Below are 43,420 nucleotides of genomic sequence, written 5' to 3' on the forward strand. Positions count from 1 at the left end.
GCGCAGAAAATATCAGAGTGTTCCCTGGTGGGACATCTTCCAGTTCTTCAATAAAAATCGCGCCCTTGGTTTTCAGGTCATTCACAACATAGGCGTTATGCACGATTTCATGCCTGACATAAATCGGCGCACCGAATTGTTGCAAAGCGCGCTCAACGATTTCGATGGCGCGGTCGACTCCAGCGCAAAAACCGCGTGGCTGGGCTAATAAGATTTCTTTGTCCATAAGCTTTGATTAAAGAATCCCGATAATTTTTGTTTCAAACAGCACAGTCTGCCCGGCCAAAGGATGATTAAAGTCAAACAAGGCGCCTTCGTCGTCGATTGCGCGCAAGATGCCTGCAAACTTTCCACCCGCAGGCGCGGCAAATTCGACCAGGTCACCAATCACATATTGCTCGCCAAAAGCCGAGTTTTCTTTTAGTGTAGCCAGCGACACTCTTTGTATCAAATCCGGATTGCGTGGGCCAAAGGCTTTTTCAGGCGCCAGCTCCTGGGTAGTATGAGAGCCCTCTTCCAGGCCCAGCAAAGATATTTCCAGCTCAGGTGCCAATTGCCCCGTCCCCAGTTGCAGCGTGGCGGGGCGCTCGTTGAAGGTGCTGAGTATATCCTCCCCAGCCAGCGTCGCAAGGCGATAATGCAGGGTCAGGTAGGCATTGGGTGTCACAGTGGGGATTGCATTGGAAGACATGATATAAAGCTGGGCTTAGGCTGAGAATCCGATATTGTAAGCCAGCTTTTGCTTATTAAGAGACAAGGACACAATTCTATGGAGAAAACCTAGATGGCAATCAATGAATGGCCGGAAGATCAACGGCCCAGGGAAAGACTGATTAAACACGGGGCCAGTGCCCTGTCAGATGCCGAATTGCTGGCCGTTTTCCTGCGTACGGGCGTCACAGGCAAGAGTGCCGTGGATCTAGGGCGTGACATGATCACCCGCTTTGGCTCACTTTCCGGCTTGTTTGCAGCAAGTATCAAGGATTTTTCTTCCGTGCATGGGCTGGGCTCTGCCAAATATGCTCAATTGCAGGCAGTGCTGGAGTTGGCCAAACGTGCAATTTCTGAGGAACTGCAGGAGAATGCCTCCTTGTCCTCACCTCAGGCAGTGAAAAACTATTTGCAGCTTATGATAGGTAATAAGCCACATGAATCTTTTGCCATCCTGTTCCTGGATGTCAAAAACCGTCTGATCAAGGCAGAAGAATTGTTTCGGGGCACACTCAATCATGCAAGCGTGTACCCGCGCGAAGTGGTGAAGTCTGCTTTACATCAAAATGCGGCCGCCATCATCCTGGCACACAACCACCCTTCAGGCTCCTGCGAACCCAGCTCTGCCGACATCAACCTGACACAAACCCTGAAACAGGCACTGGCACTGGTGGATATACGCATACTGGACCACTTCATCGTCGCCAACCCCAACGTGTACTCGTTCGCAGAGCATGGACTAATGTAATCACCGCTCACTTTGACAACTGAGATTTTGCAACACCGGGCGAAATTGCCACTGACTGCGTTTTTCAGACTTTTCCCAGTGTTTACCTGCGGGGGAAGCCTCGACAAAATCGTGAAAATCGAATTGTTAAATCAATTTTTTTAAAATGACACAGTTGTTTTTCGCAAGTCGTTGATATTTCATGGAATTTTGTTTATACTTGCATTTTTCCAATTTCGGAATCGTCTAAGGAGTTAAACATGGCACGTGTCTGCCAAGTGACTGGGAAGGGGCCAATGGTTGGCAACAATGTATCCCACGCTAACAACAAAACAAAACGCCGCTTTTTGCCTAATCTGCAAAATCGTCGCTTTTTCGTAGAATCAGAAAACCGTTGGGTTTCTCTGCGTTTGTCCAATGCTGGTCTGCGCGTCATTGACAAAATCGGCATCGATGCCGTTTTGACTGACATGCGTGCTCGCGGCGAAAAAGTTTAAGCTAAACTATTGTTAGGAAAATATCATGGCTAAATCTGGTCGCGACAAAATCAAGCTGGAATCGACTGCTGGTACAGGTCACTTCTACACAACCTCCAAAAACAAGCGCACTATGCCTGAAAAAATGGAGATCATGAAGTTCGATCCTAAAGCACGTAAGCACGTCATCTACAAAGAAACCAAAATCAAGTAATTCAGATTTAAGTTTTGTAGAAATAAAAAACCCTGCATTGCAGGGTTTTTTTATTTGTTCGGTAAGTAGTGATAAAACACAGTGTCCTTTTACTCTTGATGAAGCGCAAGCAAAGACAGCATCCACCTCTATTCACATGGGCCAACAGACTATGGTCGCCCTGAAGGTATCTGAGCAGTTGCCGATAGATGCTCATGATGCATACAGATCAAGGAGGGCGGCATACAAGAGGCATTGATCGCCTCCAGGCGCATGCTGAATAAGCCCCCAATGGACACAGGCAGCTGACCACCTCATACAATAAGCGCTGCATAACGACTCCAAAAATAAAAAACGGCGCATCAGCGCCGTTTTTTGAAGAAGCAAAAGACTTAAGCGTAGGTGCGCAATCTCAAAGAGAATTCACGCAAAGTCTGGATGCCAGACGCTTCTGCGCGTACGCACCAGTCCTGCAATTGCTGCACCAGTTGTTCGCGGCTGACGGTAGAACGCTCCCAGATCAAGCCCAGCTCCACACGCATGTCATGCATGGTCTTCAGGGCGCGGCTATGAGCCAGCACTTCAGACAATTGCTGTTGTTGCGGGGCTTCGAGCTTGGTGGGCTCACGTTGCAACAGCTTTTTCGTGGATTTCAGCATTTGGGCTTCAAACATGGCTTTTTCACGCAAGTTTGCTACTTCATCACGCCAGGTGCGGCGCAAGGATTTGGTATATTTTGCCATCACGTCGTAACGATTAGTGATTACTGCCTGCAGGGTTTCCAGATCCACGACAGCCTTGGTTTCCTTGAACTTGGGTTCTGGCGCTACTTTCTTGACCTTGGCCAGACCAACGATCTCCATGCCGCGTATATACATCCAGCCTATATCAAACTCATACCATTTGGATGACAGCTTGGCCGAGGTGCCAAAGGTGTGATGGTTATTATGCAGCTCTTCGCCACCAATCAAAATACCGATAGGCAAGATATTACGTGAGGCATCAACACAATCATAATTGCGATAACCCCAGTAGTGTCCTATGCCATTAATAATGCCAGCAGCAGTCACGGGTATCCATGCCATTTGCACTGCCCAGACTGTTGCACCAATCACGCCAAATAACATGAGGTCAATAATCAGCATCAGTGCCACACCCTGCCAGCTGAAGCGGGTATAAATATTACGCTCCATCCAGTCGTCCGGCGTGCCATGACCATATTTTTCCATGGTCTCCAGGTTCTTACATTCGGCACGATACAGCTCTGCGCCTTCGAACAAGACTTTTTTGATACCACGCGTCACCGGGCTATGCGGATCTTCTTCAGTTTCGCATTTGGCATGGTGTTTGCGGTGGATGGCGGCCCACTCCTTGGTTACCTGACCAGTCGTCAACCACAACCAGAAACGGAAAAAATGGCTGGGTATGGCGTGCAATTCCAGGGCGCGATGTGCCTGACAGCGATGCAGAAAGATAGTCACACTGGCAATCGTGATATGCGTCACGACCATAGTGAAAATAAAGACCTGCCAGCCCGTGGCACGCGTCAGACCATTAGACAGGAAGTCGGCGACAGTATCGATAAAAGTGCTCAAAATGACATGTACTCCATTGTTATTGACGACATCTGGGTTGATTTCGCAAAAATGCGATCAACTTTATTCATTATAGACATGGGACGGCATTGTACGCCGCTTTAGAGGATTCCCACCAATTTTAGAACTAAAATTATTGCCATGCCTCAAGTTTCTTTAGCGGGACTGTTAATTATGGTCACAACCCTCTGACCGTAAGGCAGATTCACCTGATGCTCGTGCAAAACCTGCCACAAGGCAAGATTCACGGCTGACATCACGCCGGAGCGTCCATTCTCAGGATCACTAATCCAGAAGCCTACCCGCAACTCAAAACCATCTGCACCAAATTTCATTAAATAGGCAGATGGTGCAGGATCTTTACAGACGCGCTCCACAGTGGCAGCGGCAGCTCCCAAAATGGGCATGATATGTCCCAGGTCGGTTTCATAGCCCACCGTCATGTCAGTCCACATTGCTACGGTTCTGTCACTCAAGGAATAATTTTGCACAGGACTAGAAACCAGCATTTCATTAGGAATTACAGATTCACCACCATCCTGACCTTGCAATACCGTATAGCGGGTATTGATCTGGGTTACCCGTCCACTGAATTTATCAACTGTAATCATGTCACCTATGGACATGCTGCGGTCCAGCAGGATAATGAAACCGGATACATAGCTGCTGGTAATTTTTTGCAGGCCAAAACCCAGGCCTACACCCAGGGCGCCACCAAATACAGATAACACCGTCAAGTCTATGCCAACCAGTGTCAGGCTGATGAGTATCGCCAACAGGATAAATACCGCCCTGCTCACGCGTGACAACACCACCTTGAGAGAGCTATGTGCATTCGGCAAGAGCATCAGCCGTGCTTCCAGAGCAGCGCTGGCCCACATTGCCACCACCAGGGTAACAACGACAGAAGCAACTGCCTGCAAGATGGTCAGGATGGAAACCTTGTTTTTACCCAAGGGTAAAGCAACATCATCCAGAGACGAAAACAACTCTTGCCCCAGGCCTGTGAAATGCAAGACCACACCTAGCCAGACCAGGCCAGCAAACAGTTTCTCAAATACAGCCAGGAAGTTACCTATATAGCCATCACGGGCAAAGGTCTGGCGCACGACATAAAAAGCAAAGCGTATCAGGGCCAGCGAACCAATGATGGGAAATAGCAGGGACAGCAAATGCGTATGCTGCCATTTGCCTAAAATCATTTTAGCAATCAGGATAAAAATCATCGCCAGGGCTGGCGAGAGTACACGGGTAAAACTTTCCACTCCCAGCTTGACTACACCAGTATCAGTCTCCTTGGCAGTAAAGCTGCGCCTGAGCAGGCGTGACACCACCCAGGCCAGCGCAAAGCACAAGATGACCGCCGCCACTTGCCAGTAAAAGTCAGACTGGCCTACATCATGCGATAAGTCAGACAATAAACTGGCAAGCAAAGGCGTACTCATGGTGCGTCACAAAAAATAAGAATGATGAAAATGGTGCTGGGGCAGGCAAGTCACTCAGGCATCCTCAGCCACTTCAGCCGCTTCAGCCGCTTCAGGTTCTGGAGCAACTTTAGCTGGTGCCTTTTTACGCTCCAGTATCGCTGCAAAGAAACCATCAGTCTGGTGCAGATGCGGATAAAGCTTCAGATAATCACCCATTTCCAGATCCACTTTTTGTTCAGCCAATACTTGCGAAGCTGGCACCAGCGCATAATCAGCATGTTCAGCCAGGAAAGCTTGCACTATGCCTTCATTTTCTTCATCGAGAATACTGCAAGTGGCGTAGACCAGACGTCCACCTGGCTTGACCATGCGCGCAGCACTAGCCAGTATGGATGCCTGCTTGACATTCAACTCTGCTACACCTTCTGGTGTCTGACGCCATTTGACGTCAGGATTGCGGCGCAAGGTGCCCAAACCACTACAAGGTGCATCGACCAGCACACGATCAAGCTTGCCTGCCAGGCGTTTGATCTTGGCATCTTTTTCATGGGCGATGACGACCGGATGGACATTCGACAAACCACTACGTGCCATGCGAGGCTTCAGTTTAGCCAGGCGTTTTTCAGAAATATCAAAAGCGTACAAACGGCCTGTATTGCGCATCAATGCGCCCAGTGCCAGCGTCTTGCCACCTGCACCGGCACAGAAATCGGCCACCATTTCACCGCGCTTGGCACCAACCAGTTGGGCCAGCAATTGACTGCCTTCATCCTGCACTTCTATCGTGCCGTCTTTAAACAAAGGCAGGTTCTGGATAGATGGTTTTTTACGTACACGCAAACCCGTGCTGGAGTACGGTGTAGGTTCGGCTATGATAGGCGCTTGTGCCAGTGTGGTGATGACGGTTTCGCGATCACCCTTGATGGTGTTAACACGTAAATCCAATGGCGCAGGAGTGTTGAGAGACATGGCCAGCTTGAGCGCCTCTTCTTCACCAAAACTTTGCAGCAACTTGGTCCACAGCCATTCAGGCAAATTGGCCTTCATCATCAAAGGCAGGTGGGTGCGATCAATTTCCATGACACGTTGCAACCAGGCAGTTTCGTCTTCCGTCAAGCCACCGAGGGCATCGACACCCACCGCATCAGCCAGACCCAGCAGGCTCAGGCGGCGCATGGGTGAACCTATGCCGGACTCAGAGAAATTGGTGTACACCGCTTTATTGCGCAGCAAGCCATAAACAGCCTCCGCAACTACGCCACGTTCACGTGAGCCCAGGCGTGGGTGGTCACGGAAATAACGCGACAAAGTGCCATCTGCCGGGCCGGTAAAACGCAAAATCTCACGTAATACTTCTTCGGTATTGACGAGTATGGCTGGAGGTAATCTCATGCTGCTTCCTTCTAATATGCTGATATGGCCCGGACGGGCCTTGTTACTATTTTTGCTATGATTTTTTACTATGTAATGCGGATGTAAGACCGCTAAAACGATCTTGCTGATACTGGCTAACCTGGCTTCTTATCAAGCCACTTATTTGGCTTATCAGTTACTGATATGAACACGGTTGCCGTCTATATGCAATTTATCTTCGACGAATTGCAATACGGCACGTGGATAAATCTGATGTTCCTGCTCAAGTACACGGTGCGACAGCGTGTCTTCGGTATCATTATCAAGCACGGGCACGACAGCCTGTGCGACGATGGGGCCATGATCCAGCTCAGCAGTGACAAAATGCACAGTTACGCCATGCACTTTAACACCAGCGTCAATTGCCTGCTGATGCGTTGCCAAACCAACAAAGCTGGGTAACAGGGATGGATGGATATTCAACATCCTGCCTGCATAGTGCTCGACAAAACCAGCTGTCAATATGCGCATGAAACCAGCCAAGACAACCAGATCAGGTGCAAATTCATCTATTTTTGCCTGCAAAGCGGCATCAAATGCTTCACGCGTGGCAAATTGCTTACTGACAACTACTGCCGTAGGTATGCCATGGCTGGCAGCATATTCCAGACCACCTGCATCAGCACGGTTACTGATGACGGCTGCAATTTGCGCAGGCCATTGCTGTTTTGCAGCAGTTTCAACGATGGCTTGCATATTGCTGCCACGACCAGAAATGAGGATAACAATCTTTTTCATGGCGGCATTGTACCGCCGACAGGGGTCTAGCCCCAAATAAAAATGCCGATAATTACTTACCGGCACCTATTATACAGGCTATTAAAATACCATTAAAAGACTATTCAAAGGAGTAAAACACCCGGAAAGCAACTTTTCTTTCTGCCCAGAAATCTGCTGCATCACGGAAGACATCCAGCAGAGTCTCACGTGCTTCCTTGTCAAATTTTTGCGTATTTGGCAATTGCTCAAGCACAATGAGAAAGCCTGGTTGTGGCCCTGCCTTATAAATCATGTCTGTCAAGCAATCAGACAAGGCATCCAGATTCCTGCACATAGGTTTGGGGAAGCCAAAAGATACGGCTATCTTGCCCAAGACTTGCTGTTTGGTTAATGCTTCCAGACAATAGGCATACAGGAAATGCTGGCCAAGCTTGTTCGCCTCAGCCTGCAAATCCTGCACGCGAAAAGCCCGTATGGACTGCACCAGATTTGACGGCACTGTTGCCAATAAATCCATTTCCCCCTCGATTGCTGAGATCATATTTACTCTTTAATTATTTACTCTTTAATTCTGCGAAAACTCTCGTAGTGATCTTCAGTGTAATAGTATTCACCTGAGGCCTGCGGGTCTGCACCGGCAATGATGCGACGCACACCACGATTACGGGCACGTGGTGTTTTCACCGTATATTCATGATAGTAACCACGCTTTTGCTTCGGCAATCTGGATTCATAATTGCCAAACACAACGCCATCCTTGTCATAAGGAAATGGCCCACCTTGCTTGATGAGTTTCAGCGTCGTCTGAGCTTCCTTGGGTAAATCTGCCAGCGCAACTTGAGACGGACCAGCAGTGTCTTTGGCAAAGCCAGTTACAGCCAATAAAGCAAGCGCCAGGAAAACCAGCCATTTTTTAAAAAATGTTGGATTTATCATTATTTCATCTATCCGCACGTGCTTAAACAGGGCATAGATTAACGGTTTGTCGATGATGAATCAACCATTGTTGCACTTGTTACAAGGAGGCAACCCCTTGTAACAACAGATGGAACTTTAGCACTTCCCTGGAGAAATATTACTACTTCAAAGCGTTGAACGCGCCACAAGGCAAGCCTTGCTTGCAAGATTGGACTTGTGTCACTTTGTGCAATTTAAATTGTTAAATTTAATACTCATATAAATATTGCAAAATAGCAATTGACAAAAAGAACATGCCACTTCAGGATCGCACACTTGTGTTACCAATATAGCCATAAGTTGCAAAGTGAGTATCTTGCATCGCATGAGTTGCTCTAAAAAAATAAACCACTTCGTCAAGCGTGATATTCGCTTAGTTCACATGCTCTTGAGTCTGTCGATAGCTATTATCAACAGTGCGACTTAAGCTGATGTTTAATCTGAGGATACAGTTATACCGCCCATGCGGACTGAAATGATTTGATCATAGAACTCAGTGCAAGAGCAGCATGGGACGGTAGCGCTACCGATATCTGGATAGTGCAGCGCTGGGTAAGGCCCAGGGCACAGGCCTTGATAGAATATACCGACCAGGGTGCAATTGAAAGAAGTACAGGCGTCTCTTGCTGCCCCCTGAGGTAAATCACGTGGACTGGAAACCTGGGTGACGCCCTTTAACCCGGATTTTTCCATGATACACAAGATGCAATTCGTCCCGCATTTTATCCGGGTCTAGACGTATAAATACAATCAGGTGATAGTCTGGCCCTGGTCACGGAAGAAGCTCAATACCTCTTCTTTCTTGGCTTGGGTGTCGCGCCTGCCCAGCGCAATCAATTCCTTGGTATAACTGGACTCAAACAAGAGATAAGATGCCAGCGCCGAGCCACGCGCCTCGGTCGCACCTATGCCACCCAGCATGGTGCGGACTGGCAAAGGCAAGCTATTGGTATGGCGGCTGGCAATTTCATCCAGTCTTTCTGAAGGCGCAATCACCAAGAGATCCACTGGCCGCAAAGGTGTTTTTTCCAGCAACTCGGGGGGCAACATCGACAAAGTCTTATTGATGCGCATCAGCCTTTCTATATCCACGGCCAGGCTATCAAGAAAGATACTGGACAAGGCATGACCGGCAATTTGTGCCAGGCTGGGGTAACGAGCAGTCTCAGTACTGACATTGGGCGGCTCGCTGAGACGACCAGCACCGACGATCAACACTTTTTTTGCCCCCAGGTGTATGGCGGGCGATATGGGTGCCAACTGACGCATGGAACCGTCGCCACAATACTCCATGCGCCCGCCCCAATTCAAGGGCACGGCAGGGAAAATAAAGGGGATCGCCGCCGAGGCCAGTAAATGCTGGACGCCGATAAAATCGCGCTGTGCCAAACGCTGGCTCCGCACCCAGGGTTCAATATCAGCCAGGGTTTGATAAAAAGTCAGATGCTGGCCAGCAGTATATGAAGAAGCAGTCACCGCCAGTGCATGCAAGCTGCCATTGCTGAAAGCTGCATCCAGACTGCCCAGGTCCAGCATGCGATTCAATAAGGCTTCCAGTGGGGAATTATCCAACAAAGAGTTCGGTGGAGCCTTGCGCCATTTATTCAAGAGCCAGCCAAAAGACCACAGCGTCAACCAGCGCGCGCCGCTACGCATGACGCCCAGCGAATCAGCCCGGTACACTTGCGCGGCTTCAAAATTTTCCCAGATATGCAACATGCGCCCCAGCGCATCACTAAAATTATCTGCGCCACAAGCCAGCGAAGTAGCATTGATGGCCCCCGCTGAAGTGCCACAAATGATGCCAAAAGGATTACTGGCCGGATGCCAGCCAGCATCAATGAGGATAGTCGAGATTTCATTGAGCACCCCCACCTGATAGGCCGCACGCGCCCCACCACCAGTCAGTATCAATCCCGTTCCTGCGTTAGTGCTCATTTGTGTAGGCATAAAAAAAGGGCAAATACAGATTTGCCCTAGTGTAGTAGCCCCCCAGCAATTTGTCATGCTGCACGGCACACTGAAAAAATCATGCTCTGCAAATACAACAGCCATGCTTAAACATACTGAAGCGTAGTAGCTTTATCTTCTTTACCCACGGCTGTCGCATGAAGCGTTGAGAAAGCGTAGCGAGCGGCGCAAGTTTGAGTTAAGAAGCGCAACCGTACTTTAGTACGGTGAGCATCGCAGGCTCAAAATTGCGTCGCGCAGTAGCTTTATCAACGTTTCATTTGGGTTGCATGCGAATGGCGCCGTCTAGGCGGATGGTCTCCCCATTCAACATCACATTCTCAATAATCGCCTTGGCCAGATTCGCATATTCATCCGGCTTGCCCAGGCGCGGAGGAAACGGCACCATCTTGCCCAAAGCATCCTGCACTTCTTGCGGCATGCCCAAGAGCATGGGTGTTTCAAAAATACCAGGCGCTATCGTCATGACACGAATGCCGCTGCGTGACAAATCACGTGCCATAGGCAAAGTCAGGCCAACCACTGCTGCCTTGGAAGAAGCATAGGCTGCCTGGCCGATCTGGCCATCATATGCTGCGACGGATGCGGTATTGATGATGACGCCGCGCTCACCATGCTCAGCAGCTTCGGTCTTGCCCATGGCATCTGCTGCCAGGCGACACATATTGAAAGTACCGATCAGATTGATATTGACCACGCGCTGGAAAACATCCAACGGATGTGGGCCATCTTTGCCTACCGTCTTGATGGCTGGTGCGACACCGGCGCAATTGACCAGGCCACGCAGAGTACCCAAAGTAGCCGCTGCCTCGACAACGGCTTTGCCATCAGCTTCTGAAGTCACGTCACATTTGACAAACTTTCCACCCAGCTCAGTTGCCAGTGCCTCGCCAGCTTCTACCTGCACGTCGGCCAGTACGACCTTGCCGCCATTGGCAACGATCATTCTTGCCGTAGCTGCGCCCAGGCCGGAAGCACCGCCAGTAATAATAAATACATGATTTTGAATTTGCATGTTTGTCTCTCCAGGTAAATCGAATTATGAGAATTGCATTTATTGGTGCATTTACGTATGCAATGAGGTTTATCACTACGCTTGAACTTACGTTAACGTAAACGTCATATCTTCATATTGTAACGAATATTCTTCATCAGGCAAAAAATAAAAAAGTGGTGGCGATATTTTCGCCACCACTTTTTCGCTACCCTGCCACTCTGCTTATGCGGCAGGCTTAAGCTTATTTACTAGCAGATGCAGGATCAGCCATGGCTGGAGGTGGTGGTACCTCGGCCGGAGCAGATGCTGACACTGATGCAGATACAGCAGACATAGCAGGTGCAGTGACAGGAGGCATTACGCTGGCCGAAGCAGAAGCTGCAGGAGCTGCCATTTGCGCAGGCGGGCTGGCGTGGCTGGGCGCACTGCTTGTCGTTCCCGTTGCAGGTAATAAAGGCACCAGCAACAGTGCCACAATATTAATGATCTTGATCAGCGGATTGACTGCAGGGCCAGCTGTGTCCTTGTAAGGATCACCAACCGTGTCACCCGTCACGGCAGCCTTATGCGCTTCCGAGCCCTTGCCACCAAAATGACCATCTTCTATATACTTCTTGGCATTGTCCCAGGCCCCACCACCGGTAGTCATGGAGATGGCAACAAACAAGCCCGTCACAATCGTCCCCATCAACAAACCACCCAGTGCAGCAGGCCCCAGCAACAAGCCAACCAGGATGGGCACGATGACAGGCAATAGCGAAGGAATAATCATTTCCTTGATGGCAGATGTGGTCAGCATATCGACAGCCTTGTCATACTCAGGCTTACCTGTGCCATCCATGATGCCCTTGATTTCCTTGAACTGGCGGCGCACTTCTACCACCACAGCACCGGCAGCACGCCCTACTGCTTCCATTGCCATGGCACCAAACAGGTAAGGAATCAAACCACCGATAAACAGGCCGACGATGACTTGCGGATTGGACAAATCAAACGAAGTGCTCTTGCCGACAGAATCCAGCGCATGGGTGTAATCAGCAAACAGCACCAACGCAGCCAGACCAGCCGAGCCAATTGCATAACCCTTGGTCACTGCCTTGGTAGTATTGCCGACGGCATCCAGTGGATCAGTAATGGCGCGCACAGAAGCTGGCATTTCTGACATCTCGGCAATACCACCGGCATTGTCCGTAATCGGGCCATAAGCATCCAGGGCCACGATAATGCCAGCCATGGACAACATGGAAGTTGCCGCAATCGCGATACCATACAAACCAGCAAGATGATAAGACACTAGGATGGATGCACACACAGCCAGCACGGGCCAGGCGGTTGATTTCATCGATACACCCAGACCAGCAATGATGTTGGTGCCATGACCCGTAGTCGATGCCTGCGCGACATGCTGCACGGGTTTGAAGTCTGTGCCGGTGTAATACTCAGTGATATACACCATCAGGCCAGTGAGCACGATACCGACCAGAGCAGAGCCCATCATCTTCATGCGCATGGCTTCGTCAGCCCAGACATGCCAGGTGACGAATGCGAAACCTATCAATGATAAGCCAGCTGCCCACCACAAACCTGTGTACAGGGCTGACATGATTTTCTTGCCGGGCTTGGCTTTCACCATGGAACAACCAACGATGGAAGCGAGGATGGAAACCGCACCAAGCAAGAGTGGATAAACGATGGCTTCAGTGACATTGCTGGTGATCACCAGCGCACCCAGCAACATGGTGGCGATCAGGGTCACCACATAAGTTTCAAACAAATCTGCCGCCATACCAGCGCAATCACCCACATTGTCACCAACATTGTCGGCAATCACGGCAGGGTTACGCGGGTCATCTTCCGGGATACCAGCTTCGACTTTACCAACTAAGTCAGCGCCGACGTCAGCACCCTTGGTAAAGATACCGCCACCAAGGCGGGCGAAGATGGAAATCAGCGAGGCACCAAAGGCCAGGCCTATCAGAGGCTTGATGACATCATGTTGTGTCAAAGTACTGCCGGCAGCATTGCAAACCAGTACCCAGTAAAAGATAGTCACACCCAGCAAACCCAGGCCAACGACAAGCATGCCAGTGATGGCACCACCACGGAAAGCCACATCCAGCGCTTCATTCATGCCCTTGGTTGCTGCCTGTGCAGTCCTGACATTAGCCCTGACCGAAACATTCATGCCTATGAAACCACAGGCACCGGATAGAACCGCACCGATCAAAAAGCCTATGGCGGTGATCAAGCCCAGGCCCGGTATGGCGGCTACAACAACAAATAACACCACGCCGACGATGGCGATAGTGCGGTACTGGCGCGCCAGATAGGCGGCTGCGCCTTGCTGAATGGCGGCGGCAATTTCCTGCATACGCGCATTACCGGCATCCTGCTTCAAGATCCAGCTACGCGATATCAAACCATATACGACGGCTATGACTCCACATGCGATGACAAACCAAAGACTTGCTGTCATGTTGACTCCTCCAATGTTATAGGCATGTTGGCCTTGTGGGCGCATGCATTTTTTTAACGACAAAGTGAAACAACGACAATTTTTCATTTTCCAGACTTCAGTACCAGACTGCTTTGCACCAAATGACAAAAATGAATCCTGCACACTGCGAAACTTTTACGTAGCCCATATTTTTGGAGAAACTGGCTGAGGCTTAGCCGTACTTAGCTATAAAAAAAGCGGACGATGCAGTCCGCTTTTTACTTACTTATTCGGACAGCGCCGCAAATGCGCTGTCGCGGATGGACTCTACCGGTCCGACGCCTGCGATCTTGCGATACTTGGGAGCACCTGGCTTGCCAGACTTGGCCCAGTCGCCATAGTAAGACAATAGGATTTCAGTTTGTTCGTGATACACAGACAAACGCTTCTTGACAGTTTCTTCCTTATCGTCAGGTCGTTGCACCAGTTCTTCACCAGTCACATCATCCTTGCCTTCGACTTTTGGTGGATTGAATTTGACATGGTAAGTACGGCCAGAACCAGGGTGTACGCGGCGACCACTCATGCGGTCGATAATGGCTTCATCCGGCACATTGATTTCCAGTACATAGTCTATCGTCACGCCAGCATCCTTCATCGCATCTGCTTGTGGCGTCGTGCGTGGAAAACCGTCGAACAAATAACCATTGGCGCAATCAGGCTGAGTCAACCTGTCTTTGACAAGACCGATGATGATGTCATCTGATACCAGTCCACCAGTATCCATGACTTTTTTTGCTTCCAGACCCAGAGCTGTACCTGCAGCGATCGCCGCACGCAACATGTCACCGGTAGAGATTTGAGGAATATTGTATTTTTCTTTGATGTAATTGGCTTGTGTACCCTTGCCGGCACCCGGCGCTCCCAACAAAATAAGACGCATGTTAAATTTCCTAAGACGAGTTTGAATTTTTTGTGCTTGTATTATCAAAACATGCCCAGCAGTAGTTTCATTGCAGGCACAGCGCTTTTTGCTTTTCTTCTTTTAGCTTGATAACACAGTTTCTTTTCACGAAACTTACCACAATTTTCGTAATTCTTGATGCTTTGCCACGAAAACATGGGCAAGTTCCGTATTTTTTTATTTCTTATCCATAAAAAACTGCCGGACACGTTCCAGATCCTCTGCCGTATCCACCCCTGGTGCAGGGCTGGAGTCAGTCACATGTACGGCAATCGCATGGCCATGCCATAAAACCCGTAATTGCTCCAGAGCTTCAATTTGTTCCAATGGAGAAACAGCCAATTGTGGATATTTTTTTAAAAAATCGTTGCGGTAGGCATACAAACCTATATGACGCAAAGGTGTATAGGCTGGCGGGAACTGTTCACGACTATCAGCAAATCCATCCCTGTGCCAGGGGATGGTGGCACGCGAGAAATACAGGGCGCGACCATGTTTGTCTAATACCACCTTGACGACATTGGGATTAAAGCCATCTTCTACTGCATGGATAGGGTGAGCTGCAGTCGCCATGGGAACATCGGCATTCACCAGTGCCGCCGTGGCAGCGATCAGTGCCGGCGCTATCAAGGGTTCATCGCCCTGCACATTGACGATGACAGCATCATCAGCCAGGTTCATACTGGCAGCGACTTCAGCAATGCGGTCAGTACCAGACGGGTGATCTGCCCGCGTCATGCACACTGGCACACCATGGGCCTTGCATGCAGCGACGATATCGGCATGGTCCGTAGCCACCATGATGGCACTGGCACCAGACAATAATGCCTGTTCAGCCGTGCGCACCACCATGGGTTTGCCGCCTATGTCTGCCAAAGGTTTATTCGGCAGGCGGCTGGAAGCCAGCCGGGCCGGGATGATGGCGATAAAACTCATAAAACTTTATCCCTTGGGTCTGGCGTCAATTTCTTCTGTAGTCAGCGTACGCGCCTGATCTGCCCACATGATGGGGATATCGTCGCGTATCTGGTAAGCCAGTTTATCGCCAAAGCAAATCAATTCCTGACTGGCTTTTTGGTAGACCAATTGTCCTTTGCACAAAGGGCAAACCAACACATCAAGCAGACGTGCGTCCATGCTTTTTCTCCGAAATCATTTGTATCAGGGATGCGGCAAAAGCAGCATCGAGTTGAGCTTCGACTGGCACTACCCAGATGCGGGTATCTTCCAGTAAAGCCGGGATTTGCCTACATTTTACTGCATCCTTTTCAGTAATCAGGATGCAATCAGCATCTGTGCCTTTAAAACTCTGCGCATCAAAGGCATAGTGATCAGGAAAAGCCCTGGTCTGACATGGCAAACCCTGCGCAGCCAGCATGTTGAAAAAACGTTGCGGATTGCCTATACCTGCGGCTGCCAGCAAGCGCTGGCCTTTGAACCCTGCCAAATGTCTGTGTTGCGCATCATCATGCAAACGATAGGCCTGACCTGGCTGCAAATGCATGCGCACGGTATCCGCAGGCATCATGTCAGGCAAGGCCGTATCCTGCCCTGCCAGATTACAGATAGTAAAGTCACGTCGTCGCTCTACAGGCTCACGCAAAGGCCCCGCAGGCAATAACCAGCCATTACCCGCACCGCGCTGATCAAACAGAACGAGTTCAACGTCACGCCCCAGAGCGTAATGCTGCAAACCATCATCAGCAATAATGACATCGACTTGTGGGTTCGCAGCCAGCACACAACGCGCCACGGCAATGCGGTCACGCCCTACCGCTACCGGGCATCGTGCTCTGGCAGCGATCAGCACAGGCTCATCACCAGCCTGCTGCGGCTGCGATGCAGCATCCAGCAGGATCACACTCTCAGCATGCACGCCATAACCGCGCGAAATCACGGCTGGATGCCAGCCCGCCTGCTGCAATTGCTGCGCCAGCCAGATCACCAATGGTGTCTTGCCTGTACCGCCAATAAAAATATTGCCAACCACGACAACGGGTACCGGCAAATGTGTCTGTAGCTTATAACCCATCACAAACAAACCAAAACGAAAAGTCACGATGAGCTGGAATAGCCTGGACACTGGCCACAACAGGCAAGCCAGCAGCCCGCGCTTTTGCCAGGCATTCAACAAGACTTTTTCCACTACTGCCCGCATATCACTCTCTTGTTTTTCTCTTGCTATTCTCTACAAAAAGAAACCGGGGAGTTACTCACTCCCCGGTTTTATTACCAGTCCGTGAGCAGCACCCTGCTCAGAAACTGGCCATACTATCTATCCAATTACTTTGCAGTGGCCTGGGCCGCAAACGTGACCTTGGCCATGCCTGCGATACGTGCAGCTTCCAGCACATCAATCACCGACTGGTGGCTGGTCGCACGGTCTGCATTGATGATAACGACAGGATCAGGCTGAGCACCAGTCTTGCCAGCTTCCAGCGCTGCAGCCGCTTTTTTCAAGTCTTCTGCCAGGGTCAAGGTGTCAAGAAAAGACACGGCCTGGTTATTGATCTTGTAGCGTCCCTGAGCATCAATGCCAATATCAATCTGATTCGGCTTGTCCTGGGCTTTTTCTGCATCTGCTGTCGGCAAGGTGATTTGCAATTCGGTGAAACGGCTATACGTCGTTGTCACCATCAAGAAAATCAGGATCACCAGCAAGACATCGATAAACGGGATCAGGTTGATCTCTGGCTCTTCCCTGCCCCTTCCTTTACGAAAATTCATGACTACTTCCTGGCGCTGTGGACGACATCAACAAACTTGATGGCCTGTTGTTCCATATCGACGACGATACTATCCACCAAGGCGCGGAAATGACGCCAGAACACCATGGCAGGCATGGCGATCATCAAACCAAAGCCAGTGTTATACAAGGCGACGGAAATACCATGTGCCAGTTGTGCAGGATTGGCACCCGTTGCATTTTGTGAACCGAAGATTTCTATCATGCCAACAACCGTACCAAACAAGCCCATCAAGGGTGCCAGTGAAGCGATCGTGCCCAGGGTAGTCAAAAAGCGCTCCAGCTCATGCGCGACGGCGCTGCCAGCTTCTTCTATCGACTCTTTCATGACTTCACGTGGCGCATTCACATTGCGCAAACCCGCTGCCAGTACTTTACCCAGCGGTGAATTACCTGCCAGTTGCTCTATGACTTCTGGCTTGACCTTGCCAGCCTGATAGACGCGTATGACTTCGTCAACAAGAGTGGGTGGCAAGATACGGCTACGGCGTAAAGAAAGACTGCGTTCTATGATTAAAGTCAGCGCAATAACTGAGGCAATCAGCAACAAATAAATTGGCCAGCCTGCGGCTTGAATGATGGCGAACAAAATAACTCCTTGAAGGTTCCTAAATCCAAGCCCGCAATGTAGCGCGTTGTCTGCCTGTGAGCAAGAGCACAACGCAAAAAACTCGGTACAAAATGTTTCAAGACAGGATTTTTCACCCAAGTACAAAGTTGGCGTTATTTATCGTTGTGGGGATAAGCCCCTGTTTTGCACAAAATCTGTGTGCAATCTTGTGGATAAGTCTGTTGAATATAGCTAAGCCCATGATTTATTTAAGATTTCCATCCATGCTAAAGATTTAAGCACAGCGATTTTGTGGATAAAACAGCATTTTTCCTGATTTTCCCTCGTCATTTCTACACATAATTTGTGGACAAGTATGTGCAAAAGTCTTGTACTTAATGACAAGTGACTGATTTAAAAGCATATTATTCGACTGCCAATATTTTAGGCAAAGCGGCAATCCCGGCTATTTTTGCACAAATTTTCATCAAAATTAATTAATGAGAATCTAGTCCGTTGTTTTGCACAAAATATGTGGACAAGATTGTGTATTACCGTAAATAAGCACCGCAAGCCATTGATTTTTAATGTGTAAGTAAGACTGCCAGAAAAACAGGCAAATGCGTTTTTTTAGGAACAAATCTTCTTTTTTCATACGCAAATTAGCTTTAATACAATTAAGGTAAGCTCAAAATCGCTCAAATCGGGGCTTTTGCACAAAATATGTGGATAACTATGTGAAAAAGTATTGGGGTTTTAACTAAACCACTGATTTTATTCACTATTTTATCGACGCCTAAAAAAGTAGCAAAATCAGCTTATTCACAATTGCTCATAAAATTTTGTGTTTTTGATCTTTTTCCCAGCGAATAAGCACCTATTCCGCACAAAATATGTGGACAAACTTGTGCAAAAGCGCAAGAAAATAAGGTAAGTGCTTGATTTTAATGAAAATTACTTCCGTGCCACTATTTTAGGCAAACAAGCACACAGCACTCGGCAGCAAAGTTTTCAACAGCTTAATCACAATTTCTGTGGATAAGTTTGTGCACAAGCTGCCTGAGGTAATGCAATGTCCTTGATTTGAAAGGGAATTTTCATTTTGCCTCATTCTTTTGCAGATTGATTTTTATTAAAAATCAAAGACTTAGATAGTAAACTTTCATTTCTTTTGACATCTCAGAGGCAAAATGACATGCTAATGACCATTTCACGCTACTGTGGACAGAATTTCCGCCGCCAAGCTTTATGAATCCTGAATCGCCTTACGCCAAGCCAGCAAACACGCAGCCTGTCATGACAGTTACGGCGCTGAATCAGGCCGTTGCTCAGCTATTGGAACGTAACCTACCATTGACCTGGGTTTCTGGCGAGATTTCCAACTTTACCCGCGCCGCGTCTGGTCATTGGTATTTCACCTTGAAAGATAGCGGTGCCCAGGTCAGGTCTGTCATGTTCCGTGGCCGTGCCCAATATGCCGACTTCCAGCCTAAAGAAGGTGACAAGGTGGAAGTACGCGCCCTGGTGACACTATATGCGCCACGTGGCGATTATCAGTTAAGCGTAGAAGCCATACGCCGTGCCGGTATTGGTAACTTATATGAAGCATTCTTGCGGTTGAAGGCACAATTGACGCAGGAAGGCTTGTTTGATACCGAGCGCAAGCGCCCCCTGCCCAGCTTTGTCAAAACCATAGGTATAGTCACCAGCCCCCAGGCGGCGGCCCTGCGGGATATTTTGATCGCCCTGCACCGTCGCGCGCCACATGTGAATGTCATCCTCTACCCTACCCCTGTCCAAGGTGAAGGGGCGGGCATGAAAATCGCGCAGGCGATCGCCTCTGCGGCTGCCCGTGAAGAATGCGATGTATTGCTGGTTTGCCGCGGTGGTGGCAGCATGGAAGATTTATGGGCCTTCAATGAAGAAGTCGTGGCCCGCACCATCGTCAACTGCCCCATGCCGGTGATCGCTGGCATAGGCCATGAAACTGACTTCACCATTGCTGATTTTGCAGCTGACTTGCGCGCTGCTACACCAACGGCAGCAGCAGAACTGGCTGCAACTCCACGCGATGCCTGGCTGCAGCTATTGCAGCACCAGGCACAGATACTTAGCCGTTGTATACACAGGCAAATGGACGACCATGCTCAGTCCCTGGATTGGCAAAGCCGCCGCCTGCTCAGCCCCAAGGCAGCAATAGCGGCACGACGCCTGCAACTGGCAAATCTGGCGCGCAACCTCAACTACAGCGCCAGCATCCCCTTGCGCCAGGCAAGGCATGAGTTGACACAGTTAACACAAAGCTGGCAGGCACATAAACCTGATCTGACCAAGCCCAGACTATTACTGACTGACATGCAAAGACGCCTGCACCAAGCGACAAAACACCGACAGGAAAGGCATCAGCAACACTTATCTGCCTTGCGCAGTCAATTAGAGCTACTCAACCCCCAACGTACGCTGGAACGTGGCTATGCTATCCTCAGCGACCACAAGGGCCGGGCCTTGCGCAATACCGCAGAACTCAAGCCACAATCACTACTGCAAGTCAGGCTGGCATCCGGCACGGCTGAAATTGGCATCAGCAGCGTGCAAACCAAACTCGACTAATCCGTCACAGCGCAGAAACCACACCTCCTTGCCGACATCATTTTGCGCATATACATAGAATTTGTATAAGGCCGCGTGCACGCTTTTGTACAAAAGCTTACAATGCTGGTCTGGCTTTTCCGGATTGCCGGAATTGATAAACTCACGATAAAAGGACGCGATATGGAACATACCTTACCGGCACTGCCCTATGCACTGGACGCTTTGGCCCCGCATATCTCTCAAGAGACGCTGGAATACCACTATGGCAAGCATCACCAGACCTATGTGACCAATCTGAACAACCTGATCAAGGGTACAGAATTTGAAAACTCCACATTGGAAGATATCGTCAAGAAATCTTCTGGCGGCATTTTCAATAATTCAGCACAGATCTGGAATCATACTTTCTACTGGAATGGCCTGAAACCTAACGGCGGCGGCGCACCTGACGGCAAACTGGCGGATGCCATCAATGCCAAATGGGGTTCTTTTGATGCATTCAAAGAAGCCTTCACCAAGTCTTGCGTAGGTAACTTCGGTTCTTCCTGGACATGGCTGGTCAAAAAAGCTGATGGCACTCTGGATATCGTCAACACTTCCAATGCAGCGACACCACTGACAACAGCAGACACACCACTGCTGACATGCGATCTGTGGGAACACGCTTACTACATCGACTACCGCAATGCACGTCCAAAATACCTGGAAGCATTCTGGGCGCTGGTCAACTGGGAATTTGCAACAGCAAACCTGGGCTGAGCCAGATTGTCGTGATGCCCTCGCATCATGACATATGCAAGACAGATGAAAAAAACCTGCGCCTGCATCAGCATCGCAGGTTTTTTTTCATCCATCGCCTGCGCTGTTTGTGCGAAGATCAAGGCTCAACTGAGCAGCAGCAATCCACTGTGCTCAATCGTCCTATTCTCTGAACAACATGCATACCAAAGCCTCACCTCTCTTACGCTTTCTCCCCGCTATCTTCATTTTCATCTGGGCATCTGGTTATGTGGTCGCCAAATATGGCCTGCCTTATGCCGAACCGCTGACTTTTCTATGCCTGCGTTATCTGGGCGTGATTATCTTCATGCTGGTACTGGCACTGACCAAGCGTGCGCCCTGGCCAGAGCGCCGCTTTTGGCTGCCTATCGCCATCGCTGGCATCATGATGCAGGCCATGTACCTGGGTGGTATCTGGTGTGCGGTCAAGCTGGGTATGCCGGCTGGTGTAGCCGCCCTGATCGCCAATACCCAGCCCATTTTTACGGCATTCCTTGGCCCCATCATTGGTGAACGCATCTATGGCAAACAGTGGGTAGGACTGGCATTGGGCATTTGTGGCGTGGCACTGGTGGTCGCCAATAAAATTTCTGTCATAGGCTTATCCGCAAGCAGCGTAGCGCTGGCCGTGATGGCCTTGACTGCCATGACCGTAGGTACGCTCTACCAGAAAAAAAACTGCCCCAGTTTTGATGTCATGACCGGGCAAGTCATACAATTTGTAGCGTCCTTATTGGTGACATTGCCATTTGCACTGACGCTGGAAACCCAGACCGTCATCTGGACACCCCAGTTTTTTGCCGCCATGGCCTGGTCAGTATTTGTCTTGTCTGGCGTTGGCATCTCAGTGCTGTTCATCATGATACGGCATGGCGAAGCCACCAAGGTCACCAGCTATATGTACCTGGTCCCCGCAGTCACGGCTGCCATGGCCTGGCTGATGTTTGGTGAGAAGCTGACGATGACAGCGATTCTTGGTATGGTGATTGCGTTGGCGGGAGTGGCCCTGGTGGTAAGGCCTGCTCGCTGACATGTGGCAAGAGGGAGGCTAAGCTCCCTCCAGTTTTGCAAGTTGCCGCTCAGCCGATGTCACGCCTTTGACGAAAATACACAGCCATGACCAGCATCACTATGCCTAACAAAACGCCACACCACAACTCTGGCTTAGCAAACATGTCCAGCGATGGCCGAAACATATCGCCCGGCCAGCCAGAGAAGCTTCTCATGCACGAGACATCATCTTTACTCAAGAGCTTGGCGTAAGCAAACCAGGAGCCTGGGATGCTGCTCATCAAGCCACGCCCTATCACATTGAATTCCAGCCAGCGCATATTCAAGCCCAGGCTCAGATTATTATTCAACAAAGCCAGCAAACCAACCGTCAACAGTGGCGTCCCCACGGCCCACAAGGCAGGTTTGCTGCGCGCCCAGGCAGATACCAACATCAGCCAGCCTACCGTGGGCAAGGCCCATAAAACATACAACGGTAGCAAGGCCAACACTTTCAAAGGTGTTATCAATAACACAGGGTTGCCGAATACTCCGGCAAAAACATTGGCGTGCAAACCAGCCATCTGCAATCTGACGATCTGAGGAATCAGCACAAGCAGCGCTGTCAGCAAAGAAAATATAAACGTTGCCAGCGGCAACAACAGCAAGGCAAAGACAAGTTTGGATAGCAGGGTTTGAACACCGGATACAGGCATCGATTGCCAGAATAATATACTCCTGTCTTGTCTGTCATTGAACAGAGAACTGATGCAATACGCCGTCATCAATAAAGGTAATAGCAATGAAAGTAGTGCGCTGGAAAACATAAAGCTGTCTGCCAGCCAGGACAAGACGAATTGTGTTTGCAGCATATCCATATCGGCGGGCTCGACAAATTTACCACTGAACTGATAACTGGGAGCACCACGTGCAATTGAGTAGAGCAGCGCAATGATAAGCGCCAACGCAGCATGTGTCCAAACCAACAGTGTCTTGTTTTCCCAATATTCGCGGTGTATCAGCCAAATCATTTTTTTCATTACCGTACCCCTTTCATGGTGGCGATATAAATGTCAGCGATGCCGGGGCGACGTAATTCACCCAGCCTGCTCAAAACCTCGCGTGCAACGCTGTCAAACAACATTCTGGATTGACCAAACACGGTTTGCGTTTGTACGGGTTGCAAATCCCTTGCCTGTTGCATGTGCTCGGGTGCTACGGCGACTTCGATAAAGCGCTCTCCCAAAGCATCCATAGTGTCGGCCAGCACTAGCTTGCCCTCGTTGATGAAGATCACGTCACTGAGAATATGCTCCACCTCTTCGATCTGATGGGTGGTGACGACTATAGTCTTGTTATCGTCAAAATAATCTTCAAGCAGATTTTGATAAAACTGCCTGCGGTACAAAATATCAAGACCAAGTGTGGGCTCATCAAGTACCAGCACCTTGGCGTTTATTGCCATGATCAATGCCAGGTGTAATTGTGCGACCATGCCCTTGGACATGGCTTTCACTTTCATATGGGGCATGAGCTTGGTTTGCGCTATATAGAATTCTGCCTTTTCGCGCTTGAAACCAGGGTGTACACCTTCGACAAAATCGACAGCCTGTGCGACCGTTAGCCAACGCGGCAAAATCGCCACATCGGCAATGAAGCAGACTTCATTCATCAAGGCATCGCGCCGGGTGCGCGGGTCCATACCCAACACCTGCACCTCGCCTTCAAAACTCCCCAGACCCAGCAAAGCTTTTAGTGTAGTGGTCTTGCCTGAACCATTCGGGCCTATCAGCCCAACGATGCGACCAACAGGTATATCAAAACTCACATCATGAAGTACGCACTGCTTGCCATAATGCTTGCTCAGATGGCGGACAGAAATAACGGCACTCATTGCTTGCCCCCTTTCTTCAAGCCCGGCAATTGCTGCACATCCAGCCCCAGTCTGCGTATGCGTTCCAGCATGGCTGGCCATTCTTCTTCTATGAAACGCTGGCGTTCATTTGCCAGCAATTTATCCAGCGCTGCCTCGGTCATATACATGCCCACACCTCTTCGTTTTTCGACCAGTTCTTCATCTACCAGCTCCTGATAGGCTTTTAAGACGGTAATCGGATTAAGCTGATACTCTGCTGCCACCTGCCTGACCGAGGGCAAGGCATCCCCCGGTTTTAACAAGCCATCCAGCATCATGCCCAGTACCCGCTGTTTCAATTGCCGGTAAATCGGCGTTTGATCATTCCAGTTAACACTCATGCTTGCACCTTCCTGTGAATACTCGGGACAGCGAGATTGATGCTTCTACAGTGCTATCTCACAAGTAAATTAGTGTTGTAGTTAACTATAACACCAACTCAATATGCTTTGTGTAAGTTTTTTGTGGAGCATGACAAGAAAAAATCGGCATGGCACACTTGTCAATCTTTCTTCTCCTGTATGGATAGCACTCATGCGTCGCCTGATCTCTTCTTTTTGCCTGCTCACCTTCATGTTCACCGCCACTACGGCGTTTGCCGATTGCGATGAATCAAGCAAGCAGGAATTAAAGTCCGCGAAATCTGCTGGCTGGAAGTTCGATGATGACGGCAAGCGCCAAAACCTGGCGCTCGCTGCGGCAGATTGCCTGGGTACGACGGATGCAGAATTGCGTGATGAACTGGCGTTTGAGGGGCTGTCAGCCTGGATGCGGACCGAGAAACTGACTTTACCCACACTCACGGCATTGCGCATAAAGATGCTCAATGCCGTGCAGGCACCGGCAGCAGAAGAAAGCAGTTTTCTGCGACCATTTGCGATTTTGACGCTGGCAGAACTGGTGCGGGTAGACAGGAAAAAAGCTTATCTAAGCACGCAAGAACGAGTCGATATCGTCAACGCAGCCAGTCACTATCTGAGCAATCTGCACGACTATCGTGGCTTTGATGAGAAAGAAGGCTGGCGCCATGGCATAGCCCATAGCGCCGACCTGATGTTGCAACTGGCAATGAACCCGGCCATAGAAAAAGCCCAGCATGAAACCATGCTGGCGGCCATCGCCAGTCAGGTCGCACCTGCCAGCCATTTTTACCAGTACGGAGAAGGCGTCAGGCTGATGACTGCCGTGTACTACCTGGCAAAAACACCCAGTTTCAATAAACGCGACTGGGATCTATGGTTCAATAAACTCGTGGAAAAAAGCATACAGCCTGGCCCTTATAATCAGGCCAGACTGGCACAGCGGCATAATCTCAGCGCCTTCTTGCTGCCCCTGTATTTTTCAGTACGGGAAAGCAGCGATCCTGCACTGAAAGAAAATTTACTGCCTGCATTGAGAGATGCTCTGCACAAGGTCAATTAAGAGCTCAATTACTGCAGAGCCCATAATGCCGCACTACGTGCATGAATCGCCGTGGTATCAAATAGCGGCACACCGGCATCATCCTGGCCAACGAGCAAACTAATTTCGGTACAGCCCAGGATGATGGCTTCTGCACCCCACTCTTTCAAGCCTGCCATGATGCGACGATAGTGCTGGCGTGATGCGGCATTGATCTTGCCCAGGCAAAGTTCTTCATAGATCACCTGATGGATAATGTCGCGGTCTGCCAGCTCAGGCACCAGCACTTGCAAGCCATGCTTGCTGTGCAAACGCTCGCGGTAAAAATCCTGTTCCATTGTGAAGCGCGTACCCAGCAAACCCACTTTGCCATGACCAGCATCCTTGATGGCCAGTGCAGTAGGATCAGCAATATGAAACAAGGGTATCACTACGGCTGCTTCGATGACCTGCGCCAGCTTGTGCATGGTGTTGGTACACAGCACCAGGAAATCTGCCCCGGCCAATTCCAGCGAACGCGCTGCTTGAGCCAGAATGAGGCCTGCGGCATCCCAGTCACCCGCGTGTTGCAGTCTTTCTATCTCATGAAAATCGACGCTGTACAGTATGATTTTTGCAGAATGCAGGCCGCCCAGTTTTTCCTTGATGGTTTCATTGATTTGTTTGTAATAAGGGATAGTGGATTCCCAGCTCATGCCACCGATCAGGCCTATGGTTTTCATTGCAACTCCATGTCAAATTTAAAGACCGATGCTCTGGCCTATGTGGTGAATGCCTCTATAATAGGCAGTCAGTATTTACCTGACTATCAAGAAATTTCAACAAAGAGTTTTTGTCATGAGCATGGATATCATTGATATCAACTGTGCAAGACTGGAATTATTACCAGCCCTGCCCTATTCCATCATCAGCGCATCGCCTCATACCAGCCTGGGATTGGCATTTGCGCGTCAGACAGGTGTGCATGCCATAGGCAGTGATGTCCGTCATGACTTTGATGCATGGCCAGGCGACTTAGCCATCAGCACTGCTGGCTTGTCGATGTTTTCAGAATCTACACATGGTGGAGAATATCTGCTCATGCACATCATCAATCCTGATCTGCTTGCAGGCATGCGCGCATCATCGCCAAGGCAGATATTCCATGGCGACAAACAAGCCGTCATGCTGGCCTGGCAACTGCGCAGCCTCCTTTTACAAAAAGATAAAGATGCTTTGCTTGCGCAAGAAAAAGCTTGTCTGTTTTTGCAACGAGGATTGGCACTCGCCAATAAAAAGTCAAGCAAGACAACGACATGCAGCCAATATGCGCAAGATAAAGTTTTGCATGGCCGCATACTGGATTACATCGAGGACCAACTCGATATACAAATGAATCTGGAAGCGCTGGCAACAATGGCAAACATGTCACTCCTGCGCTTTTTGCGTAGTTTTACCCATGCCACAGGCACTACGCCGCATGCCTATATCTCAGAACGCCGACTGCAAAGAGCCCGCTTACTGCTTAAAAATAGCAATTTATCTATCGCCGAGATTGCCGCAGATTGTGGTTTTGCTCAGCAATCCCATTTGGGCAGCACCTTCAAATCCCGGCTGGGGCTCAGTCCTCAGCAATACCGCAAGCTATCTTCTTGAAGATGATTTCGGCAAAAAACTAAAGCGATCTTCGCTTTAAAAAAGCAAAAGCAAATTTTCTACCGAATTTCACAGAAATTACTTTCCCATGGAACTGTATGGGCTGGCATTTGTCTATGGAAAATGCGTTAATTCCGCCAATAACTTGCTAACATCGCTATTTTCGCATCACCTCTTCATCCATCCACAACCTGCTAATTATATTAAAACCAAGGTTTTCACTATGTCTCCGAAAATTCTCACCGTCAGTATTGCACTCGCTTTTAGCGGAGCAGCCAGCTTGCTCTTTCCTCAAGAAACCGCACAGGCCGCACCAGCTGTTGCCAGTGTCGCAAAAATCAAGCCAGCCGACCTGACACTGGAACAGGTATATCGCGCCAAAGCTTATGCAGGACAGGCCGCACGCCAAATACAGTTCAGCAAGGATGGCCGCTACCTGGCCTACACCTGGAACCCTTACGGCGAAAATGGTTTTGATTTATACGTGCATGACACCCAGACCGGTGAAACCAAACGCATCACTTCGCCAGCCTTGATGAAAACCTACGATGCGCCAGAAGACTGGGAACGCTTCGATAAAAAAGCGGCACAAAAAGAAAAAGAAGAAGCCGAGCGCCAGGCCAAAGCCGAAGCTCAGGCTGCCTACCTGCGTGGCGAAAAAGTCAATTTGATGAAGTGGGAAGAAACCGCGCTGGAAGAAGTAAAGCGGGAAGTGGCCGAGAAAAAAGCCAAGGATGCCGCTAAAAAGGCTGAAACCGATGCTGAAGCCGCCAAAGAAAAAGCTGCTGCTGCCGCGAAAACTGGCGCAGCCAGCATAGCCAAGGCAGACAGCGACAAGAAAGAGGAAAAGAAAGAAGCCAAAGACGACAAGGCCAAGGAAATCTGGGAACTGCGTGACGAGCTGAAAAAGAAACTGGAAAAAGAAAAACTCAAACCCGGCGATCTCTACCCAGGCATAGATGCCCTGGTCTGGGCGAATAAAAAGAATGAATTGATCTTCCAGTATCGTGGTGATCTGTTCCGCCTGAATGCCGCAGATGGCAAAATAGAACGCCTGACGCAAACAGATAAGATAGAGCGCATCGTCGCTTACCAGGCTGATGACAATGGCTATATCTACATGGATGAAAAACGCCTGTTCAATGCCAGCTTTGACAAGAGCACGATACGTCAGTTAAACCGCGAACTGATACACCCTGACGATGCCGATAAAAAATACCGCATTGCCCATACTGTACTCAGTGAAGACAAGCAATGGATGGCGATTTCTGCCGAAGCACCCGATGCCAAACCAGAAAACGGCAAACCTGCGCCACCGTCTGAGCGCCAGGTAGAAATCATGAACTACAGCGAACGCTTCGCTACGGCAAAAAAAGTCTCGCGTGAAGTATCAGATGACAAACGCAAGGTGCCAGCCACGGCCCTGTATATACGCCGCGTTGGCGATGCCTCGGCACGTCAGCCACAACCAGTCTTCACCAATGAGGGTGGCGATGTCTGGTTTGAAATGAGCCCGGTTGCCTGGGCCAAGGATGGTAGCCGTTATACCTTCTCCACCTGGGAACGTGAAAAAGACTTATTGCGCATCTATGTAGGCAAGGCCGAAGAAGGCGCCAAGCCGCAAATGGTCTTGGAAAGACGCGGCAATGTCGGCCATGAAGTCGTGAATGTATTGGCACCACAATTTACACCTGATAGCAAGCAATTGATCGCCGTGCTGGATGAGCAGGGTTATCGTCAGCCCTATGTGATAGATGTCAGTAATGGCAATGCCAAAGCCATATTGAAAGGTGATTTTGAAGCCCACAGCATCATAGGTTTCAGCGAAGATAGCAAATCCATGTTTGTACTCGCCAACAAGGATGATTTCGCCGCCATGAATGCCTACAAGGTTGACCTGGCAACAGGCGGCATGAAAGCCATAGGTCAGGCTGGTGACTTCCATCGCAGCAGTGCAGTCACAGAAACCGGTGACAAGCTGGCCAGCATGGCTGGTCAATGGGCCAGTCGTCCTGAACTGAAACTGGTGGATATCAGCAAAGCCAAATCCACTACGCTGACACAAAGCCATGATCCACAATGGAATGCCATAGACCTGCAACGCCCTGAGCGCTTCAGCTACACCAACCGCCATGGCGACAAGATTGAGGCTTATGTGTTCAAGCCAGCCGGTCTGAGTTCATCTGACCACCGCCCTGCGATTGTGTATACCTATGGTGGCCCACTGAATGACAGGCACATCGTGGAGACTGACAGCTTCCAGCAAACTGCCTATATGTTTGGTATGTATATGGCAGCCAAGCATGGTTATGTCACTGTGGCAGTAGACCCTCGCGGTCATTCCAATTATGGCCGCAAGTTCAGTGACGCCAACTGGGAACAAGTAGGCAAACCACAAGCAGAGGACCTGGAAGACTTGACCAAGTACATGCAAAAGAACCTGGGCGTCGATGGCAAGCGCATAGGCCTGACAGGCTGGAGTTTTGGTGGCTTTCAGACCCAGTACACCATGTACACTAGCCCCGATACTTTCGCCGCTGGTATCGCCGGTGCCGGCCCGACAGAATGGGAAAACTATAATAGCTGGTATAGCGGCCGTACCATAGGCAAGACCGAGCGTAGCAAGCCTAACTTACGTAAATATTCACTCTTGCCTTTGACAGCAGGTTTGAAAAAACCGCTGCTGCTGGTACATGGCATGCAAGATCCGAATGTGCTGTATCAGGACACGGTGAATGTGTATCGTGCCTTGCTAGAAAATGGCAAGGAATCCCTGGTTGATCTCTTCCTTGATCCTGATGGTGAACATGGCCTGGGCGGCACGGTAAAACCCAAGTCCTTGCACAAGAAATATGAAGCCTTCTTCCTGCAACATTTGGGCAAGGCGAGATAATTTTATTGCCTGATGTATCAATGAACGGCTGAGGGAAATCCCCTCAGCCATTTTTTATTGGACTTCAATTCTATGAAGCACATTCGGCCTAATGAAGCAAATCTGGCCTTGAGGTAAAAGCACGGTCATCGGCAATTTGTTCTTAAAATTACCGTAGACTATTTTGGCTGGCATCTTGATAATGGCGTCACCGCTGCATAGTAAGTAAATAAGCAAGCATCACCTTCAGGAGTCGATATGAAAAATAGTGCCAGCCAGTATCTGTATTCTGTGTTCAGGCAAGTAGCCCAGGAATTTCGCCAGATAGGGCAAAAAGTGGGCACACGACTGCTGCGCACGCCTTTACCCAAGGTATTGATGGTGTGTATCGCGCTTGCCCTTTTGATTACCATCATCCCACTGATCATCACCCTGTTTGTCGTGTTTGTACTGATCAAGCTATTTCTCGCCGTGTTCACCATGGGTAGCGCGCAGGGCAAACCCAAAGCTCGCGGCGAGACCATTAACGCCGTTTACATAGAGCGACATACTGACAGGCCATAAACACGCTTACGTCATCCATCCTGAAAACCATCTTTGCCAAACACCCAAAAATAAGTGGCCGCTACAAATTCATGACATTTTCTCGACAGTTTTTAGTCATATGTATCTGTGCAAAGCCTAAGATGACAAGACGATAAAACAGATGGCGAGACGACAAATTGAAAACTAAGCACTTATTTCTGACCGGCAGCATCTGCTTGTTTACCGGTCTGCTCTCTGCTTGTGGAGGCGGCAGTGGCAGTAATAATAGCAATGTCGACCTTGCTAGCAGTACTCAGCAAACGCAAGTAGTTGCTGGCCCCAGTTTGCGCGGCACGGCAGCCACTGGCCTGGCCATTGCCGATGCCAACCTCAGCGTCAAATGCCGCGGTGCCAGCGGTAGCACTAAAACAGCGGCTGATGGCACATTCAGCATCAGCATGGCAGCAGGCAGTACCCTGCCCTGCGTGCTGGAAACCAGTAATCCAGCCAATGCCAGAAAACTACATGCAATAGCCATCAATGCAGGTGTCATCAACCTGACACCCCTAACCGAAATGTTGTCCACCAGACTGATGCTGGCGGATATGAAGACTGTTTTTGCCAATCCAGACTTTGATGCTATCAACAAAACCGTCACGTCCGCTACTATAAAAACAGCACAAATAGATGTCAGCGCCGTCCTAAGCGGCTTGCTGGATACCAGCAGCCTCAGCGACTTTTATAGTACGCCGTTAAAAGCAGCTCCTAGCAGCGCACCCGGCACCGGCGACACCCAGGACAAAATCCTCGATACCCTGAATTTGACACTAGCAAGCAACTTGTATGAGCCCCTGCTAAATATGCTGTCAAAAACTACCCCTGCCATGATGGTATTTGGCCGCCAAGGCTGCATAGTCAGAGGAGCAGATGGCCAGACCTTGTCTTGCAGCGGCCCAGGGCTATGGGAAACTGCTGGCAGGATAGATATTTTCCCGGCAGCGATGATACTGGAGCCTGGTAGCAAGCAAATGCTGAGCGCAAAAATCGATTACTTGCAAAACGTCAACTATCTGCGTCAACCGGTTGCATGGCAAGTCGTGGAAGCAGATGGTGGCAGCATCAGCAGCAATGGCGAATACGTCGCGCCTTTAAAGCCAGGCATCTATCACGTGCGGGCACAAAGAGAAGACTTCCCCACCCTGAGCGCGACAGCAATGGTGATAGTCAATAATACATCGCCTGGCTTTATACCGACCTTGAGTGTTGAGCACCACATCGTCAATGTCATGCCCGGCGGCAGCATTGCGCTTAAGGCGGATATGAATTACCCACCCAACATCATGTACATACGCCAGCCTGTCAGCTGGAGCATTGTTGAAGCCGATGCTGGTGAAATCAGCTTGCTGGGTAACTATATTGCGCCAGCAAAAAGTGGCACCTACCATGTCAAAGTACAAAGAGATGATTTTCCGTCTATATACGTAGTGGTCGATATTTTGGTAAATTACCCCCCTGATTAAAACTTGCAAGATTTCCCTGAGCGCGTATGCTATCGACAGGCTTTGGATGATTGCAAAATAAAGTTAAATTATAAGTTGCTTTTGAGAATTCTTTGACTATCATTAAGGCAGTCGATCATTCCCTAAGGCAACTTTTAATATTCTGCACTAGCCGCAACATGCAGCATAGGCCAATACATTGGGGGAATCGCCAGATGATTACCGGGAGAAAGTCATGGACAGGTTGGAAATTTTTAAAAGCATAGCCACAGAGATCAATCGTGGGGACATCGTTTTCCCTACCAATGTGGAAGCTTCGCTAAAACTACAGCGTATCCTCGACGATCCTGATTGTCATATCGACACGGCTGCCAAGCTCATCATGGCTGACCCACTGCTGTCTGCACGCACAGTCGCCATCGCTAATTCTGCAGCTTATCGCCGCTCGACCAGTGAAATCACGCATGTCAGATTGGCAGTCAACCGACTGGGTTTTCGCAGTCTGAAAGCCATGCTGGCTGCCGTCATCGTGCGCCAGCTCAATAGCCAGGTCAAAGACCCGGTCCTGAAAGCCAAGGCGGACAAATTATGGGAGCATTCTGCCCATGTGTCTTCGCTGGCCCAGGTCATCGCCAAGCAAGTCACCAGGGTTGATCCTGAAACGGCCATGTTTGCTGGCATAGTCCATGAAATTGGTGGTTTTTATCTGATCTCGCGGGCAGAAGAATTCCCTGGCTTGCTCGATGGTGAACCAGAAATATGGATAGAATATGGTGAACGCATGATAGGTCGCGGCATCATGCGCCAGTTGAATATACCTGAAAGTGTCATGAACGCGGTGGAAGCCATGTGGCATGGCGTTTGTGCCTTCCCACCAGAATCCCTGGGCGACACCCTGATCCTGGCAAATGATATCGCGCCCGTGCTGTCACCGCTGCACGATCCTGACAGGGATTACAATAAACGCTTTGCCCGCCGCCTGAATTTTGATACTGACGACAGCAGCTTCCAGATCATCATGGATGAGCAGGAAGAGCAAATTGATACGCTCGCCACGGCTTTAATGATGTAGTGCAAATAAGGCTTACATAAAACTATCCCAGCCACCTTATGAATGTTGGCTGGGATAGAAAAAATTATTCGAGATCTTTCATCCAGACATTCATATCGTAATCCGCCAGCCCTTTTTGTTCATTCCAAAAGTCAGGGCAGCAAACACCAAAGTAAATGCAGCTGCATAGACAAAGGATGAAAAATCCTCGCCAAATCGGCCGACCAGTGCAGGTGCAAATATTTGCTGGTAAATCAGATTATCCCAACCCGTCCAGGCCAATACACAGGTTGCCACCCACGCCCCCGCATAAGCCGCGATTGCATTCCCGCCAAAACTTTTTCCCAGCGCAGGCCAGCCCTGTTTGTCTATCAGCATATGCATGGCCAGCAAGAGCAATATCGCCCAGGCGCTGGTCCAGCACACAAAGGATGGTGTCCACAACTGCTTATTAAAGGGCAGATAAGCTGACCATATCAGCGCCAGTAAAATCAAGCCAGCAGCACCGGCGAGCATTTGCTTCAACTGCCCATCACGCATGGCCCTGCCCGCCCACACCCCAAACATGACACTGGCCATAGCCATGAATGTCGACAGTAAGCCTTCTGGCTCTTGTGCCAGGCCAGTCTGCACATCATAGTTATAGGCCAGCTTACCCAATACTGCAGTATCTATCTTGTCGACCAGGTTCAGGTGCAGCTCGTACGAGCCACCAAAAAATAACAATGCCCAATAGAGCAGCATGGCCGCCAGACAAATCATGATCTGATTGAAAAGCTGGCGCACATGGATAATCAGGCAGGCGACCACGGCATAACAAATCCCTATGCGCTGCAACACCCCCAGCAAGCGGAAGTGTCGCCCATCTATCAAGGCCCAAGCAATAAGGTGCAAAACCACACCCAGCAAAAACATGCGCAGGCTGCGCCAGAGTATGCTCTTGCGCACGGCAGCGATATCCAGGCCCTTGCTCAATTGCGCATCCAGTGACATAGCCAAAGAAGCGCCGAGTATGAACAGGAAAAATGGAAAAATAAAATCGGCAGGCGAGCAGCCATGCCATGTCGCATGTTCCAGCCACGGGAAGACATGCGACCAGTCACCAGCATTATTCACAAACAGCATGGCGGCAACCGTCAAGCCGCGCATGGCATCCAATGCTGCGTAACGTTTTACTGTAGACATACCCAAGTTCTCCCTAGCGCACTGAGACCAGTGCAGAAATACCAATTTATGCATGTCGTGTCACCCGGCATCAAGAAAAACCAGGAAGCGGGCTACACGCAGGATAATACCAGTGATAAAATCTGACAAAGTGGTATTGAATCTGGACTTATAGATTAAAGTCATGCATAAAAAACTTATTTCATAGAGAAAATACCGAAAATTCTTATGCATGTCGCCTATTATTACAGACCAATTCCAAGTCAGCCATATCTTACTGGCACTTAAGTGGCATTGCAAATATAAAACCAGTTGACCAGCAATTTTGTGGCTAGTATGTTTCTCATGCTGGCAGCTAAAAACAAAAACAGGCAAGACATACGCGGTTTTTAAGAACCATCAAATAGAGACAAATTCATGAGCATAGAAAAAACCAAGACTCCACGACCCATGCGCTGGGTGCCCAGCCTGTACCTGGCATCTGGCCTGCCGTTTTATGCAGTCGCCCTGATCGCTGGCCTGATGTATAAAAGCATGGGAGTACAAAACGATCAGATTGCTCACTGGACTGGCCTGCTAGGCCTGGCCTGGGTCTTCAAGTCTTTGTGGAGTCCTTTCCTGGAAGCCGCAGGCAGCAAGAAAATGCTGGTCATCCTGTTCCAGCTGATAGGCGGCGCAGCCCTGGGGCTGGTAGCACTATCATTGCAATTGCCCGCTTATTTTGCCATCAGTATTGCCTTGTTCGCTGTGGTGGCACTTTCTTCCGCCACCCATGACATCGCCGCCGACGGCTTGTATATGGCCAGCCTGAGTAACAAACAGCAGGCCAAATATGCTGGCTGGCAAGGCGCATTCTTTAACGGGGCAAAATTCATTTCCCTGGGTGGCCTGGTCTATCTGGCAGGCTATCTCGAAAAAACCCTGCCAGCAGCACAAGCCTGGACCATTATTTTCGCCATCATGGGCGTACTCTTGTTCACACTTGGCCTGTATAACAGCTGGGCCTTGCCAGGTGAAAAAAATGCGGCACCAAAAGCGTCCATGCACAGTATTTTTGTGACACTGCAAGATGTGATCACTGAGTTTTTCAAAAAACCTGGCATCTGGCTGGCCATTATTTTCATTATCCTGTTTCGCGCTGCCGAAGGTCAGATACAAACCATAGGTCCCTTGTTCTTGCGTGAAGCCAAAAACCTGGGTGGCCTGGGCTTGACGACTGACCAGGTTGGCACGGCCTATGGCATTGCTGGCACGATCGCGTTTTTGGGTGGCAGTATCCTTGGTGGTTATTTCGCCTCCTGGCTGGGTTTGAAACGTGCCCTGCCATGGTTGATACTGGCGATGAATACACCCAATCTGGCCTTCTTCTTCCTCAGTAGCAGCATGCCAGAAAGTATGACTGTCATCACAGCAGCACTGGCATTCGAGATGTTTGGCTATGGCTTTGGTTTCGTCGGCCTGATCCTGTTCATCATGCAAGTGGTTGCCCCTGGCAAATACCAGACCGCCCACTATGCGCTGGGCACAGGCGTCATGCAACTGGGCTTTGTGTTTTTCAAGACCATCAGTGGTGACATACAAATCGCCCTGGGTTACAAGAATTTTTTCCTCTGGGTCTTGCTCAGTGCCATCCCCGTGCTGCTCATGACGCGATTCGTGTCTTTTGGTGACGGTGCCTCACACGGCAAAGAAGCCGATACGCAAAATGCGCCAGATAACATGGCAAAAACTGCAGACGCATAAGCCTTGCCGCCAGGGTGAGTACAAAACACACGCCCTGGCATACTTTCAGTCTCTGTTTAAGCCTCAGTCTAAGACTCAGGAAACAACAGCAGCCAGTATCTTGGCAAGAGAACCATATTTCAGCTTGACTCTCTGGTCAAAAAGGATAGTAATTATATCCATGCGCAAAGGCGCATAACTATCCAACCAGGGAGACCTATCTTGTATTCGAACAAAACCAGACATTGGCGTCAACTGACTGCCCTCAGCCTCTTGCTCATCAGCAGCACGCTACTGGCTCAAAGCACGGGCATTACCCGCACTATCGTCACCAAGGCAGACTCATCCATTCCTGGCAAGGAAGACGTAATTGCCAGCGTAGAAATTGCCGCCGGTGCCGTAGTCGGCTGGCACACCCATCCTGGCGACGAAATCAGCTATATCTCGGAAGGTGAGGCAGAGCTGCTAGTCGCCCACCAGCCACCACGCAAGATCAAGGCTGGTGAGGGCTTTGTCATACCTGCCGGTGTCGTCCATAGCGCAAAAAACCACGGAAGCGTGCCTATCAAACTGGTCGGTGTATATGTCATAGACAAGGACAAACCACTGGCGACACCCGCGCCTGCACCGTATTAAAATCTTGGCTCCCTGCCCTGGCATTTTGCAGGGCAGTGTTGACTTACCACGCTCAAACGTCAGCCATCCCTTGAAAACCGTCACTGGTCGCATGCCTGCCTTATCCAGCTTGTCGAAAATTGTGCTTACCGCTATCTTGAGCACATGAAAACCCTCACTACATCCACCCCGCGCTGGCCTGCACTGCCAGGAACACGGCAAATTGTCGTGGTGCTTATGATCAGTGTATTGATCGCCTGGGTGACCACGCCCATCTTCCAGTCACCATTCTGGCTGGTGCTCAGGCGTACGACTTTCATTGCCATGGTCATGCTGCTGGCATTCACAGTCTCTGGCACCTGGCGTTTGCAGTGGTTGCCGCGCTGGATACCGCGCTGGCTGGTGCGAGTGACCACCGTCTGCCTGCTGGCACCATTTGCCAGCCTGGCTGCCTATGTGGCGATAGCGGGCAGTTTCATGAACTTCATCCAGGCGAATAATCTCTTATCGGGTTTTGCCACCAGCACGATTTTTGCGCTGTTTTTTGGCCCCCTCGTCGCCGTCGCCGCCATTAAGCGAGAAGACAAGCAACGTGAACGTGCTGACCGGCTGCAACTGGAACTGGAGAAGAACGCGCTGGAACGCGAAGTACTGGATGCCCGCCTGCGCCTGTTGCAGGCGCAGATAGAACCGCATTTCCTGTTCAATACGCTAGCGAATGTGCAGGCCTTGGTCGAAGCGGGCTCAGACAATGCAGCGCCCGTCCTGCGTCACCTGATCGCCTATCTGCGCGCCGCCATGCCACGTCTGAATGATGCTGATGCGACACTGGAAAATGAAATGCAGTTAGTCAACGCTTATTTGGAAATCATGCACATGCGCATGCCTGACCGCTTGCGCTTTGAACTGAGGCTGGCACCTGAACTCAAGAGCCTGCGCTTTCCCGCCATGGCCTTGTTGACCCTGGTGGAAAACGCCGTGCGCCACGGCATAGACCCTGGTACGGAAAGCGGCACAATAGAAGTCGGCGGCAAAAAAGATATCAACAACATGGTGACGCTATGGGTAGCTGACACTGGTATAGGCATGGCAGAAACTGCCGTACCAGGTACTGGCCTGGCCAATGTGAAAGCGAGACTGCAAGCCTGCTTTGGCAAAGATGCGTGTGTCGATTTGCATGAACAGACACCACATGGCTTGCGTGTAGAATTGATTTTCCATCCAGAGGCCAAGGTATGAAGCAAGTGACTGCATTGATCGCCGATGACGAACCTTTGTTGAGGGAACATCTGCGCACCAACCTGGCACGCCTGTGGCCAGAGTTGCATATCGTCGATGAAGCCCGCAATGGCCACGAAGCGGTGGAGATGTTTGACATCCACCAGCCAAATATTGTTTTCCTGGATGTGCACATGCCAGGCTTGAATGGCATAGAAGCAGCAAGGTCTATCGCCCGCAGAGCGCATATTGTCTTCTTTACCGCGTATGAACAATATGCCGTGCAGGCGTTTGAGCAAGGCGCTGTTGATTACCTCGTCAAGCCCATCATAGAAGCACGCCTGGCTGATACCGTCACGCGCCTGCAACAGCGATTGATGCAAGCGAATGACATAGGTGCCAGCTATGACGCTCTACTTGATCGCATGGCCAGCGACATGCGCCAGCGCAGCCCAAAAGCAAACTACCTGCAATGGATAAAAGCATCAGTAGGCAATAGCATGCGCCTGATCCCGGTTGAGCAAGTGGCCTTCCTGCGCTCTGACGATAAATACACCCTGGTCGCCTGGGATGGTGGGGACGCACTGATACGCAAGAGCATACGCGAACTCAGCGATGAACTCGACCCCGACCGCTTTGCACAAACCCATCGCTCTGTCATCGTCAATCTGCACTATGTCAGCGAAGTCACACGTGGCATGAATGAAACTGCCGAACTGCATATACGCGGTCGCCCCGATGTATTGCCCGTCAGCCGCAGCTACCTGCATCTTTTCAGGCAGATGTAGCACCAAACTGATTTCCGTAGCAATAAACCGTAAAAGCAAAGCGGACTTTGCAGGCACGCTTTGCACGCACATTCACGTCTGCATGGCAGAGCCTCGCACGACAACTTACTTCAGCAAAAGGAGTTTTCAAATGACGCAAGACCCTGCTTATGAAACGAATATATATTCTGCACAGGCCGCACCTCTGGTAAAAAAATATGAAATAGAAAAACTCTCCCGTGCCAGCCTGAAATATGCCGCAGGACTGTGGTTCTCAGTCGCCATCATAGGCCAGCTATTATTCGTCTATTACATTCTCGGTTTCTATGTCCTCTCTGCAATGAAAGCTAATCTCGCCGCATGGAGCGACGTACTGCCCCACGGCTATATCAAGGGCGACAGCGCTGGCAATTTCGCCATCATCACACATATCTTTCTGGCAGCCAGTATTACCCTGGCGGGCATACTCCAGATGATCCCGCAAATCCGCGCACGGGCACCAAGATTCCATCGCTGGAACGGGCGCATCTATCTATCCAGCCTCGTCATTGCTGCCACGACCGGTTTATACATGGTCTGGTTACGCAATGGTGTGGGTGATTTTACCCAGCATCTGGGGGTGAGTTTGAATGCAGTATTAATCCTGGTCTGCTCAGCCATGGCCTTGCGTTATGCCCTCGCACGCCAGTTCGCCCAACACCGCCGCTGGGCACTACGCCTGTTCCTGCTGGCGAATGGCGTCTGGTTCTTCCGCATAGGCTTGATGTTCTGGATAGCCATCAATCATGGACCGGCTGGTTTTAATCCCAAAACTTTTGAAGGGCCATTCCTGAGCTTCATCTCCTTTGCCAATTCACTAATACCGCTAATCGTCTGCGAGCTTTATTTGCGTGCACAAGACAGTAAAAACAAGGCTATTCACTTCAGCATGGCTGGCGCATTGCTGGTGCTCAGTACGGTCAGCGGCATGGGTATCTTTGTGGCGTTTATGGGCATGTGGTTGCCGCATCTTTAACCATCGATTATTCAAAAAATGCTAATGAATGACTGATGATAATTGTCATGTTGTTTGATCTTTAGAATGAAAAGAGTGCATGACACGCATGCACTCTCAACAAATGGCCTGAGCTTATGCCTTCACGTCAAAGCCCAGCGCAGCCAATGCAATTTCTGCCGCCTGCTGGTCTTGCAGTGCATTACCGCCTGATATGCCTATGCCGCCTATGACCTTGCCATTTTCTATAATCGGGCAGCCACCGCCAACTGCCACCAGGCGCGGCCTGTGAGCAAGCTGGGCCACCACGTCATTGCTGATGATCGCTGTCCAGGTATGGGTAGGCAGGCCAAACGAGGCAGCCGTCCAGGCTTTGTCGATTGCCACATCCACCGTCAAAAATGCAGCGCTGTCTGCACGTTCAAATGCTTTCAGGTGACCGGCATTGTCAGTCACAGCGATCGTGACATCGATACCGATATCGCGGGCAGCAGCACTGGCTGCGGTGATCAGGGCATGCGCAGCATCGCGGGTGATGCTGGCCGCCGCAAATGATTTATTGATGTTCGTCGTTTGCATAAGAACTTTCTGCTGAATTCTGCTGAGATTAAATTAAAAGCCTTGCAGCACAACCTTGCCCTGCGCCTTGCCGCTTTCTATCAGCGCATGCGCCTTGCGCAAGTTTGCCGCATTGATCTTGCCAAAGTTCGCATTCACCGTTGTGCGTACTTTGCCCGCATCCACCAGTGCGGCCACTTCTGCCAGCAGCTTGCCTTGCTCATCCATATCGACGGTCTTGAACATGGAACGGGTGAACATCATTTCCCAGTGCAGGGAGATGGATTTGCCTTTCAATTGCATCAAGTCCAGCGCCACCATGTCGTCGATCACAGCCAGCTTGCCTTGTGGCTTCAGGCTTGCAATGATTTCTGCATAGTGCTGTGCTGTCTGCGTCAGGCCAGCGACGATATCGACTTCATTGATGCCTATGGCTTTCAATTCAGCACTCAGTGGTTTGGAATGATCAATCACTGCATGTGCACCCAGATCCAGACACCACTGACGTGTCTCGGCACGTGAAGCGGTGGCAATTACACGCAATTGCGTCAGTTGGCGCGCCAGTTGTATGAGGATGGAGCCGACGCCACCGGCACCACCTATCACCAGCAAGGTCTGGCCAGCGCCACCATTCTTGGCGACACCCAGGCGTTCAAACAGCAATTCGTAGGCAGTAATCGTGGTCAGTGGCAAGGCGGCGGCCTGTGCATCATCCAGTGTGGTTGGAGCCTTGGCGACGATGCGTTCATCCACCGCATGCAATTCACTGTTTGCACCGGGGCGGTCTATCGCGCCAGCATAGTAAACGCGGTCGCCCGCTTTAAAATTGCTGACTGCCGTGCCAACTTCTTCAACGATGCCCACCGCATCCCAGCCTAGCACATTCAACTGGCCTTCAGCGGGTGCACGACCCAGCCTGACCTTGGTATCGACAGGGTTGACGGAGATGGCATTCACGCGCACCAGCAGATCACGCGCTTCCAGCGCCGGTTTTGGCAATTCCACATCTTCCAGTGATGCAGTGTTATCGATAGGTAAAGAATGGCGATAAGCAATGGCTTTCATGTTGAGTCCTTGAGTATAGGTGTCGGTATGGTGTCCAGAAACATTTCCAGATCAGTGCAGGCATTGTAGAATCTGAAGCATGAATTGATAAGGCCGATAAATAACTATCACTTTCAAATGAAAATTGAAAATATCAGTGACCTGCATGTGCTCGTACAAACCGCGCGTTGCGGCTCACTCTCAGGCGCAGCCAGCGTGCTGGGCATGACACCCGCTGCCGCCAGCGCCACCCTCAAGCGACTGGAAACCCAATTGGGCACCCGCCTGTTTGAACGATCTACCCGCGCCCTGCGCATCACCGCCCAGGGGCAAATCCTGCTCGACTATGCGCAAAGGGCATTTGATTTGCTTGACGAAGGCGAATCCCAGGTATCAGAAGCCCGCACCGCCCTGGTCGGCACAATACGCGTCGCCGCCCCGTCTGACCTCACCCGCACCACCCTGCTACCCTGGCTGGATGAATTCCTGGCCCTGCACCCCGGCGTGCAACTGGCATTGAATGTCGGTGACCGACCACTGGACGTAGTGCGCGATGAAGTCGATGTGGCAATAAGGTATGGCACGCTGACAGACTCACGCCTGGTCGCCAGGGTACTGGCACAAAGCCGCCCCATACTCTGCGCAGCCCCCAGCTACCTGGCCCGCCACCCCGCCCCACAAACACCACAAGACCTGGCACACCACAATTGCCTGCTGTTCGAACGCAGCAGCCGCCTGCACAAAACCTGGCGCTTTGGACAAAACGGCAAATGGAAAGAAGTCAGAGTAAAAGGTGACCGCAGCGCCGACGACGCCTCACTCGCCCGCATGTGGGCGATAGCAGGCGCGGGCATCATCTTCAAATCCTTGATCGATGTCAGGCAGGAGCTGGAAGATGGCAGCCTGGTGGCCTTGTTGACGGACTGGGAGACTGAAGCTTATCCACTGCATGCGCTGCTGCCGAGCGGGCGCTTCATACCTAACCGGGTGCGGGCGCTGGTGGAGTTTTTGAGTTCGAAATTTGCTATCAGTATTCGGAATGAAAATAGCAAATAATGACGTGCGCAGAAAACATTGCTCCTGATTTTTTAACATGCCAAACAATAAACTAAAAATCTCGTACAATCTTATTCAAGTGAATTCAATCGGACTCAAGAAGAAGGAGAGCACAGCATGTCAAATGAAGAAAAAATCAAAGGCCCCGCCTCTTATTTCCCTTCAATAGAAAAGAAATACGGCAAGCCCATCCAGCACTGGCTGGATCTGGTTCAGCAAAACAAAGGTTTAAAGCATATGGAAATCGTCAACAAGCTCAAGGCTGAACATGAATTGGGGCATGGTCACGCCAATGCCATCGTTGCTTATGCTCTGGCTGCTGACAATAAGTAGTTTGGCGCTTTCAATTCTGCTTTCAGATAAATATAAGCAAGGTCATTATGACTATAGTGAAAATCCCTTTATTTTCATATTGGACTGCAAAGACCAAGCAAGAAGCCCATGAACAAGCAAATCAAAGAAGTGTTCGCAACGCAAAGTAAAGACAATATAACTGTATTGATATTGACATCCCTGTTAGGGCCAATTGGTATACTTTTGCTTTTCGCAAGAAAAACGATCAACAAGCTTCAGTTTTCCAGTTTGCTTTGCATGTGGCTCTCGGTATTCTGGTGCAGGTGGATAACGGGATTTGTCTTCCCTTCGACCTATTACGAAATGTTTATCTTAGGCATACTTAGTTACGGTGGCGCGATCTTGAATCCACACAGATCGGATTCCAGCATGGCTGCAGTGACGGGGGTATCTTTGCTGATGCTGGTAGCTGCTCTTACTGGTTATTTAGAAGTACTTGTCGTACGAAATTTAGAGCATTTAATTTCGCCAATAGATATGCTCGTCATAGGAACCGGTTATTTCGGATATCTTTTGTCCAGTTATCTAGCTTGGAGGAAGAGAGTTTCAAGCTGAACAACCAAATCAAATATTCACACAAAATCGACTTTAAAAAAATAAATCAATAGTTCAACGAATCATTCAATGTCCAAGCACTCGAAATCAACTACCAAACCCTGAGGTATCCTGACTTTTTCGGACATTCCTGTTTGTTAAAATAAACGATCAGGAGAAATAATGAAACAGAAAAAAAGATATACCCCGGAATTGCGGGAAGAAGCGGTGAAACTTGTATTGGCGCAAG

General features: G+C 50.0%; 44 protein-coding genes and 1 pseudogene (1 of these 45 only partly in view). 21 read left to right on the forward strand and 24 right to left on the reverse strand.

What is annotated here, in order from left to right:
• Both ispH and ACO0LC_RS12650 read right to left on the reverse strand, forming a co-directional pair.
• Positions 1-226 carry the 5' end (the start) of a 4-hydroxy-3-methylbut-2-enyl diphosphate reductase gene (ispH, locus tag ACO0LC_RS12645; RefSeq protein ID WP_423003520.1) on the reverse strand. The gene continues 713 nt to the left of window position 1, outside the view, so the window shows 226 of its 939 coding nt (coding positions 1-226); it begins with the start codon at positions 224-226; its stop codon lies beyond the left edge, outside the window.
• Positions 227-235: 9 nt separating this feature from the next.
• Positions 236-691, reverse strand: a complete 456-nt coding sequence (locus tag ACO0LC_RS12650) for an FKBP-type peptidyl-prolyl cis-trans isomerase (protein WP_423003522.1) — start codon at positions 689-691, stop codon at positions 236-238.
• A gap of 93 nt (positions 692-784) precedes the next feature.
• Here ACO0LC_RS12650 and radC point away from each other — a divergent pair, with 93 nt between their 5' ends.
• The 3 genes from radC to rpmG all read left to right on the forward strand — a co-directional run bounded on the left by radC (position 785) and on the right by rpmG (position 2,128).
• Positions 785-1,459 (forward strand): RadC family protein, encoded by a 675-nt coding sequence (gene radC, locus ACO0LC_RS12655; protein WP_423003524.1) that lies wholly within the window; start codon positions 785-787, stop codon positions 1,457-1,459.
• A 239-nt stretch (positions 1,460-1,698) separates the two neighbouring features.
• Positions 1,699-1,935 carry a 50S ribosomal protein L28 gene (gene rpmB / locus ACO0LC_RS12660; RefSeq protein ID WP_110257749.1) on the forward strand — a complete coding sequence of 79 codons (237 nt, stop codon included), beginning with the start codon at positions 1,699-1,701 and terminating at the stop codon, positions 1,933-1,935.
• A gap of 25 nt (positions 1,936-1,960) precedes the next feature.
• Positions 1,961-2,128 carry a 50S ribosomal protein L33 gene (gene rpmG / locus ACO0LC_RS12665; protein WP_110257750.1) on the forward strand — a complete coding sequence of 56 codons (168 nt, stop codon included), beginning with the start codon at positions 1,961-1,963 and terminating at the stop codon, positions 2,126-2,128.
• A gap of 371 nt (positions 2,129-2,499) precedes the next feature.
• On the opposite strand, the gene ACO0LC_RS12670 is transcribed toward rpmG, so the two are convergent.
• The 6 genes and pseudogenes from ACO0LC_RS12670 to ACO0LC_RS12695 form a co-directional block, all read right to left on the reverse strand.
• Positions 2,500-3,702: a DesA family fatty acid desaturase gene (locus tag ACO0LC_RS12670; RefSeq protein ID WP_423003526.1), complete on the reverse strand. Its 1,203-nt coding sequence runs from the start codon at positions 3,700-3,702 to the stop codon at positions 2,500-2,502.
• A gap of 146 nt (positions 3,703-3,848) precedes the next feature.
• Positions 3,849-5,147: a mechanosensitive ion channel family protein gene (locus tag ACO0LC_RS12675; RefSeq protein ID WP_423003528.1), complete on the reverse strand. Its 1,299-nt coding sequence runs from the start codon at positions 5,145-5,147 to the stop codon at positions 3,849-3,851.
• Positions 5,148-5,201: 54 nt separating this feature from the next.
• Positions 5,202-6,521 (reverse strand): RsmB/NOP family class I SAM-dependent RNA methyltransferase, encoded by a 1,320-nt coding sequence (locus tag ACO0LC_RS12680; RefSeq protein ID WP_423003530.1) that lies wholly within the window; start codon positions 6,519-6,521, stop codon positions 5,202-5,204.
• A 153-nt stretch (positions 6,522-6,674) separates the two neighbouring features.
• Entirely contained in the window at positions 6,675-7,280 is a 606-nt protein-coding gene (purN, locus tag ACO0LC_RS12685) for a phosphoribosylglycinamide formyltransferase (protein WP_423003532.1), read from the reverse strand.
• Positions 7,281-7,380: 100 nt separating this feature from the next.
• Positions 7,381-7,800 (reverse strand): annotated as a pseudogene (locus ACO0LC_RS12690) (barstar family protein); the annotation flags it as partial.
• A 20-nt stretch (positions 7,801-7,820) separates the two neighbouring features.
• Positions 7,821-8,195 (reverse strand): ribonuclease domain-containing protein, encoded by a 375-nt coding sequence (locus ACO0LC_RS12695; RefSeq protein ID WP_423003614.1) that lies wholly within the window; start codon positions 8,193-8,195, stop codon positions 7,821-7,823.
• A gap of 504 nt (positions 8,196-8,699) precedes the next feature.
• Between ACO0LC_RS12695 and ACO0LC_RS12700 the strand changes: the two genes are divergently transcribed.
• Positions 8,700-8,861, forward strand: coding sequence for a hypothetical protein (locus ACO0LC_RS12700; protein ID WP_423003534.1), 162 nt, complete (start codon positions 8,700-8,702; stop codon positions 8,859-8,861).
• Positions 8,862-8,969: 108 nt separating this feature from the next.
• Here the strand turns inward: ACO0LC_RS12700 and ACO0LC_RS12705 are convergent, their stop codons facing one another.
• From ACO0LC_RS12705 to ACO0LC_RS12745, 9 genes are all read right to left on the reverse strand, one after another.
• On the reverse strand, positions 8,970-10,157 hold the full coding sequence (locus tag ACO0LC_RS12705) for a patatin-like phospholipase family protein (protein WP_423003536.1): 1,188 nt from the start codon (positions 10,155-10,157) through the stop codon (positions 8,970-8,972).
• 289 nt (positions 10,158-10,446) lie between these two features.
• A complete protein-coding gene (locus ACO0LC_RS12710; protein WP_423003538.1) occupies positions 10,447-11,205 on the reverse strand; it encodes a 3-hydroxyacyl-CoA dehydrogenase in 759 nt (252 codons plus the stop codon).
• A 223-nt stretch (positions 11,206-11,428) separates the two neighbouring features.
• Positions 11,429-13,663 carry a sodium-translocating pyrophosphatase gene (locus ACO0LC_RS12715; protein WP_423003540.1) on the reverse strand — a complete coding sequence of 745 codons (2,235 nt, stop codon included), beginning with the start codon at positions 13,661-13,663 and terminating at the stop codon, positions 11,429-11,431.
• Positions 13,664-13,910: 247 nt separating this feature from the next.
• A complete protein-coding gene (gene adk, locus ACO0LC_RS12720) occupies positions 13,911-14,567 on the reverse strand; it encodes an adenylate kinase (protein WP_423003542.1) in 657 nt (218 codons plus the stop codon).
• Positions 14,568-14,765: 198 nt separating this feature from the next.
• Complete coding sequence (kdsB, locus tag ACO0LC_RS12725; RefSeq protein WP_423003544.1) at positions 14,766-15,524, reverse strand: 3-deoxy-manno-octulosonate cytidylyltransferase; 759 nt, start codon at positions 15,522-15,524, stop codon at positions 14,766-14,768.
• Between the two features lie 6 nt (positions 15,525-15,530).
• On the reverse strand, positions 15,531-15,725 hold the full coding sequence (locus tag ACO0LC_RS12730) for a Trm112 family protein (protein ID WP_423003546.1): 195 nt from the start codon (positions 15,723-15,725) through the stop codon (positions 15,531-15,533).
• Entirely contained in the window at positions 15,706-16,746 is a 1,041-nt protein-coding gene (lpxK, locus tag ACO0LC_RS12735; protein ID WP_423003548.1) for a tetraacyldisaccharide 4'-kinase, read from the reverse strand. The genes ACO0LC_RS12730 and lpxK overlap by 20 nt, the downstream gene beginning before the upstream one ends.
• A gap of 125 nt (positions 16,747-16,871) precedes the next feature.
• Positions 16,872-17,315, reverse strand: a complete 444-nt coding sequence (locus ACO0LC_RS12740; RefSeq protein WP_423003550.1) for an ExbD/TolR family protein — start codon at positions 17,313-17,315, stop codon at positions 16,872-16,874.
• Between the two features lie 2 nt (positions 17,316-17,317).
• On the reverse strand, positions 17,318-17,923 hold the full coding sequence (locus ACO0LC_RS12745) for a MotA/TolQ/ExbB proton channel family protein (protein ID WP_423003552.1): 606 nt from the start codon (positions 17,921-17,923) through the stop codon (positions 17,318-17,320).
• A gap of 1,209 nt (positions 17,924-19,132) precedes the next feature.
• On the opposite strand from ACO0LC_RS12745, the gene xseA reads away from it, so the two are divergent.
• The 3 genes from xseA to ACO0LC_RS12760 all read left to right on the forward strand — a co-directional run bounded on the left by xseA (position 19,133) and on the right by ACO0LC_RS12760 (position 22,286).
• Positions 19,133-20,494 (forward strand): exodeoxyribonuclease VII large subunit, encoded by a 1,362-nt coding sequence (gene xseA / locus ACO0LC_RS12750; protein WP_423003554.1) that lies wholly within the window; start codon positions 19,133-19,135, stop codon positions 20,492-20,494.
• Positions 20,495-20,656: 162 nt separating this feature from the next.
• Positions 20,657-21,235 carry a superoxide dismutase [Fe] gene (gene sodB / locus ACO0LC_RS12755; protein ID WP_423003556.1) on the forward strand — a complete coding sequence of 193 codons (579 nt, stop codon included), beginning with the start codon at positions 20,657-20,659 and terminating at the stop codon, positions 21,233-21,235.
• A gap of 178 nt (positions 21,236-21,413) precedes the next feature.
• Complete coding sequence (locus ACO0LC_RS12760; protein ID WP_423003558.1) at positions 21,414-22,286, forward strand: DMT family transporter; 873 nt, start codon at positions 21,414-21,416, stop codon at positions 22,284-22,286.
• 49 nt (positions 22,287-22,335) lie between these two features.
• On the opposite strand, the gene ACO0LC_RS12765 is transcribed toward ACO0LC_RS12760, so the two are convergent.
• Genes ACO0LC_RS12765 through ACO0LC_RS12775 form a run of 3 tightly spaced genes read right to left on the reverse strand, consistent with a single transcriptional unit; the run spans position 22,336 to position 24,502 of the window.
• Positions 22,336-23,286 (reverse strand): hypothetical protein, encoded by a 951-nt coding sequence (locus ACO0LC_RS12765; RefSeq protein ID WP_423003560.1) that lies wholly within the window; start codon positions 23,284-23,286, stop codon positions 22,336-22,338.
• Positions 23,286-24,140: an ABC transporter ATP-binding protein gene (locus ACO0LC_RS12770; protein WP_423003562.1), complete on the reverse strand. Its 855-nt coding sequence runs from the start codon at positions 24,138-24,140 to the stop codon at positions 23,286-23,288. The genes ACO0LC_RS12765 and ACO0LC_RS12770 overlap by 1 nt, the downstream gene beginning before the upstream one ends.
• A complete protein-coding gene (locus ACO0LC_RS12775) occupies positions 24,137-24,502 on the reverse strand; it encodes a GntR family transcriptional regulator (RefSeq protein WP_423003564.1) in 366 nt (121 codons plus the stop codon). The genes ACO0LC_RS12770 and ACO0LC_RS12775 overlap by 4 nt, the downstream gene beginning before the upstream one ends.
• Before the next feature lie 193 nt (positions 24,503-24,695).
• Between ACO0LC_RS12775 and ACO0LC_RS12780 the strand changes: the two genes are divergently transcribed.
• Entirely contained in the window at positions 24,696-25,583 is an 888-nt protein-coding gene (locus tag ACO0LC_RS12780; RefSeq protein WP_423003566.1) for a DUF2785 domain-containing protein, read from the forward strand.
• Positions 25,584-25,591: 8 nt separating this feature from the next.
• Here ACO0LC_RS12780 and ACO0LC_RS12785 read toward each other — a convergent pair whose 3' ends face one another.
• The gene (locus tag ACO0LC_RS12785) at positions 25,592-26,284 is read right to left on the reverse strand and encodes an aspartate/glutamate racemase family protein (protein WP_423003568.1); all 693 of its coding nucleotides are present in this window, start codon (positions 26,282-26,284) and stop codon (positions 25,592-25,594) included.
• A gap of 115 nt (positions 26,285-26,399) precedes the next feature.
• On the opposite strand from ACO0LC_RS12785, the gene ACO0LC_RS12790 reads away from it, so the two are divergent.
• The 5 genes from ACO0LC_RS12790 to ACO0LC_RS12810 all read left to right on the forward strand — a co-directional run bounded on the left by ACO0LC_RS12790 (position 26,400) and on the right by ACO0LC_RS12810 (position 33,165).
• A complete protein-coding gene (locus ACO0LC_RS12790) occupies positions 26,400-27,197 on the forward strand; it encodes a helix-turn-helix domain-containing protein (RefSeq protein WP_423003570.1) in 798 nt (265 codons plus the stop codon).
• Positions 27,198-27,420: 223 nt separating this feature from the next.
• Entirely contained in the window at positions 27,421-30,090 is a 2,670-nt protein-coding gene (locus tag ACO0LC_RS12795) for a prolyl oligopeptidase family serine peptidase (protein ID WP_423003572.1), read from the forward strand.
• Between the two features lie 237 nt (positions 30,091-30,327).
• The gene (locus ACO0LC_RS12800) at positions 30,328-30,633 is read left to right on the forward strand and encodes a hypothetical protein (RefSeq protein ID WP_423003574.1); all 306 of its coding nucleotides are present in this window, start codon (positions 30,328-30,330) and stop codon (positions 30,631-30,633) included.
• Between the two features lie 158 nt (positions 30,634-30,791).
• Positions 30,792-32,114 carry a hypothetical protein gene (locus ACO0LC_RS12805; RefSeq protein WP_423003576.1) on the forward strand — a complete coding sequence of 441 codons (1,323 nt, stop codon included), beginning with the start codon at positions 30,792-30,794 and terminating at the stop codon, positions 32,112-32,114.
• A 214-nt stretch (positions 32,115-32,328) separates the two neighbouring features.
• Complete coding sequence (locus ACO0LC_RS12810; protein WP_423003578.1) at positions 32,329-33,165, forward strand: HDOD domain-containing protein; 837 nt, start codon at positions 32,329-32,331, stop codon at positions 33,163-33,165.
• A gap of 90 nt (positions 33,166-33,255) precedes the next feature.
• On the opposite strand, the gene ACO0LC_RS12815 is transcribed toward ACO0LC_RS12810, so the two are convergent.
• A complete protein-coding gene (locus ACO0LC_RS12815) occupies positions 33,256-34,329 on the reverse strand; it encodes an acyltransferase family protein (protein ID WP_423003580.1) in 1,074 nt (357 codons plus the stop codon).
• Positions 34,330-34,725: 396 nt separating this feature from the next.
• Between ACO0LC_RS12815 and ACO0LC_RS12820 the strand changes: the two genes are divergently transcribed.
• From ACO0LC_RS12820 to ACO0LC_RS12840, 5 genes are all read left to right on the forward strand, one after another.
• Positions 34,726-36,051: an MFS transporter gene (locus tag ACO0LC_RS12820; RefSeq protein ID WP_423003582.1), complete on the forward strand. Its 1,326-nt coding sequence runs from the start codon at positions 34,726-34,728 to the stop codon at positions 36,049-36,051.
• A gap of 234 nt (positions 36,052-36,285) precedes the next feature.
• Positions 36,286-36,666 (forward strand): cupin domain-containing protein, encoded by a 381-nt coding sequence (locus tag ACO0LC_RS12825; RefSeq protein WP_423003616.1) that lies wholly within the window; start codon positions 36,286-36,288, stop codon positions 36,664-36,666.
• 144 nt (positions 36,667-36,810) lie between these two features.
• The gene (locus ACO0LC_RS12830) at positions 36,811-37,884 is read left to right on the forward strand and encodes a sensor histidine kinase (RefSeq protein ID WP_423003584.1); all 1,074 of its coding nucleotides are present in this window, start codon (positions 36,811-36,813) and stop codon (positions 37,882-37,884) included.
• Entirely contained in the window at positions 37,881-38,651 is a 771-nt protein-coding gene (locus ACO0LC_RS12835; protein WP_423003586.1) for a LytR/AlgR family response regulator transcription factor, read from the forward strand. Before ACO0LC_RS12830 ends, ACO0LC_RS12835 begins: the two co-directional genes overlap by 4 nt.
• 130 nt (positions 38,652-38,781) lie before the next feature.
• Positions 38,782-39,645 carry a DUF2306 domain-containing protein gene (locus tag ACO0LC_RS12840; protein ID WP_423003588.1) on the forward strand — a complete coding sequence of 288 codons (864 nt, stop codon included), beginning with the start codon at positions 38,782-38,784 and terminating at the stop codon, positions 39,643-39,645.
• Between the two features lie 114 nt (positions 39,646-39,759).
• Here the strand turns inward: ACO0LC_RS12840 and ACO0LC_RS12845 are convergent, their stop codons facing one another.
• On the reverse strand, positions 39,760-40,188 hold the full coding sequence (locus ACO0LC_RS12845) for a GlcG/HbpS family heme-binding protein (protein WP_423003618.1): 429 nt from the start codon (positions 40,186-40,188) through the stop codon (positions 39,760-39,762).
• A gap of 48 nt (positions 40,189-40,236) precedes the next feature.
• On the reverse strand, positions 40,237-41,247 hold the full coding sequence (locus ACO0LC_RS12850; RefSeq protein WP_422978741.1) for a zinc-binding alcohol dehydrogenase family protein: 1,011 nt from the start codon (positions 41,245-41,247) through the stop codon (positions 40,237-40,239).
• Between the two features lie 117 nt (positions 41,248-41,364).
• Here ACO0LC_RS12850 and ACO0LC_RS12855 point away from each other — a divergent pair, with 117 nt between their 5' ends.
• The 3 genes from ACO0LC_RS12855 (at position 41,365) to ACO0LC_RS12865 (ending at position 43,191) form a co-directional block, all read left to right on the forward strand.
• Positions 41,365-42,282 (forward strand): LysR family transcriptional regulator, encoded by a 918-nt coding sequence (locus ACO0LC_RS12855; protein WP_423003590.1) that lies wholly within the window; start codon positions 41,365-41,367, stop codon positions 42,280-42,282.
• 117 nt (positions 42,283-42,399) lie between these two features.
• A complete protein-coding gene (locus tag ACO0LC_RS12860) occupies positions 42,400-42,615 on the forward strand; it encodes a DUF4287 domain-containing protein (RefSeq protein WP_423003592.1) in 216 nt (71 codons plus the stop codon).
• A 108-nt stretch (positions 42,616-42,723) separates the two neighbouring features.
• On the forward strand, positions 42,724-43,191 hold the full coding sequence (locus ACO0LC_RS12865) for a hypothetical protein (RefSeq protein WP_423003594.1): 468 nt from the start codon (positions 42,724-42,726) through the stop codon (positions 43,189-43,191).
• Positions 43,192-43,420 lie beyond the last annotated feature (229 nt).

This window comes from Undibacterium sp. JH2W (genome assembly GCF_049340425.1).
Lineage (GTDB): Bacteria > Pseudomonadota > Gammaproteobacteria > Burkholderiales > Burkholderiaceae_D > Undibacterium.

Bases quoted from the DNA above. Each gene is read 5' to 3' on its own strand.
- ACO0LC_RS12855 (WP_423003590.1), top strand. From the start codon at position 41,365: ATGAAAATTGAAAATATCAGTGACCTGCATGTGCTCGTACAAACCGCG.
- sodB (WP_423003556.1), top strand. From the start codon at position 20,657: ATGGAACATACCTTACCGGCACTGCCCTATGCACTGGACGCTTTGGCC.
- kdsB (WP_423003544.1), bottom strand. From the start codon at position 15,524: ATGAGTTTTATCGCCATCATCCCGGCCCGGCTGGCTTCCAGCCGCCTG.
- ACO0LC_RS12675 (WP_423003528.1), bottom strand. From the start codon at position 5,147: ATGAGTACGCCTTTGCTTGCCAGTTTATTGTCTGACTTATCGCATGAT.
- rpmB (WP_110257749.1), top strand. From the start codon at position 1,699: ATGGCACGTGTCTGCCAAGTGACTGGGAAGGGGCCAATGGTTGGCAAC.
- rpmG (WP_110257750.1), top strand. From the start codon at position 1,961: ATGGCTAAATCTGGTCGCGACAAAATCAAGCTGGAATCGACTGCTGGT.
- ACO0LC_RS12865 (WP_423003594.1), top strand. From the start codon at position 42,724: ATGAACAAGCAAATCAAAGAAGTGTTCGCAACGCAAAGTAAAGACAAT.
- radC (WP_423003524.1), top strand. From the start codon at position 785: ATGGCAATCAATGAATGGCCGGAAGATCAACGGCCCAGGGAAAGACTG.
- ACO0LC_RS12715 (WP_423003540.1), bottom strand. From the start codon at position 13,663: ATGACAGCAAGTCTTTGGTTTGTCATCGCATGTGGAGTCATAGCCGTC.
- ACO0LC_RS12815 (WP_423003580.1), bottom strand. From the start codon at position 34,329: ATGTCTACAGTAAAACGTTACGCAGCATTGGATGCCATGCGCGGCTTG.
- ACO0LC_RS12705 (WP_423003536.1), bottom strand. From the start codon at position 10,157: ATGAGCACTAACGCAGGAACGGGATTGATACTGACTGGTGGTGGGGCG.
- ACO0LC_RS12810 (WP_423003578.1), top strand. From the start codon at position 32,329: ATGGACAGGTTGGAAATTTTTAAAAGCATAGCCACAGAGATCAATCGT.
- ACO0LC_RS12790 (WP_423003570.1), top strand. From the start codon at position 26,400: ATGAGCATGGATATCATTGATATCAACTGTGCAAGACTGGAATTATTA.
- ACO0LC_RS12840 (WP_423003588.1), top strand. From the start codon at position 38,782: ATGACGCAAGACCCTGCTTATGAAACGAATATATATTCTGCACAGGCC.
- ACO0LC_RS12835 (WP_423003586.1), top strand. From the start codon at position 37,881: ATGAAGCAAGTGACTGCATTGATCGCCGATGACGAACCTTTGTTGAGG.
- lpxK (WP_423003548.1), bottom strand. From the start codon at position 16,746: ATGCGGGCAGTAGTGGAAAAAGTCTTGTTGAATGCCTGGCAAAAGCGC.
- ACO0LC_RS12795 (WP_423003572.1), top strand. From the start codon at position 27,421: ATGTCTCCGAAAATTCTCACCGTCAGTATTGCACTCGCTTTTAGCGGA.
- ACO0LC_RS12765 (WP_423003560.1), bottom strand. From the start codon at position 23,286: ATGAAAAAAATGATTTGGCTGATACACCGCGAATATTGGGAAAACAAG.
- ACO0LC_RS12860 (WP_423003592.1), top strand. From the start codon at position 42,400: ATGTCAAATGAAGAAAAAATCAAAGGCCCCGCCTCTTATTTCCCTTCA.
- ACO0LC_RS12710 (WP_423003538.1), bottom strand. From the start codon at position 11,205: ATGCAAATTCAAAATCATGTATTTATTATTACTGGCGGTGCTTCCGGC.
- ACO0LC_RS12650 (WP_423003522.1), bottom strand. From the start codon at position 691: ATGTCTTCCAATGCAATCCCCACTGTGACACCCAATGCCTACCTGACC.
- adk (WP_423003542.1), bottom strand. From the start codon at position 14,567: ATGCGTCTTATTTTGTTGGGAGCGCCGGGTGCCGGCAAGGGTACACAA.
- ACO0LC_RS12775 (WP_423003564.1), bottom strand. From the start codon at position 24,502: ATGAGTGTTAACTGGAATGATCAAACGCCGATTTACCGGCAATTGAAA.
- ACO0LC_RS12780 (WP_423003566.1), top strand. From the start codon at position 24,696: ATGCGTCGCCTGATCTCTTCTTTTTGCCTGCTCACCTTCATGTTCACC.
- ACO0LC_RS12680 (WP_423003530.1), bottom strand. From the start codon at position 6,521: ATGAGATTACCTCCAGCCATACTCGTCAATACCGAAGAAGTATTACGT.
- ACO0LC_RS12760 (WP_423003558.1), top strand. From the start codon at position 21,414: ATGCATACCAAAGCCTCACCTCTCTTACGCTTTCTCCCCGCTATCTTC.
- ACO0LC_RS12770 (WP_423003562.1), bottom strand. From the start codon at position 24,140: ATGAGTGCCGTTATTTCTGTCCGCCATCTGAGCAAGCATTATGGCAAG.
- ACO0LC_RS12850 (WP_422978741.1), bottom strand. From the start codon at position 41,247: ATGAAAGCCATTGCTTATCGCCATTCTTTACCTATCGATAACACTGCA.
- ACO0LC_RS12740 (WP_423003550.1), bottom strand. From the start codon at position 17,315: ATGAATTTTCGTAAAGGAAGGGGCAGGGAAGAGCCAGAGATCAACCTG.
- xseA (WP_423003554.1), top strand. From the start codon at position 19,133: ATGAATCCTGAATCGCCTTACGCCAAGCCAGCAAACACGCAGCCTGTC.
- ACO0LC_RS12830 (WP_423003584.1), top strand. From the start codon at position 36,811: ATGAAAACCCTCACTACATCCACCCCGCGCTGGCCTGCACTGCCAGGA.
- ACO0LC_RS12730 (WP_423003546.1), bottom strand. From the start codon at position 15,725: ATGGACGCACGTCTGCTTGATGTGTTGGTTTGCCCTTTGTGCAAAGGA.
- ACO0LC_RS12800 (WP_423003574.1), top strand. From the start codon at position 30,328: ATGAAAAATAGTGCCAGCCAGTATCTGTATTCTGTGTTCAGGCAAGTA.
- ACO0LC_RS12820 (WP_423003582.1), top strand. From the start codon at position 34,726: ATGAGCATAGAAAAAACCAAGACTCCACGACCCATGCGCTGGGTGCCC.
- purN (WP_423003532.1), bottom strand. From the start codon at position 7,280: ATGAAAAAGATTGTTATCCTCATTTCTGGTCGTGGCAGCAATATGCAA.
- ACO0LC_RS12785 (WP_423003568.1), bottom strand. From the start codon at position 26,284: ATGAAAACCATAGGCCTGATCGGTGGCATGAGCTGGGAATCCACTATC.